A 54,678-nucleotide genomic window follows, 5' to 3' on the forward strand; every position below is an offset into this window, starting at 1 on the left:
TGGGGAGGGCTCACCGAGGACGAACGCGAGGAACTGATGGGCCGGGCACGGCACCGGCTGATCCCCGCCTCCAGCACGATCGGCCCCGTCCCGCCGCACTGACGGCCAGAAGGAACGTACGCCCCCCGTACGGTCAGCGGGCGGCGGCCCGGACCAGCTCGCCCAGGGTCGCCGCCACCGCCGGTACGCGCGCCAGGTCCGGCAGGGTCAGCGCCACGACCTCCCGCTCCACCACCGGCTCCACCGCCAGGGTGCTCACGCCCTTCGCGCGCACGGACTCCACCGCCAGCTCCGGCAGCACCGCCACCCCCAGCCCCGCCCCGACCAGCCCGACCACGGCGGGGTAGTCGTCGGTGGCGAAGTCGATCCGCGGGGTGAAGCCCGCGCCCTCGCACACCTCCACCAGATGGCGGCGGCAGCGCGGACAGCCCGCGATCCACGGCTCCTCGGCCAGCTCGGCCATCTCCACCCGCCCGGCGCCGGCCAGCCGGTGCCCCTCGGGCACCAGCCCGACGAGCCGGTCGGTCAGCAGCGGGGTGACCACCAGGTCCTCCCACTCGGCCACGGTCGACGCCCCGGCGTACCGGAAGGCCAGCGCCACGTCGCAGTCGCCCTCGCGCAGCATCTCCACCGACCGCGGCGGCTCCGCCTCCACCAGGGAGATACGGGTGCCCGGGTGCTCGGCGCGCATCGCCGCGAGCGCGGTGGGCACCAACGTGGAACTGCCGCTCGGGAAGGAGACGAGCCGCACCCGGCCCGCCCTCAGCCCCGCGATGGCCGCGACCTCCTCCTCGGCGGCCGTCAGCCCGGCCAGGATCCCGGCGGCGTGCCGCACCAGGGCCTCGCCGGCCTGGGTCAGCCGCATCTCGCGGCCGGCGCGCACCAGCAGCGGGGTCCCGGCCGACTGCTCCAGGGCCTTCATCTGCTGGGAGACGGCGGGCTGGGTGCAGCCGAGCTCGCGGGCTGCGGCGGAGAAGGATCCGGTCCCGGCGACAGCGCGCAGGATCCGGAGGTGGCGTGCCTCGATCACCCTTCGAGCATAAGGCCGACTTTGACCCCGACGCCAATCCCCCAGCCGCCACTTTGGGAAGAGGGCCGGGGGAACGCGGGATCGCACGCACGTGCCCGCGGAGGTACGCGAGTCGGCACGGTGCGGCTATTTTGCGCACATGACGACTGCGCTGATCACTGGATCCACGGCGGGCATCGGCGCCGCCTTCGCCCGGCGGCTCGCCTCCCAGGGCCACAACCTCGTACTGGTGGCCCGCGACACCGAGCGGCTGGCCGAACAGGCCACCGAGCTGCACGACCGGCACGGCATCGAGGCCGAGGTGCTGGCAGCCGACCTCTCCACCGAGGAGGGCATCAAGGCCGTCGAGACCCGCCTCGGCGACCGTACGCACCCGGTGGACCTGCTCGTCAACAACGCGGGGTTCGGCAACAGGGGCCGCTACCTGGAAGTCTCCATGGCCGACGAGCTGACCATGCTCAAGGTGCACATCGAAGCGGTGCTGCGGCTGACCTCGGCCGCCACGGAGTCGATGCGCTCGCGCGGCCGCGGCGGGGTGGTCAACGTGGCCTCGGTCGCCGCCTTCGTGCCGCGCGGCACCTACGGCGCCAGCAAGGCCTGGGTCGTGCAGTTCACCCAGGGCGCGGCGCGGGACCTCGGCGGGTCCGGGGTCCGCCTGATGGCCCTGTGCCCCGGATTCGTGCGGACCGAGTTCCACCAGCGGGCCGGCATGGGCACGGACAACATCCCGAACTGGCTGTGGCTCGACGCGGACAAGCTGGTCGCGGCCGCCCTGGCCGACCTGGCGCGCGGCAAGACCGTCTCGATCCCGGACCCGCGCTACAAGGCGCTGATGGGCGTGGTGAAGCTGACGCCGCGCGGGCTGCTCGGTGGCGTGTCCTCCCGTACGGGGCGCAAGTACGGGCCCCAGTAACCCTTCGGCATACCAGGCTGAACGGGTGAATTCTCCCTAAACTGGACACGTTCCATCCAGCACGGGAGCCCACCATGACATTCGTACAACTGGTTGATTACAGGACCCACCAGCCCGAGGCGATGAACGACCTGCTGGACAAGTACGTCGCCCAGAGCCAGGGCAAGCGCACGGTCACCCACAGCGTCGTGGGCAAGGACCGCGACCAGACGGACCACTACGTGAACTTCGTCGAGTTCCCTTCGTACGAGGAGGCCATGAAGAACTCCAACCTCCCCGAGACGGACCGAATGTTCCACGAGATGATGGCCTTGTGCGACGGCATGCCGACGTTCACCAACCTCGACACCGTCCGCGACGAGCACCTCAACACCCTGATGGTGAACCGGATGTACGACGACATCGCGATGAAGGGCGACATGTCCGTCATCGAGGAGATCTTCGCCCCGGACTACCACGACCACGACATCTCCAACCCCGAGGACAAGCACGGCTACGCCGCGATCAGCGAGGACGTCGAGATGTGGCGCGCCGCCTTCGACTTCTCGTTCACCCGTGACGCCCAGATGGCGCAGGACGACTACGTCACCACGCTGTGGACCTGGACCGGCACGCACAAGGGCGAGTTCATGGGCGTCGCCCCCACCGGCAAGACCTGCACGATGACGGGCACCACGGTCTTCCGATGTCAGGACGGCATGATCAAGGAAGGCTGGTGGCACTACGACGCCATGGCGCTGATGCGGCAGCTGGGCATGATGAGCTGACGTCCGCGACCCCTCGTCGGGCGGCCCCTCGTCGAGCGACGCTTCGTCGAGCGGCCCCGGAGAACGGGAAGGCCCCCGCCCCGCCGTGTGAACGGCGGGCCGGGGGCCTTCTCGTCGAAGCGCGCGGACGCGTCAGTGGCTGTGGCCGTGACCGTGGCCGTGACCGGCGTCGGCCTCTTCCTCGGCCGGCTTCTCGACGACCAGGGTCTCGGTCGTGAGCAGCAGGGAGGCGATGGAGGCGGCGTTCTCCAGGGCGGAGCGGGTGACCTTGACCGGGTCGATGACGCCGGCCTTGACCAGGTCGCCGTACTCGCCGGTGGCGGCGTTGAAGCCCTGGCCCTTGTCGAGCTCGGCGACCTTCGAGGTGATGACGTAGCCCTCGAGGCCTGCGTTCTCGGCGATCCAGCGCAGCGGCTCGACGGCGGCGCGGCGGACCACGGAGACGCCCGTGCCCTCGTCGCCGGTCAGGCCGAGGTTGCCCTCCAGGACCTTCACGGCGTGGACGAGCGCGGAGCCACCGCCGGAGACGATGCCCTCCTCGACCGCGGCGCGGGTGGCGGAGATGGCGTCCTCAAGGCGGTGCTTCTTCTCCTTGAGCTCCACCTCGGTGGCGGCGCCGACCTTGATGACGCAGACGCCGCCGGCGAGCTTCGCCAGGCGCTCCTGCAGCTTCTCGCGGTCCCAGTCGGAGTCCGTGGACTCGATCTCGGCCTTGATCTGGTTGACGCGACCGGCGACTTCCTCGTGGCTGCCGCCACCGTCGACGATGGTCGTGTCGTCCTTGGAGATGGTCACGCGGCGCGCGGAACCGAGGACGTCCAGACCGGCCTGGTCGAGCTTGAGGCCGACCTCTTCGGCGATGACGGTGGCACCGGTGAGGGTGGCCATGTCCTGGAGCATCGCCTTGCGGCGGTCACCGAAGCCGGGGGCCTTGACGGCCACCGCGTTGAAGGTGCCGCGGATCTTGTTGACGACGAGGGTGGAGAGCGCCTCGCCCTCGACGTCCTCGGCGATGATCAGCAGCGGCTTGGAGCCACCCGCCTGGATGACCTTCTCCAGCAGCGGCAGGAGGTCCTGGATCGAGGAGATCTTGCCCTGGTTGATCAGGATGTACGGGTCGTCGAGGACGGCCTCCATACGCTCCTGGTCGGTGACCATGTACGGGGACAGGTAGCCCTTGTCGAAGGCCATGCCCTCGGTGAACTCGAGCTCCAGGCCGAAGGCGTTGGACTCCTCGACGGTGATGACACCGTCCTTGCCGACCTTGTCCATCGCCTCGGCGATGAGCTCGCCGACCTGCGAGTCCTGCGCGGAGAGCGCGGCCACGGCGGCGATGTCGGACTTGTCCTCGATCGGGCGGGCGGTCGCGAGGAGCTCCTCGGACACGGCCTTGACCGCGGCGTCGATGCCCTTCTTCAGGGCGGCCGGGGAGGCGCCGGCGGCGACGTTGCGCAGACCCTCGCGGACGAGCGCCTGGGCCAGCACGGTGGCGGTGGTGGTGCCGTCACCCGCGATGTCGTTGGTCTTGGTCGCCACCTCCTTCACCAGCTGCGCGCCGAGGTTCTCGTACGGGTCGTCCAGCTCGACCTCGCGGGCGATGGTGACACCGTCGTTGGTGATGGTGGGGGCGCCGAACTTCTTGTCGATGACGACGTTGCGGCCCTTGGGGCCGATCGTCACCTTGACCGTGTCGGCAAGCTTGTTGACGCCGCGCTCGAGGGCGCGACGGGCATCCTCGTCAAACTTAAGAATCTTCGGCATGGGAGCGGTTCAGCCCTCTCGTTGCGATCCCCGGCCGCTCACCGCGACCGCCTCTAGCTGGAACGAACTACGCCCCTCGCCGCCCGGCATCAGCAGGGGTGACCAGGGGCGTAGCTCAGGCAAAACTGGAGAAGCGAATTACTTCTCGACGATCGCGAGCACGTCGCGCGCCGAGAGGACGAGGTACTCCTCGCCGCTGTACTTCACTTCGGTGCCGCCGTACTTGCTGTACAGCACGATGTCGCCGACGCTGACGTCCAGCGGGAGACGCTGGCCGTCCTCGAAGCGGCCCGGGCCGACCGCGAGGACGACGCCCTCCTGGGGCTTCTCCTTCGCGGTGTCCGGGATGACCAGGCCAGAGGCCGTGGTCTGCTCGGCATCGAGCGGCTGGACCACGATGCGGTCCTCAAGCGGCTTGATGGCAACCTTGGAGCTGGTGGTCGTCACGATCCGACCTCCCCCTTCGGAGATCCGGGGTTAACTGTCTGAGGTGGCGACCAGGTCGATCCGTCGTCGCGGGTGCCGGACCAGCCTGTCGCTGTGTTGGCACTCACCGGGGGCGAGTGCCAGGTGCGACACTATTCCGGCGATTAGCACTCGGTCAAGCGGAGTGCCAACACGGTCCGCTGGTTCCACGTATTCCGGCCGCTGAACCCCCCGTTCAGCTGAACCCCGACCCGTCGGGAACCGGACCGCCGCGCCCGGGGGCCCGGGGAGCCGCTGCCCGGTATGTGAGGCTTGGGGCGTGCGCATCCTCGTGGTCGAAGACGAAGAGAACCTGGCCGAATCCCTCCGCCAGGGCCTGTCCGCCGAGGGCCACCGCGTCGAGGTCGCCCACGACGGCCACCGCGGCCTCGATCTGGCCCTCACCGGCGGCCCGTACGACGTCGTCCTCCTCGACCTGATGCTCCCCGGCCCCGGCGGCGCCGAGATATGCGCGCGGATGCGGGCCCACGGCGACCGGACCCCCGTCCTGGTGCTCACCGCCCGGGACGGCGAACACGACGAGGCCGAGGGCCTCGACGCCGGCGCCGACGACTACCTCACCAAGCCCTTCTCCTTCCTGGTGCTCGCCGCCCGGCTGCGCGCCCTCGCCCGCCGCGCCGCCGCCCCCGAACCCGCCGTGCTCCGCGCCGGGGACCTCTTCCTCGACCCGCTGGACCGCCGGTGCCGCCGCGGCGCCCGGGACATCGAGCTCACCGCCCGGGAGATGGGCGTCCTCGCCTGCCTGATGCGCCGACCCGGCCGGGCCGTCGCCAAACAGGACGTCCTCGACGAGGTCTGGGACGCCCCGCACGGCATCGACCCGAACATCGTCGAGGTCTACGTCTCCTCCCTGCGCAAGAAGATCGACGCCCCCTTCGGCCGCCGCTCCATCCTCACCGTCCACGGCACCGGCTACCGCATGGCGCCCGACGGTGGGTAGGGCGCCGGGGACGGACGGCGGGAGCCCCGACGGCCGGAGCCCGGACGACGGGAGCCCCGACGGCCGGAGCCCGGACGACGGGAGCACTGACGGCGGGAGCCCGCGCGGCCGCGGCCGCCTCGTCGGCAACCTGCGCGCCCGGACCGCCCTCGCCGCCGCCTTCGCGATGGCCGCGGTCCTCAGCGCCGGCGGGCTGTGGCTCTACAGCCTCATGCGCACCAACCTCCTAGACAACACCACCGGCCGCACCGAACTCGCCGCACGCAAGGTCGCCGCCCAGCTCGACACCCGGACCCTCCCGCCCGGCGGCCGGCTGCCCGCACCCGACGGCGGCGTCGACCTGGTCCTCGTACGCGACGCCCGCGGACGCGACGTCGCCAGCACCGCCGCCGGAGCCCCCAAGGACCCCCCGCGCCTCGACGGGCTGCGGCCCGGCCCCGGCCAGGACTCCCGCTCGGCCGTACTCCCGCCCGCGCACCCCGGCGCGCAGCGGCGCCTGGTCGTCGCGGTCGAGGCCCCCGGCCCGCCGGACGCGCGCGATCCGCACACCGTGTACGCGGTCACCGTGCTCGGCGACGTCGACGACGCCACCCGCGCCGTCGCCACCGGCTTCCTCGCCGGCGCTCCCCCGCTCACCGCCTTCGCTGCGGCCCTGGCCTGGTGGGCCACCGGCCGCGCGCTGCGCCCCGTCACCGCGATCCGCACCGGGCTCGCCGCGGTCACCGCGAGCGAGCTGGACCGGCGCGTCCCCGACCCCGGCGGCGGCGACGAGATCGCCCAGCTGGCCCGGACCGTCAACGACACCCTCGACCGGCTGGAGCGCTCCGACGCCCGGCAGCGCCAGTTCACCGCCGACGCCTCGCACGAGCTGCGCAACCCGCTCGCCGCCGTCCGGTCCCGGCTGGAGGTGGCCCTCGCCATGGAACGGCCCGACCGGGCGTCGGTCGCCGCCGCGCTGGCCGACACCGAGCGGCTCCAGCGCATCGCCGCCGACCTGCTGCTCCTGGCCCGCCTCGACGGCGGACCCGCGCCCCGCCCCGAGCCGGTGGACCTCGCGCTGCTGGCCGCCGAGGACGCGGCGCGGCGGCCCGCGCCCCGGGTGCCGCTGCGGCTGGAGGCGCCCGCGCCGGTTCCGGCGTACGGGGACCCGGCGCGGCTGGAGCGGGCCCTGGCCAACCTGGTGGACAACGCCCTGCGGTACGCGGACACCGGGGTCGTGGTGCGGGCGGCCGCGCGGGACGGGCGGGCGGTGCTGGAAGTGGCCGACGACGGCCCGGGGATCCCGGGGGCGGACCGCGACCGGGTCTTCGAGCGGTTCGTACGCCTCGACGCGGACCGGGGCCGGGCCAGCGGCGGGACCGGGCTGGGCCTGGCCATCGCCCGGGAGATCGCGCGCTCGCACGGGGGCGACGTACGCGCCCTGGCCGCGCCTGGCGGGGGCGCCCTGCTGGAGCTGCGGCTCCCGGCGGGGCGGGACGGCGGCTGACGGGGCCTTCGGGCTCGGGATCCGGGCTCGGGATCCGGGTTCAGGATTCCTTCAGCGCGGCTGCGTCAGGATCGAGCGGTATGAGCGCTGCACGGACACGGAGCAAGACCGGCCACCGCAGGCCCTCACGGCGCCGGAGGCTCGGGCGCACGCTGCTGATCACCGGCTGCGCGCTGACGGTGATGGCGGGCGGCGGCGCCTGGTACGTCTACCACGACCTCGCCTCCGGCATCGCCAGCTCCAAGGCCCTGGACGGCGCCGAGAAGTCGGCGCACGGCGACGTGAACATCCTTCTCATGGGCCTGGACAGCCGGCGCGACCAGAACGGCGACCCGCTGCCCGAGGAGATCCTCGACAAGCTGCACGCGGGGAGCTCGGACATCGGCGGCTACAACGCGAACACCATGATCCTGCTGCACGTGCCGGGCGACGGCGGCGAGGCGAAGGCGTTCTCGATACCGCGCGACGACTTCGTACAGCTGGCCGGACAGGGGCCGGGCCACAAGGACAAGATCAAGAAGGCTTACGGGCTGGCGAAGGCCGCCAAGGAGGAGCAGCTCTCCAAGGAGGGCGTGCAGGACCGCCGCCGGCTGGAGCGGGAGGGGCGCGAGGCGGGGCGCAGGGCGCAGATCGAGACGGTGCGGGGCTTCCTGGGCGTCCCGGTCGACCACTTCGCCGAGCTGAACCTGGCCGGCTTCTACCACCTCGCGGACACGCTGGGCGGCGTACCGGTGTGCCTGAAGAAGCCGGTGAAGGACCCGTACTCGGGCGCCGACTTCCCGGCGGGCCGGCAGACCCTGAACGGTCAGCAGTCCCTGGCCTTCGTACGGCAGCGGCACGGACTGGAGATGGGCGACCTGGACCGGACGAAGCGGCAGCAGGCCTTCCTCGCGGGTGCGACGCAGAAGCTGAACTCGGCCGGGACCTTCACGGACCCGGTGAAGCTGCTCAAGCTGATCGACACGGCGAAGGAGGACGTCGTGACGGACGCGGGGTGGGACCTGATGTCCTTCGTGAAGCAGGCGAAGAACCTGTCCGGGGGCAAAGTGCGGTTCACGACACTCCCCGTAGAGGGCTTCGGAAGGAACCATGGGGAGGACATCAACGTCGTAGATGATATGAAGATAAAGCGCCTCATTGCCGAGCAGATCGGTCCCCGGTCGACCACTGCGACGACCCCGGGTGCGCCGGACGCCGCGCCGTCCTCTTCTCCCTCTCCTTACCCCTCCTCGTCACCGTCATCCGCCCCGCCCCCGCCGCAGCCGGAGCCCGCGCCCGAGAAGGGCGCCATCGACGGCGGCGGTATCCCGTGCGTGGACTGAGGCCCCTGACGATGGCGGGCGCCCGCCGCCGCACCGAAGCGCTGCTGCTGCTCCTGGTCATCGGCATCGCCGTCTTCGGCCACATCGGCGCCGGGCTGGCCATGAACGGCGAGCTGCCGCAGCACCTCACCAGCTTCGTCATCAGCCTGACGCTGCTGTCCCTGGTGGGGCACCTGGGCATCCGCCGGTTCGCCGCGTACGCGGACCCGCTGATCTTCCCGCTCGCGATGCTGCTGACCGGACTGGGGCTGGTGCTCATCCACCGGCTCGACCAGGGCTACATCGAGCGGTACAACTCCGAGGCCAACGCACCCGACCAGCTGATGTGGACGGTGGTCGGGGTCGCCGCCTGCATCCTGGTGGTGGCGCTGCTGCGCGACCACCGGCTGCTCCAGCGCTTCATCTACATCACGATGGCCGTCGCGCTGGTGCTGCTGATCGCGCCGGCGTTCTTCGGCGCGGACACGTACGGCGCCAAGCGCTGGATCATCCTCTTCGGCTTCTCGCTCCAGCCGGGCGAGTTCGTGAAGATCATGATCGCGATCTTCTTCGCGGGCTACCTGGTCGTCCACCGCGATTCCCTGGCCCTCACGGGCCGGAAGTTCCTCGGCATGCGGCTGCCGCCGATGCGGCAGCTCGGGCCGATCATCACGGTGTGGATCATCTCGCTGCTCGTCCTCGTCTTCGAGCGCGACCTCGGCACCTCGCTGATCTTCTTCGGCGTCTTCGTGGTGATGCTGTACGTGGCCACCGAGCGCACCAGCTGGATCGTGTGCGGCCTGCTCATGGCGGCCGTCGGCGCCTTCGTCGTGGGCTCGACGGAGCCCCACGTCAAGGCGCGCGTCGCCGCCTGGCTGAACCCCCTGGCCGTCTACTCCCCGAACCCCCCGGCGGGCCTGAACTCGGAGCAGTCCGCACAGGCCCTGTTCAGCTTCGGCACCGGCGGGGTCTCGGGCACCGGCCTGGGGATGGGTCACCCGGAACTGATCAAGTTCGCGGGGCGCAGCGACTTCATCCTGACGACGGTGGGCGAGGAACTCGGCCTGGCCGGCGTCATGGCCGTACTGATCATCTACGCCCTGCTCGTGCAGCGGGGCCTGCGCATGGCGCTGGCCGCGCGGGACCCGTTCGGCAAGCTGCTGGCGGTGGGCCTCGCGGCGGCGCTGGCGCTCCAGGTCTTCGTGGTCGCCGGCGGCGTGACGGGCCTGATCCCCCTGACCGGCAAGGCGCTCCCCTTCCTGGCGAAGGGCGGCTCGTCACTGCTGGCCAACTGGATCATGATCGCCCTGCTGCTGCGGATCAGCGACAGCGCGGAACGCCAACGCGAAGCCGACGCGATGGGCCCGGCGGAAACCACCATCACCCCGGTGGTGACGGCGGGGGCGGGGCTGGGCGCGGGGGTGCGCTGAGGGGGCGGGGTGCGGGCCCGCCGTCTCGCCCTCGACGGGCGCGTCAGACCGCTACGCCGTCTTCGTCCGGCGGCTCGGCCGTCAGGATGGCGAGGAGGCCGGGGAAGCGGGACTCGATGTCGGCTCGACGGAGACCTGCCATCCGGCTGTTGCCCCGGTCGACCTGGTGGATCAGGCCGGCCTCCCGCAGGGTGCGGAAGTGGTGGGTGACCGTTGCCTTCGAGACCGGCAGCGAGAAGGAGGCGCAGGTGCGCGCCGCGCCTTCCGGGGCAATGGCCAGCTCGCGCACCACGCGGCGGCGCAGGGGGTCGGCGAGCGCGGACAGCACCCTGCCGAGCTCGATCTCCTCGACGGTCGGGTGACCCTCGTCGTCGGGCATGGTGGCGAGCTCCCTCCTCAGGTATGGATTGGATCTTACCTCTGGCGGCTGCTAGCGTCCGATAGGTACGAAGCCAGTCGTACCTATCTGTGGGGGAGAACCTTGATGGACCAGCTCGTCACGCTCGTCGGCGTCGCCCGCCCCAAGCCCGAACGCGCCCAGGAGCTCAGGGAGCTCCTGCTCTCCTTCGTCGAACCCACCCGGCAGGAACCGGGCTGCCTGGAGTACCACTTCCACGAGGACCACGAGGAGCCCGGCGTCTTCGTGTTCTACGAGGCGTGGCGCAGCCAGGCCGACCTGGACGCCCACCTGGCGCTCCCTCACCTGCGGGACTTCTGGGAGCACCGGATGGACTACCTGGCCACCGATCTGGAGATCCGCTTCCTGGACATGCGCAGCCCCTACGGCCACTAGCCGCCCCGCCGCAAAGCCCCCGGAAGCGGTCCGTACCCCTGCCACCTGGGGAAACGTGATTGCGAAAGGTTGCGGCGGCGGGTGATACTCCGTCGCCGTTCCATCGATCATCGGGGGCTCCAGCCTTGGAAGTCGCACGCTTCATCGTCATCGCGCTCGTCGTCGCCGTGTCGGTCGGCTTCTACCGCCGGACCACCGGCGACGCCCCGGGCCGGGGTGCGTCCCGGGCGGCCGGGAAGCTGGGGCTGCTGCCGGAGGACCGGCAGGACACCAGGCGGGCCGCGCCGGATCCCAAGCTCGACGCGGCCTCCGCCGCGGCCGCGCGGGGGCGGTGGGAGCCGGCCGCACGGCTGCTGGCCGGGACCAGGGAGCGCCGCGACTGGGCGCGGCGCAGCGCCTACGCCGGCGCCCTCGGCTCCCACCGGGCCATCGCCCCCAACGGCTGGCTGCACGCCTGGGAGGCGGCCGTCGGCGCGGACGACCCGGACCTCGCGCTGGTACGGGCGAAGGCGACGGTCAGCCTGGCCTGGCACCAGCGCGGCGGCGCCTGGGCGAAGCACACCAGCGACGAGCAGTTCGCCGGGTTCCACTCCACCCTGGTGCGGGTGCCGCGGGAGAACGAGCGCGCGGCCGAGCTGAACCCGGACGACCCGAGCCCCTACGTCAACGAGATATGGGCGGCGCTGGGCCTCGGCTACCCCGAGACGGCGATGGACCGGATCTGGGAGCAGATCACCGACCGCGACCCCCACCACTACGTCGCGCACTACGCCGCGCTCCAGTACTGGTGCGCGAAGTGGCGCGGCTCCGAGGAACGCGCGGTCGCCTTCGCCCGCGAGGCCGCGGCCGGTGCGCCGGCCGGGAGCCTGCTCACCGCCCTGCCCCTGATCGCCTGGTACGAGCACCGCCACGGGAAGGACACTGCCGCCGCCTACCGCTCGCCGCACGTGGTCTCCATGGTGGACGCCGCCCTGGCCGATGTCGGCGCGGCCGCACCGGACAACCCGAACACCGCCGACGTCCGCCATCTGCTGGCCTACTTCCTGACCCGCCAGAAGCGGTACGACCTGGCGCTGGCGCAGTTCCGCCTCGTCGACGGCTACGTGGACGCGCTCCCGTGGAGGTACCGGACCGACTCGGCGGCGATGTACTGCAAGTGGCGCGACCTCGCGGCGCGCAAGGCCCGTACGCGCTGACGCGGTCACCCCCCGGTGCCCGTCCGGGCCCCGTACTTGCCCCCTCGGGACGCGAGCTCCTTGATCACCACGGCGGTGCGCCCGGTGAGGCAGGAGCGGCGGAGGGTGTCGTCGGAGCGGGTGAACTGGGCCACCGCGCCCTTGCGGCCGAGCGTGACGGCCCGGGCCACGTACCGCGGCGCGTACGGTTCGGGCTCGCGGCCACCGATCAGGCGGACCAGGGTGTCGGCGGCGTGGGCGGCCTGCGGGCCGGCGAGGGCGCAGGCGAAGCGGGCGCCCGGCACCGCCGCGCAGTCGCCCACGACGAAGATCCGGCCGTCGTCGACGCTGCGCAGGCACTCGTCCACGAGCGCCCGCCCCCGCGCGTCGACGGTGAGCCCGCTGCGCGCGGCCAGGTCGGGTACGTCGGCCACGATCGCCCACAGGGTCAGGTCGGAGGCGGCCGCCGCCCCGGAGCGCAGGCGCACGACGCCGTCGGTGACCTCCGTGACCGCGTCGTCCACCACCTCGACCCCCAGGCGCTCCAGTCCGGCGCGGGCCTTGGTCCGCGCGCGGTCGGAGAAGCCGTCGGCGACCGACGGGCCGATGATCCGTACCCGCAGGTCGGGCCGGGCCTCGGCGACCTCGGCCGCCGTCTCGATGCCCGTCGCACCGCCCCCGACCACCGTCACCGCGCTGCCCGCGGGCAGCGTGCCGAGCTCCGCGCGGGCCTGCTCCGCACCCTCCCAGGTGCCGACCGGGACCGTTCCGGCCATGGGCCGGACCGTGCTGCCGACGGCCAGGAAGGCGTGGTCGAAGTCGAGGGTCTCCCCGCCCGCGAGGCCGACGTGGCCGTCGCCCACCTTCTCCACGGTGGCGACCCGGACGGTGATCCCGGGGCGGAGCATCGACGCGAGGGGCGCAACCACGGAGGCCGTCCCGGCGATCTGCTGGTGGAGCCGTACGCGTTCCACGAAATCGGGGCGCGGGTTGACCACCGTGATCTCCGCGTCCCTCACCTTCTTGGCGATCCGGTTCGCCGCGAGCATCCCCGCGTAGCCGGCGCCCACCACCACGACCTTCATGTCGTCCTCCTCGTCAACGCGACTGGTCGGACATGAGATGCCGGCCGCCCGGCGCCTGTGACAGGCGGACCGCTGTGACGCGCGTCACGGGGCGGGCCTGCGCGGGGGCTGTCACAAAGCGGCGCGGTCCGGCGTCGTATGCGCGACATGGCCACGCACGAAGGAATCAGGAGACCGCACATGAGTGAGGACGGCCGTCCCGACCCCGCCACCGAGGCGTTCGTCAGGCACCGCAAGCTGCTGTTCACCGTCGCCTACGAGATGCTCGGCTCGGCCTCGGACGCGGAGGACGTCCTCCAGGAGACCTGGTTGCGCTGGTCGGGGGTCGACCTGGACACGGTGCGGGAGCCGCGCGCGTACCTGGTCCGGATCGCGACCCGGCAGGCCCTCGGCCGACTGCGCACGCTGAGCCGGCGCAAGGAGAACTACGTCGGCCCCTGGCTGCCGGAACCGCTGCTCACCGCACCGGACGTGGCCGAGGACGTCGAGCTGGCCGACAGCGTCTCGATGGCGATGATGCTGGTGCTGGAGACGCTGGCGCCGACCGAGCGGGCGGTGTTCGTCCTGCGCGAGGTGTTCGACCTGGGGTACGAGGAGATCGCGGAGGCCGTGGAGAAGAGCCCGGCGGCGGTCCGCCAGATCGCGCACCGGGCACGCTCGCACGTCGCCGCGCGCCGGCCGCGCGGGGTCGTCTCCGCGACCGAGACCCGCGCCGCCCTCGACGCCTTCCGGCGGGCGCTGGAGACGGGCGACCTCCAGGGCCTGCTCGACCTCCTCGCACCGGACGTCGTCGCCCTGAGCGACGGCGGCGGCATCAAACAGGCCATGCCCAGGCCCGTCATCGGCGCGGAGAAGGTGGCCCGGCTGCTGGCCGCGGGCGTCGCCGCCTTCGGCCCCCTGATGACCGCGGAGCCGACCCGGGTCAACGGCCACCCGGCACTCCTCATGCGGATCGACGGGGAGGTCGAGATGGTCGTGGCGATGCGGATCGACGAAGGCCTCGTCACCGGCCTCTACACCGTCCGCAACCCGCAGAAGCTGACCCGCATGGAGCACGAAACGGCGCTGGGGCGCTGACGGGGGGGGTGGCGGGGGCGCGGGGCGCGGGCTCGCTATCTCCCCCTCGTGGGGGTGGGGGCCGGGCGGTGGCTGCCCACCCGCCTCCCTGTCTGCGGGGCGGTGGCCGGGTGGGCGGGATCCCCTCGGACGGTCTCAGAGCAGGTTGGGGGCTTCCCGTCAGTCCCATCGTCCTTCCGCGTCGGGCCGGCCTGTCAAGGGCGCTCCCTTCGGTCGCGTCGCTACGCGATCGCCTTCGGCGACCCTTGACAGACCGACCCGCCACGGAAAGCCGAAAGACTGCCGGGAAACCCCCAAAAGAACGGCACGGTCCAGAGGAGAAGGACGGCCGTATCAGCGACGAGGCGAGGAGCCGGGCGTCGGCCGCCGGGCATCCGAGCCCTCAGGAGTCGCCGTTCCGAGCCAGCGGCGTGCCTACCTGCACGAAAGGTCGATCAGAGCAGCCCGGGGAAACCGGGAGACGCAGCCGATCGCTACGCGCTCCTCATCTCTCAGCGTCCGGCGACCGCCTGTGGCTGGTACCCGCACCCAAGGGCGAAATGACCAGCCCAGGAAGCCGCCAGGCGCGGCAGATCGCTACGCGCTCCTCCCGTCTCGGCGGCTGGCGACCGCCTTGGGCTGATACCCGCACGGGAGGCCGAACAGGGCAGCCCGGGGAGCGGACGGGCGCGGCAGATCGCTACGCGCTTCGCAGGTCTCGGCGGCTGACGGCCGTCCTGGGCTGGTGGTCGGCGGGTTGGATGTTGGTGACGGCCGTAGTGAACTCACGGCCCGAGGCGCCCCGGATGTAGGCGAGCTCCATCCAGCGCTCGTGGACGGGAGAGTCCGAGACGTTCTCGTTGATCACGGCCATCAGCTCGCCCTCCGCACCGGACGCGATGTCGCGCACGCGACGGCGCAGGAGGCGGTGAGGGACGTACTCGTACCGCTCACTCATCCGACACCTTCTCGAAGGTGCTGAGGAAGCGCTCCCAGCCGAGCAGCGCACGGTCAAGCAGTTCCGCACTGGGTGTGACTGTTGCGGCGACCCCTTGCGAAGGCCTCGTTTGCCGGGTCAATGAGAGTGATTTCACTCATGTGTGCCATTCCTGTGCAGCGGGATGGGGTTCGCCGTCCGGGTAGGTGGAGGGACGGAGGGGACGGCAGCCGGGCAGGAGGGCGAAATCAGCCGCCGTCCGGGCCTGCTGATGTCCAGTCAATGACGGCCCTCACAGTGGGACCATCGGGGACCCGCTTTCCGCATGTGCGTATGCGGAAAGCGGATACGCACATGCGGCATTGACGATCGAAACTCGTAACGTGGGTGATCTGGTGGTGGGCTGGCAGGCACCAAAGGTTCGAGAAGCATCCCGAGCAGGGGACTACGGCAGGGTCATCGAGCTGTGCCGTAAGGCTGCCGGGCTCACGCAGAAACAGGTGGGCCAGGCCTGCGGGCTTTCGCAGTCGGCGGTGTCACGTCTGGAGAACCACGGGGCAAGGTCCTACGGGACGGATCTGCTTGCGGCCGTGGCCGCGTACCTGGGGATCCCGGCTGGGCTTGTCGGCCTCGCCGAGCAACACGCCTTACGGGACGGATCTGAGCGAGTGGAACGACGTGAGTTCCTTGGGGGTGTGGCCGCAGCAGCGGCTTCACCCCTTCTCGGTGCCCTGTCACAGGGCGACGGTGATGGGGGGCAGGTGGCGGCCTTGCGGATGAACACCACCGGATACCGGCGCCTGGACAGCACCACCCCTTCCCGGGATCTGTCCGATGCGGTGCAGTCCCACATCCGGCTGATCCAGAGCGTGACACGCAGCGCAGGCACGGACCAGATGCGCAGCCGCCTTGCGGCCGTGGGCAGTGAGGCAGCCAGCCTGGCCGGGTGGCTGGCGTGGGACATGGGCGACCATGGATCGGCGCGGTCCTGGTACGGCGCGGCAATCCGCGCCGCGCGGTCGGCCGGTGACCCGCTGCTGGCCGCCTACCAGACCGGCAGTCGCCGACGCGTGGCTGTCCTCGGTCGAAGCCCTCGCCCATGCGGCAAACGGGGACCATCGGGAGACCGATCGAGCGCTCAACCGCAGCCGCGCCGTGGCGGAGTCTCTGCGCGGTGAGGAACCACCTCCGTGGCCGTGGGTGTTCCGGTTCGACGGAGCCAAGGTCGCGGCGTGCCGGGTGACGTGCGGGGCACGGCTCGGCCTCCCGGACTGGGTGTTGGCGGATGACACGGAGGCGCTGGCCACAGGCCATGCGAAGCAGCGCGCCCTCGTGGTGCTGGACGTGGCTGCCGGGCATCTGTCCGCCGGACGCATCGAGGCGGCGTTCGCCTTCGCGTCGAAGGCAGTCGAGACCGGCGTGGCCTACCGCTCCGGCCGGATCGTGGAACGGGCCCGCGCCCTACGCCGTTCTCTGTCCTTGACCTCGCCCCCCAGAGTCGTGCGTGAATTTGATGAACGGCTGCAAGACGTCTATCTGTAGGAGGAGCACGAGATGCGTGTGGGGATCACAGGTCACCGCAGGTTGAGCCCGGAAGTGGAGAAGCGCGTGCGCGGCCTTCTTGCGGCGGCCGTCGGAGACCTGGAGGCGGCGGAGCTGACGGGGGTCTCCTGCATCTCGGACGGCCCCGACGCCTGGTTCGCCCAAGCCGTGCTCGATCACGGTGGCCGGCTGGAGGTCGTCATTCCCGCCGAGGAGTACCGAGAGGGCCTGCCGGACGCGCACTGGCCCGTGTACGACGATCTCGTCCGCCGGGCCTCCGATGTGCACCGCACGGGCATGGCCGCGTCCGACTCTGCGGCTCACATGGCGGGCAGCGAGATCCTAGTGGGCCTGGCCGATATGCTCTTCGCGGTGTGGGACGGAAAGCCGGCGTGGGGCTTCGGCGGGACGGCCGATGTCGTGGCGTACGCCGAGAGGGTCGGGGTACCGGTACGCGTGCTGTGGCCGGAGGGTGCAGAGCGCTGACGCGCCTGCCCTCTCCTACAGGCCCTCGTGTGCATATCAACCCAAGGCCAGCGGCAGACGCCGAGAAAGAGAAGCGCGTAGCGATCTGACGCGCCCGTCGGCTCCCTGGGCTGGTCACTTCGTCCTCTGCTGCGGGTACCAGCCCAAGGCGGTCGTCGGACGCCGAGATAAGAGGAGCGCGTAGCGATCTGACGCGCTTGGGGGCTCCGCAGGGGGCTCAGATCGACGTTTCGTGCAGGTAGTCGCGCCCCAGGCCCCGAATCTCGACTCCTGAGGGCTCGGATGCCCAGCTGGCCAGCGCCCGGCCCCTCGCCTCATCCCTGACGGACCCGTCCCTTGTCCTCTGTCCGGTGACCGTTCTTTTGGGGGCTTCCCGTCAGTCTTTCGGCTTTCCGGGGCGGGACGGCCTGTCAAGGGTGGCCGAAGGCCATCGCGAAGCGACGCGACGAAGGAGCGCCCTTGACAGGCCGGCCCGACACGGAAGGACGATGGGACTGACGGGAAACCCCCAAACCGTCCCTGATCCCGCCCGAGGGTGCACCGCTCCCCCCACCCACCGCCCCACGTCCTGACCCCGCCCGCCGGAACCCCCGCCCCCGCCCCACCCACCCGCACCCAGGGAGGCGGGTGGGCAACCACCGCCCGGCCCCGGGGGGTCGAGGGGGAGATAGCGCGCCCGCACCGCGAGGCGACGTACGACCGCGAGGCGAGACGGCGCGCCCGCACCGCGAGACCCGCACCGCGAGACCCGCGCCGCGAGGCCCGCGCCGCGCGCCCGCGCCGCCGCCGCGGCGGCTACAGGTAGTCCTCCAGGCGGCCGATCCTGTAGCCCTGGTCCTGTATGCGCTGGAGCATCTTGGTCGTCATCTGGGTTTCCGTCTCGCCCTTGAGCTCCGACGGGCCGCGGAAGTGGGCCAGGATGATGTCGCCCGGCTTGAGGGCGGAGCCCTCCGCGTACTGGAAGTCGTTTATCTGCATCGACGCCCGCCACAGGACCACCGTCTGGGCGCCGCACTCGGCAGCGGCCTTGAGGGTGTCGTCGTTGTAGTTGCCGAACGGCGGGCGGAAGAGCGGGGGCCGCTTGCCGAAGCGCTTCTCCAGGTGGTCCTGCTGCCCGCATATCTCCTTCTTCTGCGCCGCGAAGGGCAGGGTGCGGAGGTTCGGGTGGGTCAGGGTGTGGTTGTTCACCGTGCTGCCGGAGCCGTTGTCGCGGAGCTTCTCGAAGTGGCCGTAGTCCGAGGAGGCCACGTTGTCCGTCAGGAACATGCTGATCGGCAGCTTCAGGTCGGCCGCCATCTTCAGGAACTCGGGGTCCTTCTCCGCACCGTCGTCGAAGGTCAGGAAGACGACCTTCTCCGTCGGCGCGACGGGTATTCGGTCCAGCACGGCCGCCTTGCCCGGGGCGGCCTTGGGGAGTTGGGGCTTCTGCGCCGGCTTGGGGGCGTACTGGACGGGGGTCTTCAGACCCCACTTCCGGTACGCCTCGTCGCCCGCCGAACCGGCCTGCGCGGAGCTCGCCGCGGAGGCCGGGGCGGACGGGGCGGACGACGGGGACGCGCTGTCCGGCGCGGTCTTGCGGCCCAGCCGTTCGATGGGATCCACGCTGTTCCCGCATCCCGACAGGGACAGCGCGAGCGCGCCGGCCGTCAGCGTCCCGGCTACCAACCGGCGCGCGTACCTCACAAGTAGTCCTCCAGGCGGGCCACGGCATACCCCTTGTCCGTGACGGTCTTCATGACATGACGGATCATGTCAGGCATCGTGCCCTTCCAGTCCTCCCGGCCCCGGAAGTGCGTGAGGATGATGTCACCGGGATGCAGGTCGCGGTCCCATTCGCGGTAGTCCATCCGGTTCACGAACGCCTCGGCGTTCCACAGCGGGACCGCCTTGATGCCGCAGGACTTGGCGGCCTTCAGGGTGTCCTGGTTGTAGTTGCCGTACGGCGGGCGGAAGAGCGAGGGCCGCTTGCCGAACTGCTTCTGGATGGTGTCCTGCTGGCCGCAGATCTCCTCGCGCTGCTGCTCGTACGAGAGACCGGGCATGTAGCGGTGGTTGAGGGTGTGGTTGTTCAGGGTGACGCCCGCCGCCTGCATCTCCTTGAAGTACGGGTAGTTGTCGCGCACGAGGTAGTCGCTGAGGAACGCCGTGTACGGGATCTTCAGCTCGCTCATCATCCTGATGAACTCGGGGTCCTTCTCGGCCCCGTCGTCCACGGTCAGGAAGACGACCTTGTCCTCGGTCGGGACGGTGGTGAAGACCGGGGGCAGTTCGTCCTGGTCCTCGACCTCGAAGCCCTCGCGCGTGGTGATCTCGGGCTTCGTCTTGGGCGCGGCCGGGGCCAGGAGCGGCGTCTTGGCCAGCCGCCACTTCTTCGCGGCGGCGATCCGGGCCTGCTGGGCGGCCTTGAGCTTCTCGGCGGAGTTGGCGAGCGCACCGGCCGCGCCGCCCGCCTCCGTCCCCTGGCCCGGCTTGGCCTTGGCCGGCTTCTCGGACTCCGTGGCCCCGCACCCCGTACCCAGGGCGGCGACCAGCAGTGCGGCCAGGGCCACCCCGTACCGGCCGCGCGGGCGCCGCGCGGACCGGTGACCAAACTGCGAACTATTTCCCTTTTGTCGTACAAGCTGCATAGCAGCGGATCTTTTCACCACGCGGCTCCGCACCCCGGACGACACCACGGCCGGACGCCCGCCTTCCACCGGCTGGCCCACAATGAACCGGTGACCCCCGAAGACTTCGCCGCGCTCCTCACCCCCGAGGGCCGCGCCCTCCTCGACTCCCTCCGCGACTACGACCCCGCCCAGGAGCTGGCCGTGGCCACCCGGCTGCGCCGCGAGCACCCCGCCGGGCTGGTGTCGGCCGCGCTGGGGCAGGCCCGGCTGAGGCAGCGGGCGGTGGCGAAGTTCGGGGCCGAGGACGCCTTCCGGATGTACTTCACCCCCGGCGGCGGGGAGATGGCCACCCGCGCGTCGGTGGCCGCCTACCGGGCGCGGCGGCTCGAAGCGCTGGGCGTGCGGAGCGTCGCGGACCTGTGCTGCGGGATCGGCGGGGACGCGCTGGCGCTCGCCCGGCGCGGGATCCGGGTGCTGGCGGTGGACCTCGACCCGCTGACGGCGGCCGTCGCGCGGGCCAACGCCGAGGCGCTGGGGCTGGCGGACCTGATCGAGGTCCGGGAGGCGGACGTGACGGCGGTCGACGTGTCCGCGTACGACGCCGTCTTCATCGACCCCGCTCGGCGGGGCGGGCGCGGGCGGATCTTCGACCCCGAGTCGTACTCGCCGCCGCTGTCGTGGGCGGTGGAGGCGGCGCGGGCGGCGGAGCTCGCCGCCATCAAGATCGCGCCCGGGATCCCGCACGAGGCGGTGCCGGCGGAGGCGGAGGCCGAGTGGATCTCCGACCACGGTGACGTGAAGGAGGCCGTGCTGTGGTTCGGCACCGCCCCCGGCACGGTACGGGCCACCCTGCTGCCGGGGCCGGTCGGGCTGGAGACCGCCGACCCGCTGCCGGACCCTGAGGCCGGGCCGGTCGGGCGCTGGCTGTACGAGCCCGACGGGGCGGTGATCCGGGCGCACCTGGTCGCGGAGGTGGCCGAGCGGCTGGACGGGCGGCTCATCGACCCGACCATCGCGTACGTCACGGCCGACGAGCTGCGTCAGACGCCGTACGCGACGGCGTACGAGATCACGGACGTGCTGCCGTTCGGGCTGAAGAAGCTGAAGGCGCTGCTGCGGGAGCGGGGGGTCGGGATCCTGACGGTGAAGAAGCGGGGGTCCGCGATCGAACCGGAGGAGCTCCGCAAGAAGGTGAAGCCGCAGGGGCCGAACTCCGCGACGGTGTTCCTGACGCGGGTGGCGGGGGCGCCTGCGATGCTGATCGGTCACCCCGCCCCTTCCCCTGGCCGGGGGTAGTCGGGGCCCGTACCGCGCCGCCGCGCTAGCGGCCCCGGGCTACGCCCTTCCCCTGGCCGGGGGTGGTCGGGGCCCGTGCCGCGCCGCCGCGCGAGCGGCCCCGGGCTACGCCCGGGCTTTCTGGGGGCTCCGCCCCCAGACCCCCGCGCCTCAAACGCCGGCGGGGCTGGATTCGGCCGGCTGCGCGAAATGGCGCGGCTGCGCCGGGGCTTTCGGGGCTCCGCCCCGGACCCCGCGCCTCAATCGCCGGCGAGGCTGGATTCGGCCTGCCGGGGTGTGGGTCCAGCGGAGGTACGCCGTGGCTTTGGCCAGGCCCAGGAGGGCGGTGATCCACAGGATCATGCCGAATCCCGTGAAGTACGCGACCTCCCCGTACGTGTCCGTGCCCGGCCGCGCCCCGGACGCCGAGGCGAACGCCAGCCAGAGGCCGAAGCCGCCCAGGGCCAGGGAGGCCGTGAACCACACCGCGCTGCGGGCCGGGGCGCGCAGGCGGGCGTCGGCCTCCGGGTCGGTGCCCGCCACGACCCAGGCGCAGAGCAGCTGCCGTACGCGCCGCTCCTGCCGGGCACCCCGCGCGAGGCGGAGGCCGGCCCACAGCAGCACGGCGGCGGCCGCAGCGGAGCAGAGGGCTCCGACGGGCCCGCCGCCCGCGGCGAAGGCCGTCACGGCCAGGCCGACCAGGGTCCAGCCCAGCGCGAAGGCCGCCGCGACGCCCCAGAGGGACAGCAGCCGCCCGAGGCCCAGGCTGCGCCGGCTCAGGTCCGTGAGGAAACGCGCGCGGTCGGCCCGTACGACGCCCTCGTCCAGCCACTCGCGCAGGTGCGCGGGCGGCGGCGGGGGCGGTAGCTCACGGGCGGGCAGTCTCGGCATGGGCATGACCCTAACCGCGAGCCTTCGAGCATCGCCGCAGCACTCCTCGACCACTGCCCCGACCAGCGCCTCCGCCGGCTTCGCAGCAGGCCCTCAGCCCGTGCCCGTGGTCTCCACCGACTCGAACCGCCAGCGGTGCACCGCCCGGGTGATCAGGTCCGCGGCCGGCTCGGGCAGCTCGGGGAGTTCCGCCGCCAGGCCCTCGGGGGACTCCCACCAGGTGATCACGAGCACCCGGTCCTGCGCGGCGCGCAGCACCTCGCGGCGCACCGGCTCCCGGGCCAGTACCTGCGCCCGGGCCCACTCCATGAGTTCGTTGCCCCGGCCCTCGACGGCCCGGGCCTCCCACATCAGCGCGACGGTGCTCACGAGTAGAGGTTGTCCTTGCTGAGTTCGTGCACGTGGTCGTGGGAGTGGGAATGCCCGTGGCCGTGGTCGTGGCCGTGGTCGTGCGACGTGCCCGGGACGTGCGGGTCCGTCACCGGCAGCGAGGAGTCCGCCGACAGGTCCCAGTCGGAGGCGGGCCGGTTGCGCTTGACCATCTCCGCACCCAGTGCCGCCACCATCGCGCCGTTGTCGGTGCACAGCTTCGGCCGCGGCACCCGCAGGATGATCCCCGCGTCGTCGCAGCGCTCCTGCGCGAGCGAGCGCAGCCGGGAGTTGGCCGCCACGCCGCCGCCGATCATCAGGTGGTCGACGCCCTCGTCCTTGCAGGCGCGGATGGCCTTGCGGGTGAGCACGTCCACCACGGCCTCCTGGAAGGACGCCGCCACGTCGCGCACCGGCACCTCCTCGCCCGCGTTGCGCTTGGCCTCGATCCAGCGGGCGACGGCCGTCTTGAGGCCGGAGAAGGAGAAGTCGTACGCCGCGTCGCGCGGGCCGGTCAGGCCGCGCGGGAAGTTGATCGCCTTGGGGTCGCCCTCCTTCGCCAGCCGGTCGATGACCGGGCCGCCGGGGAATCCGAGCTGCAGCACGCGCGCGATCTTGTCGAAGGCCTCGCCCGCCGCGTCGTCGATGGTCGCGCCGAGCGGCCGTACGTCGCTGGTGATGTCCGGGGCGAGCAGCAGCGAGGAGTGCCCGCCGGAGACGAGCAGCGCCATGGTGGGCTCGGGCAGCGGCCCGTGCTCCAGCTGGTCGACGCAGATGTGGGAGGCGAGGTGGTTGACCCCGTAGAGCGGCTTGCCGAGCGCGTACGCGTACGCCTTGGCCGCGGAGACGCCCACCAGCAGTGCTCCGGCGAGGCCGGGGCCGGCGGTGACGGCGATGCCGTCGAGGTCCCGGGCGCTGACCCCGGCTTCCTTCAGGGCGCGCTCGATGGTGGGGACCATCGCCTCCAGGTGGGCGCGGGAGGCCACTTCGGGCACGACGCCGCCGAAGCGGGCGTGCTCGTCGACGCTCGACGCGATCGCGTCGGCCAGCAGGGTGGTGCCGCGGACGACGCCGACGCCGGTCTCGTCGCAGGAGGTCTCGATGCCGAGGACGAGCGGTTCGTCAGCCATTGCTCTCACTGCTCTCAGGGTTTTCGGTTCTGGTCTGTGCCGGGTCGGTCAGGCGCATCACGAGCGCGTCGACGTTGCCGGGCTGGTAGTAGCCGCGCCGGAAGCCGATCGGCTCGAAGCCGAACCGCTCGTAGAGCCGCTGGGCGCGGGTGTTGTCCACCCGTACCTCCAGCAGCACCTCGTCGCATTCGAAGGCGCTGGCGGCGCGCAGCAGGTCGGTGAGGAGGCGGGCGCCGAGGCCCGTGCCCCACTGGTCCTTGGCGGCCGCGATGGTCTGTACGTCGCCGAGGTCGCCGGCGGCGGCCAGTCCGGCGTAGCCGACGAGGCGGCCGGTCTCCCGGTCTTCGGCGACGACGTAGTGGCGGGTGGCCTGCGGGCCGCGCGCGTGGGCGAGTTCGGACCAGAACATCCCGGCCGACCAGGCGTCGTCGGGGAACAGCTCGTGTTCCAGTTCCAGCACCGGTTCGATGTCCCACCAGCGCATCTCGCGGAGCACTGCGGTCGGGGCCGTCACTGCGGGGTGACCACCTTGTAGTTCTTGGGCACCTGCGCGTCGGGGCGGCGCAGGTAGAGCGGGGTCGGGGGCAGGAACTCCGCTCCCGCCGCGAGGCGTTCCGCGGCCAGGGCGGCGAGGGACGCGGCCGACTGGTGGACGGGGCCGCGCGCGTCCGGGAAGACGTCCGGGTAGAGGGCGGCGCCCTGGCCGACGGCGGGCAGACCGGCGACCCGTTCGGCGATGTCGGCGGGGCGGTCGACCGCGGGCTCGCCGGTGCGGGTGCGGGGGTCCTCGTAGCGCGCCCAGTAGACCTCCTTGCGCCGCGCGTCGGTGGCGACGGTGAAGGGGCCCTCGATCCCGGCGGCGCCCGCGGCGTACGCGAGGCCGTCGAGGGTGCACAGGCCGTGCACCGGGACGCCGAGGACGGCGGCGAAGGTGGAGGCGGTGACGAGGCCGACGCGGAGCCCGGTGTAGGGGCCGGGGCCGACGCCGACGACGATGCCGGTGACGGCTTCGAGCTTGACCCCGGCGTCGGCGAGGACCTGGTCGACGGAGGGCAGCAGGAGCTCCCCGTGGCGGCGGGCGTCGACCTGGTTCGACTCGGCGAGGACGGATTCCCCGTCGTGCAGGGCGACGGTGACGGCGGGCGTGGCGGTATCTACGGCGAGCAAGAGCACGCGAACAGCCTACGACTCCCCGGCCCCAGGGCCTTGCGGCCGGTCGGTGCGGGGCCCGGCTGCTACCTTTCGACCGGGTACACACGCGGGTCGTCCGAGAGTTCGACGGTCCGAGGCGCGGAGAGGTGGAGCAAGGTGGCACGCAGCAGCTCGGGAATCGTGGCCGGGCTCACCGTGGCGGCGCTCGCCGCGATCGGATTCCTGGGTTACCAGGCTTCCGCGACCGCACCGGCGGTTCCCGCGAAGCCCGCCGGGCAGGCCCCGGCCGCGGCGCAGAACCAGCCCCCGGCCAAGCAGGAGCCGGCGAAGCCGACGGCGCTGCCGGCCGACTCGGGGGCGGGCGTGCGGGTGGTGTACTCGGTGTCGCAGAAGCGGGTGTGGCTGGTCTCGGAGGACGGCAAGGAGCCGAGGACGTTCACGGTGATGCCGAGCACGGTGCACCCGGCGCCCGGCAGCTACATGGTCGTCTCGCGTTCGGCCACGGTGACCGGCACGGACGGGGTGCCGATCGAGCACGTCGTGCGGTTCACGACGACGGACGGGATCGCGGTCGGGTTCAGCGCCCGCGTGGACGGCACGATGCCGGAGCCGGACTCCACGAAGAAGACCGGCGGGATCCGCATGTCGCGCGGCGACGGTGACGCGATGTGGGCCTTCGCGACGCGCGACACGAAGGTGTTCGTCGTCGCCTGACGATGCTCCCCAGGGGTTCCGGACGGGTGTCCGGACCGGTTTCCCCGGACGGGAACGCGGAGCGTGATTCACCCGAACGTGGGTATCAGGCCGCCTCGGGCTCCGGGGCGGCCCGTTCCGCGTCCGCCTCGGGCCCGGCCGCCGGGCCGGGCTCGGCCTCCGCGCGCGCGGGCGGAGGCGTGGACACCGCCGTGGCGGCCACGCCCGCCGCGAGCAGGGCCCGCATGGACACGACGGGCGCTCGCTCTGCTCCTGCTGCCGACATGGCTGCCTCCTGAGACCCCGGGACGCCGCACTTAGGCACACCTAACCAGCGCTCGGTACCATGTCATCACGCGGGCCTGCGCCAACGCAATATCTTCCCGACGACTTGTCGGTACGTTGTCGGAACGGTGGCCGGAACCACGGCGGCCCAGCGGGCCCGGTGTCCGGGCGGCCTGGGCGGCTACCGCGCCGCCAGCCCCGCCAGCTCCGGGCCGGCCCAGCGCGCGCCGACGCCGCGCAGCGCGACCTCGCGGACGTCGTCCAGGACCTCCTCGTGCCCGACGGCGCGGCCGATCACCACGTGCAGCCGGTCGTCGGACAGCTCCTCGACCTTGCCGTCGCCCCACTCCACGACGACCACGGAGTCGGGGAGCGAGACGTCGAGGTCCAGGTCCTCCATCTCGTCGAGCCCGCCGCCGAGGCGGTACGCGTCCACGTGGACCAGCGGCGGACCGTCGCCCAGCGACGGGTGCACCCGGGCGATCACGAAGGTCGGCGAGGTCACGGCCCCGCGCACGCCCAGGCCCTCGCCCAGCCCCCGGGTCAGGGTGGTCTTGCCCGCGCCGAGTTCGCCGGTCAGCAGGACCAGGTCGCCGGGGCGCAGCAGGCCGGCGATCCTGCGGCCCAGCTCCTGCATGGAGGCGGGCGAGTCGACGGTGATCAGGGTTTCTGCGGCGGCCTCGGCCAGGGCCTCAGCGGCCGGGCTGCGCGGCGCTTCCCGCGGTACTTCTTCCATGTCCCCCAACGTTAGCCGCTGCGGGGACGGCCCCGGTGCGCGCCAGCAGGCCGGTCAGCAGCCCGGTCACGATGTCGGGGCGCTCCAGCATCATCAGGTGCCCGGTGTCCTCCAGCACCACCAGCTCGGCGGCCGGGAGTTCCTCCTTGATGGTCACGCTGTGCGCGGCCGGAGTGATCATGTCCCGGTCCCCGGCGACGACGGTGACGGGGATGTCCGCGAACCGCTGGAGGGCGGCGGTCTTGTCGTGGGTCTGGAAGGCCGGGTAGAACTCCGCGACCACGTCGATCGGGGTGGCCTCGATCAGCCGCTCGGCGAAGCGCGCCACGCCGGGATCGACGTCGCGGGAGCCGAACGAGTACATCTTGATCATCCCGGCGAGCAGGTCGGCGGTGGCCCGGCGGCCCTTCTCCACGAGCTCGACCTGGGAGCCGAGCGCCTTCAGGACGCCGGGCAGGATGCGGCGCACCGCGCCCAGTCCGACGGAGGGCAGCCCGTACGTCACCTCGTCGAGGCGGCCGCTGGAGGTGCCGACCAGGACCACGCCGAGCACCCGGTCGCGGACCAGTTCGGGGAACTGCTCGGCGAGGGCCATGACGGTCATGCCGCCCATGGAGTGGCCTACGAGGACGAGCGGGCCCTCGGGTGCGGCCGCGTCGATGACGGCCTTCAGGTCGCGGCCGAGCTGGTCGATGGTCACCGGCTCGCCGTCGGCCTGGGCCAGGCCCCGGTCGCTGCGGCCGTGGCTGCGCTGGTCCCAGTAGACGGAGCGGACGACCCCGCGCAGGGCGGCGCGCTGGAAGTGCCAGGAGTCCTGGGAGAGGCAGTAGCCGTGGCAGAAGACGACGGTGGTGCCCTCGGCCGGGTTCCTGCGCCGCAGCCGGCGCTTCTTGCCGTCGGCGGGCGGTTCGTCGACCTCGTAGTGGAGCTCGGTGCCGTCCTCGGCGCGGCAGACGCCCTCGGTCCCGCGCAGGGAGCCGAAGTCCCCGGCGGCGTCGAGGGCGAGGCGCGCCTTCATCCGGATGCCGCGTCCCACGGTGATGCGTTCGACCGCGACACCGGCCGCGGCGCCCGCCGCCAGCACACCGATGGCGGCGCCGGCCCAGCCCGCCTTGCGCCAGTTCTCGCTCACGACGTCGCCGTCCTCACTCGGCCGCGTCAGCCGCCGAGGTAGACCCGGGGCACCCTGCCTCCGATACGTGTGACGATCTCATACGCGATGGTGTGCGCCGCTTGAGCCCAGTCCTCGGCGGTCGGCTCGCCGCGCTCGGCGTCGCCGAACAGGACGGCCTCGTCCCCGGCTTCGGCGAGGTCCTCGCCGAGGTCCACGACGAACTGGTCCATGGCGATCCGCCCGGCGGCCTGCCGGACCTTGCCCGCCACGAGGACCGGGCCGCGGCCGGAGGCGTTGCGCGGGACGCCGTCGGCGTAGCCGGCGGGGACGAGCGCGAGGTGCGTCTCGGACTCGGTGACGTAGTGGTGCCCGTAGCTGACGCCGTGCCCGGCGGGGACCGTCTTGACCAGCGCGAGGGAGGCCCTGAGGGTCATGGCGGGGCGCAGCCCGAGCTGGGCGGGGGTGCCGAGTTCGGGCGAGGGGGAGACGCCGTAGACGGCGATCCCGGTGCGCACGAGGTCGAAGTGGGTCTCGGGGAGGGTGAGCGTCGCGGGCGAGTTGGCGATGTGCCGGACCTCGGGGTCGACGCCCTCCTTCTCGGCGTAGGCCAGCATGTCGCGGAAGGCGTCGAGCTGGAGCCGGATGGAGGGGTGGCCGGGCTCGTCGGCGCAGGCGAAGTGCGACCAGACGCCGGTGACCTGGACGGTGCCCTCGGCCTGCGCGGCGACGGCCGCGCCGACGAGCTCGGCCCAGTCGGCGGGCTGGCAGCCGTTGCGGCCGAGGCCGGTGTCGGCCTTGAGGTGGATGCGGGCGGTACGGCCGGCCGCGCGGGCGGCGGCCCGGACCTCGTCCAGGGCCCACATCCCGCTGACGGACACGTCGATGTCGGCCTCAAGGGCCTCCCGCCAGGGCCCGCCGGGGGTCCAGAGCCAGCACATGATCCGCCCCTGGATCCCGGCGGCGCGCAGGTCGAGCGCCTCCTCGGGGGTGGCGGTGCCGAGCCAGGTGGCACCGGCCTCCTGGGCCGCGCGGGCGCACTGGACGGCACCGTGCCCGTAGGCATTCGACTTGACGACGGCCATCAGCTCGGCCCGGGGCGCCCGCGCGCGCAGGGCGCGCACGTTCTCCCGTACCGCGTCAAGATCGATCTCGGCGTACACGCGCATCGGAGTCTCGTTCATCGCCCACAGTCTCTCAGAACCGGCACGGCCCGGTGATCGGGCACGGTTCGCCGGACTTGCCCGACTCGCCCGCGTATCCCCCGCCCGGCAAATCCAGCCCGCCCTGTTTCCGCCTCACCCTCCAGCCCCGCCCGGCAAATCCAGCCCCGCCGGCGTTTGAGGCGCGGGGGTCTGGGGGCGGAGCCCCCAGGGGGGTCCGGGAGCAGCCCGGGGAACGGAGGAAGGGCGGGTAGGGGACAGCCCCCGCAGGGCCGCCCGGCCCCACCCGGCCGGGGTCAGGCCCGCACCGACCGCCACGCCTCCGGCAGCGCGGCGGCGACCTCCTGGGCCACCACCGGCGCACCCCCGGCGGCCAGCCGACCGGCGGCCAGCCGCCCGGCCAGCCCGTGCAAATAGGCGGCCACCGACCCGGCGTCGACACCGGACAGCCCACCCGCCAGCAGCGCCCCCGCCAGCCCGGACAGGACGTCCCCGCTCCCGGCGGTGGCCAGCCACGGCGTCCCCGTCGGGTTCACCCTCACAGCCGCACCCCCGCCGGAGGCGACCAGCGTCGTCGACCCCTTCAGCAGCACCGCCGCCCCGTACCGCTCCGCGAGCTCCCGGACGGCGGCCAGCCGCCCGGCCTCCACCTCCTCGCGCGCCACCCCCAGCAGCGCCGCCGCCTCCCCCGCGTGCGGGGTCAGCAGGGTCGCCGCCCGGCGCGCGCGCACCACCGCCGGGTCCAGCCCGCGCAGCCCGTCCGCGTCGACGAGCACCGGCACGTCCCGGTCGGCCAGGGCCCGTTCGACCTCGGCGGCACGCCCGGACCCCAGCCCGGGGCCGACCACCCAGGCCTGCACCCGCCCCCGCCCGACCAGCACCTCCGGGTACCGCGCCAGCACGGCCTCCGCCGCCGGGCCCACGTACCGCACCGCGCCCGCGCCGCCCCGCAGCGCCCCCGCCACGGCGAGCACGGCCGCGCCCGGGTACTGCTCCGACCCGGCGACGACCCCGACCACGCCCCGCCGGTACTTGTCGCTCGACGCCCCCGGCACCGGCAGCAGCCGGGCCACGTCGGCGTGCTGGAGCGCCTCCAGCCCGGCCGGGGCGGGCAGCTCCAGCCCGATCGGGACGAGCCGGACCGCGCCCGCCCGCGAGGCCCCGGGGTCGATCAGCAGGCCGGGCTTGTACGCGCCGAAGGTGACCGTCACGTCGGCCGACACGGCCGGGCCGGCGACCTCCCCGGTGTCCGCGTCGACCCCGCTCGGCAGGTCCACGGCGACCACGAGCGCCCCCGCCGGGATCCGTTCCGCCAGCGCGGCCGCCGCCGGCCGCAGTCCGCCGCGGCCGCCGATCCCGGTGAGCCCGTCCAGTACGAGGTCCGCCCGTGCGGGCACCGACTCCGCGACCCGGCCCCCGGCCGCCCGCAGCGCGGCCAGCGCGCCGGGGTGGATCCGTGCCGGGTCCATCGGCACCGCCGTCACCGCGGCCCCGCGGCGCGCCAGCCGGGCGCCCGCGTACAGCGCGTCGCCGCCGTTGTCCCCGGGGCCGGCCAGCAGCACGACCCGGGACCCGTAGACCCGCCCCCGGCGCCGCGCCAGCAACTGCGCGCACACGGCCGCCAGTCCGGCCGCCGCCCGGGCCATGAGGGCGCCCTCCGGCAGCCGTGCCATCAGCTCGCGCTCGGCGGCCCGTACGGTCTCCACGCTGTAAGCAGTACGCATGGCCCCAGCCTGCCGCACCGGGCCCGTCCGGGCCGTCAGCCCTCGGCGATCACCACCGCCGACGCGACGCCGGCGTCGTGGCTGAGCGAGATGTGCCAGGACTTCACGCCGAGCGCCCGCGCCCGCGCCTCGACCGTGCCGGAGACCCGCAGCCGGGGCTGCCCGGTGTCCTCGACGTACACCTCGGCGTCGGTCCACAGCAGCCCGGCGGGCGCGCCCAGGGCCTTGGCCAGGGCTTCCTTGGCCGCGAACCGGGCGGCGAGCGAGGCGGTGCCGCGCCGCTCGCCGCTCGGCAGCGTCAGCTCGGATTCGAGGAAGAGGCGCCGGGCCATCTGCGGCGTCCGCTCCAGCGCCGCGCCGAACCGCTCGATCTCGGCAACGTCAATCCCCACTCCGACGATCACAACGCCAACCCCAACTACTCCACGGTCACCGACTTGGCGAGATTACGCGGCTGGTCCACCTCGTTGCCCCGCGCGGTCGCCAGCTCGCACGCGAACACCTGCAGCGGCACCGTCGCCACCAGCGGCTGGAGCAGCGTCGGGGTCGCCGGGATCCGGATCAGGTGGTCGGCGTACGGGACCACGGCCTCGTCGCCCTCCTCCGCGATGACGATGGTCCGCGCCCCGCGCGCCCGGATCTCCTGGATGTTCGAGACGATCTTGTCGTGCAGGACCGAACGCCCGCGCGGCGACGGCACGACCACCACCACCGGCAGGTCCTTCTCGATCAGGGCGATCGGCCCGTGCTTGAGCTCGCCCGCCGCGAAGCCCTCGGCGTGCATGTACGCCAGCTCCTTGAGCTTGAGCGCGCCCTCCAGCGCCACCGGGTAGCCGACGTGGCGGCCGAGGAACAGCACGGTGTCCTTGTCGGCGAGGGAGCGCGCCAGGGCCCGTACCGGCTCCATCGTCTCCAGCACGGTGTCCACCGCCGCGGCGATGTCCGACAGCTCCCGGATGACCGCCCGGATCTCGTCGCCCCACTTCGTGCCCCGCACCTGCCCGAGGTACAGCGCGACGAGGTAGCAGGCGACCAGCTGGGTCAGGAACGCCTTCGTGGAGGCGACGGCCACCTCCGGACCGGCGTGCGTGTACAGCACGGCGTCCGATTCGCGGGGGATGGTCGAGCCGTTCGTATTGCAGACGGCCAGCACCCTGGCGCCCTGCTCGCGCGCGTGGCGCAGCGCCATCAGGGTGTCCATGGTCTCGCCGGACTGCGAGATCGCGATCACCAGCGTCCGCTGGTCGAGGATCGGGTCGCGGTAGCGGAACTCGCTGGCCAGCTCGGTCTCGCACGGAATGCGGGTCCAGTGCTCGATGGCCAGCTTCGCGATCATGCCCGCGTGGTAGGCCGTACCGCAGGCCACGATCACGACCTTGTCGACCTCCCGGAGCACCGAGGCGGGGATGCGCACCTCGTCCAGGGTCAGCAGGCCGCTCGCGTCGATCCTGCCCAGCAGCGTGTCGGCGACGGCCTTCGGCTGCTCGGCGATCTCCTTGAGCATGAAGTAGTCGTAGCCCCCCTTCTCGGCCGCCGAGGCGTCCCAGTCCACGTGGTACGCCCGCACGGTCGCGGGCGCACCGTCGAAGCCGGTCACCGTGACCCCGTCGCGGCGGAGTTCGACGACCTGGTCCTGCCCCAGCTCGATCGCGGACCGGGTGTGGGCGATGAACGCGGCCACGTCCGAGGCGAGGAAGTTCTCACCCTCTCCAACGCCCACCACCAGGGGGGAGTTCCGGCGCGCGCCGACCACCACGTCCGGCTCGTCGGCGTGCACCGCGACCAGGGTGAACGCGCCCTCCAGCCGCCGGCACACCTGCCGCATCGCCTCCGCGAGGCCGCCTCCCCCGGCGCCCCCGGCCGCCTCGAAGCGTTCGGCCAGCAGGTGCGCGACCACCTCGGTGTCCGTCTCGGACTCCAGCCGGTGCCCGCGCTCGGCGAGTTCGGCGCGCAGCTCGGCGAAGTTCTCGATGATGCCGTTGTGCACGACCGCCACCCGGCCGGAGTTGTCCAGGTGGGGGTGGGCGTTGACGTCGGTGGGCCCGCCGTGGGTCGCCCACCGGGTGTGCCCGAGGCCCGTGGAGCCGGCCGGCAGCGGCCGACTGACCAGCTCCTTCTCCAGGTTGACGAGCTTTCCGGCCTTCTTGACGTTGGCGAGCACCCCGTCGGCGAGCACGGCGACCCCGGCCGAGTCGTAGCCGCGGTACTCCAGCCGCTTCAGTCCGGCGATGACCACATCGAGCGCAGACTGCGCCCCTACGTAACCCACAATTCCGCACATAGGCGGCAGCGTACGCCGTGGCCGCCCGTCTGCCCCGTACCCGAACAAGACGAAAACCCCGCCCCGGCGAATCCACCGGATCGGGGTTGACGATGTTTTCGAATCGGCCGTTCGAGGCCCTGGGCCCGCCCTCGGCCCGCCCCCGGCCTGCCCTCGGCCCGCCCTCAGCCCAGCTTGCGCAGCTGCGCCTCGACCACCGGAGCCGCGAGCTCCGCCGCCCCGGAGGTGCGGCCGGCCAGGAAGTTCGCGAGCGTGCCGCCCTTGCGGACCACCACGAGCTCGGTGGCGTAGTGCTCGCCGTCGTGCTCGGCCTCCACCGTGTAGCCGACCGCCTCGTCGCCGCCGTGCGCGGCGTGCGGGACGACCCGCGTCACCCGGACGGTCTCCCCGTTCGCGGTGGCGGAGTAGCCGTCCGTGCAGGCCTCGCCCGCGGCCCGCACCTCGGCGAAGTGCCCGCCGGCCGCGTTCCCCGCGTACGTGCCGAGGGTCACCACCGTCACGGTGGAGCTGGCCGCGTCCTGCGCGGCCGCCCGCCTCTGCCGGTCCGTGGCCTCCTGCGGCAGCGGCGCCGGTACGGCGACCACCGACGCCTTGGCCCAGCCGGTCCGGCCCGTGGGCAGGAACCCGGAGGCCGCGTGGGCCAGCTCCCTGCACTCCGGCCGGTCCACGCTCACCAGGGCGCTGTCCGCCCCCTCGGGGCTGACCCGGTGGTCCACGAGGTCGCCCTGCGCCAGGATCAGCCGGGCCGGCACCTCCTGCCCCTTGCCCTTCGAGGCGTGGTCGGCCGTGCCGGCGGGCAGCTCCGCCGGCGGCACGATCTCCATCACCATGCCCGGCCGGGCGGTCCCGCATCCGGTGACCAGCAGGGCCAGCGTCAGACCGGAGGCCGCCGAGGCACTCACTGCGGCGAGGCGCCGCGCGCGCGGTGGTCTCATCCGAGCTTCTTGACCTGGGCCTCCACGACCGCCTTCGGCGGCTGTGCGGCTTCACCGGTCACGCTCAGGCCCTCGAAGGTGACCAGCGTGGCGCCCTTGCGCACGACGATGAACTGCATGCTGCCCTTCGCGCCGCCGGCGGGCAGGGCCACCACCAGCTGGAACGCCAGGGACTCGTCCCCGGCGGTGACCGGGGCGGCGGGCGCGACCTTCTCGACCTTGGTGGTCCTGGCGCCGTCGATGGAGGCGTACCCGCCGGAGCAGGCCGCAGCGGCGGCCTTCAGCCCCGCGAAGGCCTCCTCGGCGCCCTTGGCGCCGTACGAGTCGAGGACGACGGACGTCCCCGAGACACCGGCGGTGTCCTTGAGCTCGGCGATCTGCTCGTCCAGGGTGGCGCCCGCCCCCAGGGGCTTGCGCTTCTCGCTGACGGTGGCGATCACGGTGCCGGCCGGCTTGCCGATCGGCACGAGGCCCTGGAGCTGGACCAGCGGCTTGCAGACGGCCTTGTCGGAGTCGACCTTCCTCGTCGGGTCGTCCTTCGGGGAGTCCGGCTCGACCTTGTACTGCGGCAGGTCCGCCTGGTTCACCAGCAGCGGGGCCAGCTCGGCGGCCGACTTCCCCGCGGCGGCCGACGCGGAGGCGGCGGCCCCCGCCTCCGGCTTCCCCCCGGCGCCGCCCTTCGCCCCGGAGTCGCCGGATCCGCAGGCCGTCACCAGCAGACTCAGCGACACCGCGGACGCGGCCAGGACAGCACGACGGACATGACTCTTACCCACGAAGACTTCCCCCCAGAAAACCGAACACCGCCGGGACGCTGGTCGACGCCACGGTGATGTTCAATGTACGACTCGATCGATCACCTGATCGGCGTTCGCGGCGCGCGGGCCGAATTCGTGATCCGCACGAGACCGCGCGGGCCTCCGATCGAGACGTACTCGTGCACAACCCGCCTCCGCACCGCCCGACCGCCGCAACCACCCGTTCTCCCGGCAGCCACCCCTCACGTGACCGACCCCACCACCCACGAGGGCCCCGGAGCCCCGACAATGGCGGTGTGATCACCTCGCCGACGCGTTGTACGCCGGACCGCGCAACGGAGCGCCCCGGTCCCCGCCGGGCCCAGGACCCGTCTCCGTACGTCGACCTCACCCGGGCCGAGTGGAGCGCCCTGCGCGAGCGGACCCCGCTGCCCCTGACCGCCGAGGAGGTGGAGCGGCTGCGCGGCCTGGGCGACGTCATCGACCTCGACGAGGTCCGGGACGTGTACCTGCCGCTATCCCGCCTGCTGAACCTGTACGTCGGCGCCACCAGCAACCTCCGCGGCACCCTGAACACCTTCCTCGGCGACGCCGGCAACGGCCACGGCGCCCAGCAGGGCACCCCCTTCGTCATAGGGGTCGCCGGCTCCGTCGCCGTCGGCAAGTCCACCGTGGCCCGTCTGCTCCAGGCCCTCCTGGCCCGCTGGCCCGAGCACCCCCGCGTCGAGCTGGTCACCACGGACGGCTTCCTGTATCCGATGAAGGAGCTCCAGCGCCGCGGCCTGACCTCCCGCAAGGGCTTCCCCGAGTCCTACGACCGCCGCGCGCTGACCCGGTTCGTCGCCGACATCAAGGCGGGCAAGGACGAGGTCAAGGCGCCGGTCTACTCCCACCTGATCTACGACATCGTGCCGGGCGAGCAGCTCGTCGTCCGCCGCCCCGACATCCTCATCGTCGAGGGGCTCAACGTCCTGCAGCCCGCGCTGCCCGGCAAGGACGGCCGCACCCGCGTCGGCCTCGCCGACTACTTCGACTTCAGCGTGTACGTGGACGCCCGCCCCGAGGACATCGAGCGCTGGTACCTCAACCGGTTCCGGAAGCTGCGCGAGACCGCGTTCCAGAATCCTTTCTCCTACTTCCGCAAGTACACCCAGGTCTCCGAGGAGGAGGCCCTGGAGTACGCGCAGACGATGTGGCGGACCATCAACAAGCCCAACCTGCTGGAGAACGTGGCCCCCACCCGCGGCCGCGCCACCCTCGTCGTGCGCAAGGGACCCGACCACAAGGTGCAGAAGCTGAGCCTGCGCAAGCTGTAGCACTAGGGTGCGGCCATGCTGCACCTGAGGATGATCGCCCCGCACCACCTCACCGAGCAGGTGGTGGAGCTGATCGGGCAGACCGTCGGCACCACCCACCTGGTCGTCCTGGAGGGCGCCGCCCGAGACCCCGAGGGCGACCTGGTGCTGTGCGACGTGGCCCGCGAGTCGGCCGACGAGCTGCTCCAGGAGATGCGCTCCCTCGGCATCGACCGGAGCGGGTCCATCGCCGTCGAGAACATCGACCTCTCCATCTCCACGCGCGCCGACGAGGCGGAGGAGGAGGCCCCGGGCGAGGCGGCGGACGCGGTGATCTGGGAGCAGCTCTCCGAGTCCACCCACGAGGAGTCGACCCTCACCATCACCTACAGCGCGTTCATGATCGTCGCCACGATGATCGCCGCCTGCGGCGTGGTGCTCGACAACGCGATCCTGATCGTCGGCGCAATGGCCGTCGGCCCCGAGTTCGGGCCGCTCGCCGGGATCTGCACGGGGCTGGTGCAGCGCGCCCCGAAGGCGGCGTGGCGCTCGCTGATCGCCCTGCTGGTCGGTTTCGCCGCCGCGATCGTCGCGACGACCGCGTTCAGCCTGGTCATGGACGCGCTCGGGCTGTTCCACCCGGGGATGCTCGACAAGCCGCGGCCCAACACCAGCTTCATCTGGCAGCCCGACCCGTTCTCCTTCGTCGTGGCGGTGCTCGCCGGTGTGGCCGGGATGCTGTCGCTGACGTCGGCGAAGTCGGGGGCGCTGGTGGGGGTGGCGATCTCGGTGACCACCGTCCCGGCCGCCGCGAACGCGGCCGTGGCGCTCGGTTACGGGGAGTTCGGCCAGATGTGGGGCTCGGCGGAGCAGCTGCTGCTGAACCTGCTCGGCATCATCGTCTCCGGCTCGCTGACCCTGATCGGGTGGAAGCTGCTGTGGCGCACCCAGCACGCGCGGATGACCCGCCCGCCGGGTGCGCCACGAGGCAGCGGCAGCGCTTAGCCGAGCGCCGACTTCACCGCGTCCGCGAGCCGGCCGGCGATCGTGCGGGCCTGCTCGATGTCGGCGGCCTCCACCATCACGCGTACGAGGGGCTCGGTGCCGGACGGGCGCAGCAGCACCCGGCCGGTGGAGCCCAGCTCGCGCTCGGCGTCGGCGACGGCCGCGGCCAGCTCGCCCGAGGTGGCCACGCGGGACTTGTCCACGTCCGGGACGTTGATCAGGATCTGCGGCAGCCGCTGCATGACCCCGGCCAGCTCGGCCAGCGAGCGCCCGGTCGCCGCGACGCGCGCCGCCAGCATCAGGCCGGTCAGGGTGCCGTCGCCGGTCGTCGCGTGGTCGAGGATGATCACGTGGCCGGACTGCTCGCCGCCCAGGGCGTAGCCGTGCTCCTTCATGGACTCCAGCACGTAGCGGTCGCCGACGCCGGTCTGCACGACCTGGATGCCCTCGGCCTCCATGGCCAGCTTGAAGCCCAGGTTCGACATGACCGTGCCGACCACGGTGTCGCCGCGCAGCTGCCCGGCCTCGCGCATGGCCAGCGCCAGGACGGCGAGGATCTGGTCGCCGTCGACCTCGGCGCCGGTGCCGTCCACGGCCAGGCAGCGGTCCGCGTCGCCGTCGTGGGCGATGCCGAGGTCGGCGCCGTGCTCGACCACGGCCTGCTTCAGCAGGTCCAGGTGGGTGGAGCCGCAGCCGTCGTTGATGTTCAGGCCGTCGGGCTCGGCGCCGATCGTGACGATCTCCGCACCGGCGCGGGTGAAGGCCTCGGGCGAGACGTACGCGGCCGCGCCGTGGGCCTCGTCCAGGACGACCTTCAGGCCGTCGAGGCGGTTGGGGAGGACCCCGATGAGGTGGGCGACGTACTTGTCGAAGCCCTCGTCGTAGTCGGAGACGCGGCCGACGCCGGAGCCGGTGGGGCGCTCCCAGGGCGCGCCCGTGCGGTGCTCCTCGTAGACGGACTCGATGCGGTCCTCCAGCTCGTCGGCGAGCTTGTGGCCGCCGCGCGCGAAGAACTTGATGCCGTTGTCGGGCATGGCGTTGTGGCTCGCGGAGAGCATCACGCCGAGGTCGGCGCCCAGCGCACCGGTGAGATACGCCACCGCCGGGGTGGGCAGCACACCGACGCGCAGGACGTCAACGCCGGCGCTGGCGAGGCCGGCGACGACCGCGGCCTCCAGGAACTCGCCCGACGCGCGCGGGTCGCGGCCGACCACGGCCGTCGGCCGGTGGCCCTCGAAGGTGCCCGCCTCGGCCAGTACATGTGCGGCCGCCACGGAGAGGCCGAGCGCGAGCTCAGCCGTCAGATCCGCGTTGGCGACGCCTCGTACACCGTCCGTCCCGAAGAGTCGTCCCACTGTTGTCCTCCCGAGTTCAAGCTTCGCTTGGTGACCGCTAGTGACAGTTGTTTGCCGCTTTTGGCGGTAAACGAACCGCCCCGACAGCACAGAGAGTGCTGCCGGGGCGGTTTCGTTGCTGAACAGCAGGCGCAGATTAACGCTTGCTGTACTGCGGAGCCTTACGGGCCTTCTTGAGACCGGCCTTCTTGCGCTCGACCGCACGGTCGTCGCGGGAAAGGAAGCCGGCCTTCTTCAGCGCCGGGCGGTTGTTGTCCACGTCCGCCTCGTTCAGCGCGCGGGCCACGCCGAGGCGCAGGGCGCCGGCCTGACCGGAGACGCCGCCACCCGAGATGCGGGCGATGACGTCGTAGCGGCCGTCAAGCTCCAGGAGCTTGAAGGGCTCGTTGACTTCCTGCTGGTGCACCTTGTTGGGGAAGTAGTCCTCAAGGGTGCGACCGTTGATCTTCCACTTGCCGGTGCCCGGAACGATCCGGACGCGGGCGATGGCGTTCTTGCGACGGCCCAGGCCGGCGGCCGGCTGGGGGTCACCGAAGCGACCGGCAAGCGACTCGGAGGTGTAGTCGCCCTCGACGACGACGTCCGACTCGGTGGTGTACTCCTCGACGCCCTCGAACTCGTCGACGGGGGTCTCGGCGGTGGTCTCGGCCACGATGCTCCTCAGAATTCTCTACGTCTTAGGGGGTGGCCGGAACTACTGCGCGACCTGGGTGATCTCGAACGGCACCGGCTGCTGGGCAGCGTGGGGGTGCTGGTCGCCCGAGTAGACCTTCAGCTTCGAGAGCATCTGACGGCCCAGGGTGTTCTTGGGGAGCATGCCCTTGACGGCCTTCTCGACGGCCTTCTCCGGGTTGTTCGCCAGGAGGTCGTCGTAGCGCACGGAGCGCAGACCGCCCGGGAAACCGGAGTGGCGGTACGCCATCTTCTGGGAGGCCTTGTTGCCGGACAGGTGAACCTTGTCGGCGTTGATGATGATGACGAAGTCGCCCATGTCCATGTGGGGGGCGTAGGTCGGCTTGTGCTTGCCCTTCAGGAGGGCAGCGGCCTGGGTCGCCAGACGGCCGAGGACGACGTCCTGGGCGTCAATGACGAGCCACTGGCGCGAGATGTCGCCGGGCTTGGGGCTGTACGTACGCACGCGTATGCCTTCGCTTCTTCAGTGGTGGGTCATCCCATAGGGTGCGAGCCCCGAGGGAAGGGTCCTGACAGGGTCACCACGGACGATCACGACAGCCCTCGTTCGCATCGGGACGCAACCCGCGCGAACGGTTCGAACTGCTGGTCATCGGTCCGGTGGACCGGCGTAAGGCCCTTTCACGTGAGAATGAGAAAGCCAATACGCATAACAAACCAGCAGGATACCCAAGCAGACCCATACGGGTCAAAACGCGGTCCGCGATGCCGATTCTGCTGGCGTCGCGGCGCACTCCGGTTCGGTCCTGGGAGGGGACCCCGCAGTTGTTACGGGTTCCAGAGTAACCCGACCGGAGCGCGATGCACGACGCACCAGCAGAACCGCGAGCCCGCAGAGGGTGGCGCAGTCCTTGAACGCGCGCCGTTTGCGGGACAGCTCCTCCGGCCACGGGACCAGCGCCAGCTGGGGCGTCAGGGCCAGCCAGAACCAGGGCGAGCGGGGCATCGAGCCCTCCCGCACCCCCGACGCCAGCAGCAGCGGAAGCACCACCAGCAGGTAGTGGTCGAAGGACGGCCGCGAGACCAGGAATGCGGCGAGCATCACCATGCAGGCCGTCTCCACCAGCCGCAGCTCACCGCCGTCACCCTCCGGATCCGGCCGCCGCCAGCGCGTCCACGCCGCCCACAGCCCCGCCCCGGCTCCCGCGAAGGCCACCGCCACCGCCACCGGCTGCGGCACCCCCAGCCGCGGCAGCACCGCGATCGGCGAGGCGTCCCACGGCAGCGCGTACGCGTCCTGCCCCTGGAACAGGAACGGCAGCGTCTTGGTGAAGAACAGCGACGGGCTCGGCATCACCAGCGCCCCCGCCAGCGACGCCCCCAGCGGCACCAGCACCGCCACCGCCAGCCCCCGCCACCGCCGGGCCAGCACGAACAGCAGCCCCACCGGCACCAGCATCGGCTTGCAGGCGATCGCCAGCCCCACCACCACCCCGGCCGCCACCCACCTCCCCCGGTGCGCGAGCAGCAGCGCGAAGGGCAGCGCGGCCGCCGAGAGCGCCGTCCAGTTACCGATCAGCACCAGGTTCACGTACGGCTTGTACGCCAGGGCCAGCACCGCGAACCCGCCCACCGCGAGCCGCGAGCACAGGGGCACCGAGAACAGCTTCAGCGCCGCCAGCCAGCCCGCGCCCAGCAGCCCGGAGATCCCCGCCGGCAGCAGCCAGCGCAGTACCTCCCGCGGCAGCAGCGCCTCCGGCACCGCCATCAGCACCGCGCTCGGCGGGTACAGGAACCGCTTGTCCTCGTACGGCGAGCCGCCGTCCAGCAGCGTCCGCGCGGCCTTGACCACGAACGCGTTGTCGGAGCCCCAGTTCGCCCGCAGGCTCGTGGAGACGGCCAGGAACACCAGGACCCCCGCCGAGACCACCCGCCACGCCCGCGGGGCCGGCCCGAGCAGCCACCCGGTCACCCGGACCCCCGTGGACGGCTGCCGCCACCGCATGAGCCAGATGCTCGGCCGCAGCCCCACGGCAGTCCCCCTCAGCGCTTGCGCTCGACCCTGCGTTCGTCCCGGACGGGCTCCTGAGGCCCCATCCACACCGTCGCCCTCGTACCCCTCGGCCCCAGGGGGCCTCGGCGGCTTCGGCCGACTGCGTCGGACTCCGTCCGCCGGACACACGGTCCGCGCGTCAGCGCTTGCGCTCGACCCTGCGTTCGTCCCAGACGGGCTCCTGAGTCTCCCTCACGACACCGTCCGAACCGAAGACCAGATACCGGTCGAAGGTCCGCGCGAACCAGCGGTCGTGCGTCACGCACAGCACGGTCCCGTCGTACGACTCCAGACCGTCCTGCAGTGCCTCCGCCGACTCCAGGTCCAGGTTGTCCGTCGGCTCGTCCAGCAGCAGCGCCGTCGTACCGGCCAGCTCCAGCAGCAGGATCTGGAAACGCGCCTGCTGGCCGCCCGAGAGCTTCTCGAACTTCTGCTCTCCCTGACGCTCCAGCTCGTACCGGCGCAGCACCGCCATCGCGGGGCCGAGCGGCTTCGCCGCCTCCGTCCACAGGATGTCCACGAGCGTGCGCCCGAACAGCTCCGGGTGCGCGTGCGTCTGCGCGAAATGGCCGGGAAGCACCCGCGCGCCCAGCTTCCAGTCACCGGTGTGCTTGACGTCCTCGCCCGCCAGCAGCCGCAGGAAGTGCGACTTGCCGGAGCCGTTCGAGCCGAGCACCGCGACCCGCTCGCCGTAGAAGACCTCCAGCGAGAAGGGCTTCATCAGCCCCGTCAGCTCCAGGTTCTCCACGGTCAGCGCGCGCACGCCCGTACGCCCGCCCTTGAGCCGCATCTTGATCTCCTGCTCGCGCGGCGGCTCCGGCGGCGGGCCCGCCTCCTCGAACTTCTGGAAGCGGGTCTGCATCGCCCGGTACCGCGAGGCCATGTCCGGGCTGCTCGCGGCCTGGTTCCGCAGCCGCAGCACCAGCGCCTTCAGCCGGGCGTGCTCCTCGTCCCAGCGCCGCTTGAGCTCCTCGAAGCGGGCGAAGCGCTCCTTGCGCGCCTCGTGGTACGTGTCGAAGCCCGCGCCGTGCACCCAGACGTCCGTACCCGTCGGGCTCGGCTCCAGGCTGATGATCTTCTCGGCGGCCCGGGACAGCAGCTCCCGGTCGTGCGACACGAAGAGCACCGTCTTGCGGGTGGCCTTCAGCTGCTCCTCCAGCCACCGCTTGCCCGGCACGTCGAGGTAGTTGTCCGGCTCGTCGAGCAGCAGCACCTCGTCCGGCCCGCGCAGCAGCGCCTCCAGCACCAGCCGCTTCTGCTCACCGCCCGACAGCGTGCGCACCTCGCGGTACTGGGCCCGGTCGAACGGGATGTCCAGCGCGGCCGTGGTGCACACGTCCCACAGGGTCTCCGCCTCGTAGCCCTGGACGTCGGCCCAGTCGCTGAGCGCCTGCGCGTACGCCATCTGCGCGGCCTCGTCGTCGACCGTCAGGATCAGGTGCTCGGCCCGGTCCACGGCCTTCGCCGCGTCCCGGATCCGCGGCTGCGCCACCGAGACCAGCAGGTCCCGTACGGTCGTCTCGTCCCGGACCGAGCCCACGAACTGCGACATCACGCCGAGCCCGCCGCTGATGGCGACCCCGCCGCCGTGCGGCTGGAGCTCGCCGGAGATCAGCTTCAGCAGGGTGGTCTTGCCCGCGCCGTTCGCCCCGACCAGGGCCACCACCGACCCCTCCCCCACGCGGAAGGAGACGTCGGGGAGCAGGACCCGCCCGTCGGGAAGGTAGTACTCCAGGTGGCTGGCTTCGAGATGTCCCATGCCGGGCATTCTCCCGGTCGGGCGGTGATCCGCCCAACCGGTTTGCGCCCGCCCGGCCGGACGGAGGGCTCAGCAGCCCGCGCAGCCGCCGCCCGCGCCCGGCAGCGTCCGCATGTTCCGCGCCTCCTTGCTGCGGGCGGCCAGCAGCTCGTCCGCCGGGTAGCCGACCTCCTCCAGGGTCAGCCCGTGCGGCTTGACCACGTGCACCGAGGAGTCCCGTACGGCGGCGGCCAGCACCTGTCCGGGCCACTCGACGGGCCGGTGCCCGTCGCCGACGTGGAGCAGGGCCCCGACCAGCGAGCGGACCATGTTGTGGCAGAACGCGTCCGCGCGGACGGTCGCCGTGATGACGCCGTCCTCGCCGCGCTCCCAGCTGAGCTGCTGGAGCGTACGGATGGTCGTGGCGCCCTCGCGCTTCTTGCAGTACGCGGCGAAGTCGTGCTCGCCGACCAGCGCACCGGCGGCCTCGTTCATGGCGTCCACGTCCAGCGGCCACTGGTGCCACAGCACGTGCCCGCGGCGCAGCGGGTCCACGCCCGCCTGGTGGTCGCCGACGCGGTAGGCGTAGCGGCGCCAGATGGCGGAGAACCGGGCGTTGAAGCCCTCGGGGGCCTCGGCGGCCTTCCACACCCGTACGTCGTGCGGCAGCCGGCCCGCGAGGCGGCGCAGCAGCTTGTCGTGGTGCTCGGCCCACACCTCCTCGGCCAGGTCGAACTGGGCGACCTGCCCGCGCGCGTGCACCCCGGCGTCGGTGCGTCCGGCCACCGTCAGTTCGACCGGCTCCTTGAGCCTCATCACGGTCTGCAGGGCGCTCTCCAGCTCGCCCTGGACGGTCCGCAGCGTGCGCTGCTTCGCCCAGCCGGAGAAGTCCTTGCCGTCGTAGCTCAGGTCCAGCCGTACCCGGACGTGCCCGGGCTCCACCTCGTCACTCACGTGACAGATCCTCTCAGAAGCACAGCAATGCAGAACGGGCCCGCCCCCGGGAAGGGGCGGGCCCGTTCAGAGCCGATCAAGCAAGCTCGATCCCGGGACGGGATCAGGCCTCCTTGGTCTCCTCGGCGGCGGGAGCCTCGGCCACGGCCTCGGCGTCCTTCGCGGCGCGCTTGGTGGCGGCCTCGGCCTCACCGGTGGCCTGCTGGGCCACGGTCAGGGCCTCGACCAGCTCGATCACGGCCATCGGGGCGTTGTCGCCACGACGGTTGCCGATCTTGGTGATGCGCGTGTAACCACCGGGGCGGTTCTCGTAGCGCGGGGCGATCTCGGTGAACAGCGTGTGCACGATGCTCTTGTCCGTGATCGTCTGCAGCACCAGGCGACGGTTGTGGATGTCGCCCTTCTTGGCCTTGGTGACCAGACGCTCGGCGTAGGGACGCAGGCGGCGGGCCTTGGCCTCGGTGGTGGTGATGCGGCCGTGCTCGAAGAGCGCCTTCGCGAGGTTCGCGAGGAGGTGCTTCTCGTGCGCGGCGGAGCCGCCCAGGCGGGCACCCTTTGCGGGACGCGGCATTGTTACTCCTTCAAATCTGCACCGGCCGTGTCAGGTACCGGTGTCAGTTCCCCCAAGCGGTCGCGAGGGGGTGGGTGCGGGGGGCGCGAGCCCCCCGCAAGCTTTCTCAGTACTGCTCGGTCTCGACGAAACCGGCGTCCGCGTCGTCGTCGGCGCCGAAGGCGTCGGCGGCGGCGGTCGGGTCGAATCCGGGCGGGCTGTCCTTGAGGGCCAGGCCCATGCCGGCCAGCTTCGCCTTGACCTCGTCGATCGACTTCGCACCGAAGTTGCGGATGTCGAGCAGGTCGGCCTCGGAGCGGGCGACGAGCTCACCCACGGAGTGGATGCCCTCGCGCTTGAGGCAGTTGTACGACCGAACGGTGAGCTCCAGCTCCTCGATCGGCAGCGCCAGGTCGGCGGCCAGGGCGGCGTCCGTCGGGGACGGGCCCATGTCGATGCCCTCGGCGTCGATGTTGAGCTCGCGGGCCAGACCGAACAGCTCGACCAGGGTCTTGCCGGCGGACGCCATGGCGTCGCGCGGGCGCATGGCCTGCTTGGTCTCGACGTCGACGATCAGCTTGTCGAAGTCGGTGCGCTGCTCGACTCGGGTCGCCTCGACCTTGTAGGTGACCTTGAGGACCGGGCTGTAGATGGAGTCGATCGGGATGCGGCCGATCTCCTGGCCCAGCTGCTTGTTCTGGACGGCGGAGACGTAGCCGCGACCGCGCTCGACGGTCAGCTCCATCTCCAGCTTGCCCTTGCCGTTGAGCGTGGCGAGGACCAGGTCCGGGTTGTGGACCTCGACACCGGCCGGGGGCGCGATGTCGGCAGCGGTGACCAGGCCGGGACCCTGCTTGCGCAGGTACATCACGACCGGCTCGTCGTGCTCCGAGGAGACGACCAGCTGCTTGATGTTGAGGATGATGTCCGTGACGTCTTCCTTGACGCCCGGCACGGTGGTGAACTCGTGCAGGACGCCGTCCACGCGGATGCTGGTGACAGCGGCACCCGGGATGGAGGACAGGAGGGTACGGCGCAGGGAGTTGCCGAGGGTGTAGCCGAAGCCCGGCTCCAGCGGCTCGATCACGAACCGCGAGCGGTACTCGTCGACGACCTCTTCGGTCAGCGAAGGACGCTGAGCGATAAGCATGTCTGTTCCTTCAGTCGTGGACGCCCACTATTTGACGCCCGACGGGTGCGGCCCGGGGGCCGCGGACTTACAAGGGTACGGGCGGTACGTCCCCCGGAGGGGGCGCACCGCCCGGACACTCAAGAACGCACAGGTGCGTCCGCTGCGTCAGACGCGGCGGCGCTTCGGCGGGCGGCAGCCGTTGTGCGGGGTGGGGGTGACGTCCTGGATCGAGCCGACCTCGAGGCCGGTGGCCTGGAGGGAGCGGATCGCGGTCTCACGGCCGGAGCCGGGACCCTTGACGAAGACGTCGACCTTGCGCATGCCGTGCTCCTGCGCGCGGCGGGCGGCCGACTCGGCGGCCATCTGCGCGGCGAAGGGGGTGGACTTGCGCGAGCCCTTGAAGCCGACGTGGCCGGCGGAGGCCCAGGAGATCACGTTGCCCGAGGGGTCGGTGATCGAAACGATGGTGTTGTTGAACGTGCTCTTGATGTGGGCGTGCCCGTGAGCGACGTTCTTCTTTTCCTTGCGGCGCACCTTCTTGGCAGCGCCCTGACGACCCTTGGGGGGCATCTCTTACTCCTACGGGAGGTGGTCGGTCCTACAGCGCAAGACCGCTGAACAGGACTACTTCTTGCCCGGCTTCTTCTTACCGGCGATCGCGCGACGCGGGCCCTTGCGGGTACGCGCGTTCGTGCTGGTGCGCTGACCGTGCACCGGCAGGCCACGACGGTGGCGGATGCCCTGGTAGCACTGGATCTCGATCTTGCGGCGGATGTCGCCCTGGATCTCGCGGCGGAGGTCACCCTCGGTACGGAGGTTGGCGTCCACGTACTCGCGGATCTTGACGAGGTCCTCTTCGGCCAGGTCACGAACGCGGGTGTTCGGGTTCACGCCGGTGGAGGCGAGGATCTCCTTGGACCGGGTGCGCCCGATACCGAAGACGTAGGTGAGTGCGATCTCCACACGCTTTTCGCGCGGGATGTCAACACCGGAAACGCGTGCCATTCAATGGCTCCTGTGTGTTCGGGGGTCTGCAACAGAACCGCTCCCGACCGCCGACCGCCCTTGTGGGCGGTGGTACGTCCGGGTCCCCGGCCCCCGCCGGAGGTGCCGCCGGCCCCTGAGGGCTGGGCGGGTTCTGCTTATGTACGTTTTCTTACGTCGCGCGAAGAACTGCGTAGTGCAGGTCGGTCGGCGTGCGTCAGCCCTGGCGCTGCTTGTGGCGCAGGTTGTCGCAGATGACCATGACCCGACCGTGGCGGCGGATCACCTTGCACTTGTCGCAGATCTTCTTGACGCTCGGCTTGACCTTCATGTTGGTGAGGTTCTCCGGGTCAGTGCCACCACCCGCACCGGGACGGATGCCCAGGCAGGAGTGAGGACAAGATCTACTTGTATCGGTAGACGATCCGGCCACGCGTCAGGTCGTACGGAGACAGCTCCACAACGACCCGGTCATCGGGAAGGATGCGGATGTAGTGCATACGCATCTTGCCGCTGATGTGCGCGAGGACCTTGTGACCGTTCTGGAGTTCCACCTTGAACATGGCGTTCGGGAGGGACTCGATCACGGTGCCCTCGATCTCGATGGCACCTTGCTTCTTGGCCACGCTTCGCCTTTCGAATCGGCTACCTTGATCGGCTCCGCGCTCATGCAGGGCATGGAAATGCACGAGAGCCGACGAGTCAGTCTACGTCAGGGCACCCAGAAAGACGAATCCGGAAAGTTTGCCCATGAGTCTAGATCATTAACCGACGACTACCCGAGGGGGTCCGGGGCCGTGGTGATGCCGTACTCCGCCAGCTTCGCCTTGCCGCAGACCCAATCCCGGACGCCGCCCTCGCGGGCTCGGCGCTGGCGCGCCTCACATGCTTCGGACGGCTGCGCCGGACTCCGCCCGTCGTCCGGCCCGCGGCCGCCGCCCCGCAGGTGGCTCGCCTTGGCCGCCCGGCTCAGCCCAGCGGGTCCGGGGCCGTCGTGATGCCGTACTCCGCCAGCTTCGCCTTGCCGCAGTCCGGGCTGGTCAGGACGATCGGGCCGGCTTCCGTCAGGGCGACCGAGTGCTCCCAGTGCGAGGACCAGGTGCCGTCCGTGGTGATGACCGTCCAGTCGTCGGACAGGACCTCCGTCTGGGCGGTGCCCAGGGAGACCATCGGCTCGATCGCCAGGCACAGGCCCGGGACCAGCTTGACGCCCTTGCCGCGCTTGCGCGAGACGTAGTTCAGCAGGTGCGGGTCCATGTGCATCTCGGAACCGATGCCGTGGCCGCCGTAGTCCTCGATGATCCCGAACTTGCCGAGGCTGTGCTCACCGGTCGACGGCCGCGGCTGGCGCTTGATGTAGCCCTCGATCGCCTTCGAGATGTCCACCAGGCGGTTGCCGAGCTTCATGGCCGCGATGCCGGCCCACATCGACTCCTCGGTGACCCGGGACAGCTCGATCAGCTCCGGAGCGTGACCGGTGCCCACGAAGGCCGTGTACGCCGCGTCGCCGTGCCAGCCGTCCACGATCGCGCCGGCGTCGATGGAGATGACGTCGCCGTCCTTCAGGACCGTCTTGTCGTCCGGGATGCCGTGGACGACGACCTCGTTCACCGAGGTGCAGATGGTCGCGGGGAAGCCGCCGTAGCCGAGGAAGTTCGACTTCGCGCCGGCGTCGGCGATCACCTTCCGGGCCACCATGTCCAGGTCCCGCGTCGTGGAGCCCGGCACGGCCGCCTCACGGGTCGCCGAGTGGATCGCGGCGACGACCAGCCCTGCCTCCCGCATCTTCGCGATCTGCTCGGGAGTCTTCAGCTGAACCATGAACGGGGACCTTCCACCTTCGAAAACGGGTCTTCTCAACAGTAAGGCCGCGATGCCCGAGGGACACCGCGGCCGTACTGTCGGTCACGAACTGGAGTGACTACTTCTTGAGGGCGTCCATCGCCCGCTTGGTGATCTCGTGCACCTCACCGAGGGCGGAGATGGTCACCAGCAGACCCTGGGCCTTGTAGTAGTCGATGATCGGCTCGGTCTGCGTGTGGTAGACCTCGAGCCGGTTGCGCACCGTCGACTCGGAGTCGTCGTCGCGCTGGTAGAGCTCGCCCTCGCACTTGTCGCAGACGCCCTCGACCTTCGGCGCCGCGTAGATCACGTGGAAGACGTGCGCGGAATCCTTGCGGCAGATGCGACGCCCGGCGATCCGCTTGACGACCTCGTCCTCCTCGACCTCCAGGTCGAGGATGGCGTCGAGCTTCATGCCCGCTTCGCCCAGCATGGCGTCGAGCGCCTCGGCCTGGGCGACGTTGCGCGGGAAGCCGTCGAGCAGGAAACCGCCCGCGGCGTCCGGCTGCTGCATCCGGTCCTTGGCCATGCCGATGGTGATCTCGTCCGGGACGAGCTCACCGGCGTCCATGAACGCCTTCGCACGGCGGCCCAGCTCGGTGCCCTGGCTGATGTTGGCGCGGAAGAGGTCGCCCGTGGAGATGTGCGGGATCGACAGGTTCTTGGCGAGGAACGCGGCCTGCGTTCCCTTGCCCGCCCCGGGGGGTCCGACGAGGACGATTCGCATCAGCGGAGGAACCCTTCGTAGTTGCGCTGCTGGAGCTGGCTCTCGATCTGCTTCACGGTTTCCAGACCCACACCCACGATGATGAGGATGCTCGTCCCGCCGAACGGGAAGTTCTGGTTCGCTCCGAAGCCCGCCAACGCCATTGTCGGCACAAGAGCGATGAGACCCAGGTACAGCGACCCCGGCCAGGTGATCCGGTTGAGTACGTAGCTCAGGTACTCGGCGGTAGGCCGGCCGGCGCGGATGCCCGGGATGAACCCACCATACTTCTTCATGTTGTCCGCAACTTCCTCGGGGTTGAACGAGATCGCCACGTAGAAGAACGCGAAGAAAACGATCAGGAAGAAGTAGGCGGCGATGTAGTACGGGTGGTCGCCCTTGACGAAGTGCTTCTGGATCCACGTCGCCCAGCCGGCCGTCGAACCGCTGAACTGCACGATCAGCGCCGGGATGTACAGCAGCGACGAGGCGAAGATGACCGGGATGACACCGGCCTGGTTCACCTTGAGCGGGATGTAGGTGGACGTACCGCCGTAAGCACGGCGGCCGATCATGCGCTTCGCGTACTGGACCGGGATCCGGCGCTGCGCCTGTTCGACGAAGACCACCAGGGCCACCATCGCGAGGCCCACCAGGATGACGACCGCGAACTCCACCCAGCCATCAGCGATCTTGCCCTGGAGCTTGATGGTCCAGAGGGCGCCGACGAAGCCGGCCGCGATCGAGATGAACATCAGGATGGACATGCCGTTGCCGATGCCGCGGTCGGTGATGAGCTCACCGAGCCACATGACGACACAGGTACCGGCGGTCATGGTGACCACCATGGTGATGGTGGTGAAGATCGAGTGGTTCGGGACGATCTCGCGAGCGACCGGGCAGGTGCCGAAGAGGGCGCCGGTGCGCGCGGTGGCGACGAGACCGGTGCCCTGGAGGATCGCGAGCGCGACCGTCAGATAGCGCGTGTACTGAGTGATCTTCGCCGTGCCGGACTGGCCCTCTTTTTTGAGGTTCTCCAGCTTCGGGATGACCACGGTCAGCAGCTGCAGGATGATGCTCGCCGTGATGTAGGGCATGATGCCGAGCGCGAAGATCGTGATCTGCAGCAGCGCACCGCCACTGAACATGTTGACCAGACCGAAGAGGCTGTTGCTGCTCCCCATCTGGTCCACGCAGATCTGGACGTTCTTGTAGCTCACGCCGGGTACCGGGATGTGGGACCCGAGCCGATACAGCACGATGATGCCGAGTGTGAAGAGCAGCTTCTTGCGCAGGTCGGGCGTCTTGAACGCCCGGGCGAACGCGGTGAGCACGGTGCCTCCTGCGACCCCCGCGCTACTGCGTCAGAGGTGACGGTCTGAAGGATCGACGAATACGTACAAGCAAAGGTGCACGCCACCTTACCGGCGAGTGCACCCCCCGTGGAACGACCAACCGGGGATGCCCCATATGTGAGGCATCCCCGGTCGGGTTTCTAGCTATTTGTCACAAGAGTTTCGTCTTAGACGAGCTCGGTGACGGTGCCGCCGGCGGCGGCAATCTTCTCCTTGGCGGAGGCGGAGACGGCGTCAACCGAAACCGTCAGCGCCACGGAGATCTCGCCCTGGCCCAGGACCTTGACGAGGCTGTTCTTGCGAACCGCGCCCTTGGCGACCAGGTCGGCCACCGTGACCTCTCCACCCTCGGGGTAGAGGGCACCGAGCTTGTCCAGGTTGACAACCTGGAACTCGGTGCGGAACGGGTTCTTGAAGCCCTTCAGCTTCGGCAGGCGCATGTGGAGGGGCATCTGCCCACCCTCGAAGCGCTGCGGAACCTGGTAGCGGGCCTTCGTACCCTTGGTACCACGACCAGCCGTCTTACCCTTCGACGCCTCACCGCGACCCACACGGGTCTTCGCGGTCTTGGCGCCGGGGGCCGGACGGAGGTTGTGAGCCTTCAGCGGGCTGTTCTCAGCCATGATTAGTCAACCTCCTCAACCGTCACGAGGTGGCGGACGGTGTGCACCATGCCGCGGAACTCGGGACGGTCCTCCTTGACGACCACGTCGTTCAGGCGCTTGAGCCCGAGCGAACGAAGGGTGTCGCGGTGGTTCTGCTTGCTGCCGATGTACGACTTCGTCTGCGTGATCTTGAGGCGGGCCATCAGACACCCGCCCCAGCGCGCGCACGAAGCAGGGCCGCGGGGGCGACGTCCTCGAGCGGCAGACCGCGGCGGGCCGCGATCTCCTCGGGACGCTGCAGGCCCTTCAGGGCCTCCACGGTCGCGTGCACGATGTTGATCGCGTTGTCGGAGCCGAGCGACTTCGACAGGATGTCGTGAACGCCGGCGCACTCCAGAACGGCGCGCACCGGGCCACCGGCGATAACACCGGTACCGGGGGAAGCAGGCTTCAGCAGGACAACGCCGGCCGCCTTCTCGCCCTGGATCGGGTGCGGGATGGTGCCCTGGATGCGGGGAACCTTGAAGAAGTTCTTCTTGGCTTCCTCGACGCCCTTGGCGATGGCCGCGGGAACTTCCTTGGCCTTGCCGTAACCGACACCTACGGTGCCGTCACCGTCACCCACCACGACGAGCGCGGTGAAGCTGAAGCGACGACCACCCTTGACAACCTTGGCGACACGGTTGATCGCGACAACGCGCTCAACGTAAGCGGTCTTCTCGGCGGCAGCGCCACCGTCGCGACCCTTCCGGTCCCGCCGCTCGCCGCCACCGGCACCGCTGCCGCGGCGCTGGGGTCCAGCCATTGGATTACCTCTCTCTGTTACGTCCGTGAGTCCCGGAACCGGGGCTTAGAACTTCAGCCCGGCTTCGCGGGCGGCGTCAGCCAGAGCGGCAATGCGCCCGGCGTATCGGTTGCCACCGCGGTCAAAGACGACGGTCTCGACACCCGCGGCCTTGGCGCGCTCGGCGACGAGCGCGCCGACGGCCTGGGCCTGGGAGCTCTTGTCGCCCTCGCCACCGCGGATCGAAGCGTCCAGGGTCGACGCCGACGCAAGGGTGTGACCCTTGAGGTCGTCGATGACCTGAGCAACGATGTTGCGGTTCGAACGCGTCACGACGAGGCGCGGACGCTCCGCCGTACCCGAGACGTTCTTGCGGATGCGGATGTGGCGGCGAGCCTTGGCAGCGCGCTTGTACGCGTCGCCCTTGGCGATCTTCACACCGTATGCCATGGCTACTTACCAGCCTTTCCGACCTTGCGGCGGATGACCTCGCCGGCGTACTTGACACCCTTGGCCTTGTACGGGTCGGGCTTCCGCAGCTTGCGGATGTTGGCGGCGACCTCGCCGACCTTCTGCTTGTCGATGCCCTCGACCGAGAACTTGGTCGGGGACTCGACCTTGAACGAGATGCCGTCGGGCGCCGTGACCAGGATCGGGTGGCTGTAGCCGAGCTGGAACTCCAGGTCGGAGCCCTTCGCGGCCACGCGGTAACCGACACCGCTGATCTCGAGGGCCTTGGCGTACCCCTGGGTCACGCCGGTGATCATGTTCGCCACCAGCGTGCGGGACAGGCCGTGCAGGGCCTTGTTCTGACGCTCGTCGTTCGGACGGGTGACGTTCAGAACGCCGTCCTCACCCTTGACGATCTCGATCGGCGCGGCGACGGTGTGGGTGAGCAGACCCTTGGGGCCCTTCACCGCAACCGTGCGGCCATCGATGGTGACGTCCACACCGGCGGGAACCTGGATGGGGAGCTTGCCGATTCGCGACATTGCTTTTCCTCCGTTCCCGACTACCAGACGTAGGCGAGGACTTCCCCACCTACGCCCTTCTTGCCTGCCTGCTGGCCGGTCAGGAGACCGTGCGACGTGGAGATGATCGCCACGCCGAGGCCGCCGAGGACCTTGGGCAGGTTGGTGGACTTCGCGTACACGCGCAGACCGGGCTTCGAGATCCGCTTGATGCCCGCGATGGAGCGCTCACGGTTCGGCCCGAACTTCAGCTCGAGGACGAGGTTCTTGCCGACCTCGGCGTCCTCGACCTTCCAGCCGGTGATGAAACCCTCCTGCTTGAGGATCTCCGCGATGTGCGACTTGATCTTGCTGTGCGGCATCACGACGGTGTCGTGGTACGCCGAGTTAGCGTTACGCAGACGGGTCAGCATGTCTGCGATCGGGTCAGTCATGGTCATGAAGTGGCCTTCGGCCTCTCTCGCCGGGGTTTCCTGTATGCGCCATCCCTCTCCCCGCTCAGAGGCGGGACGGGTGCGGTGCGGGGACCTACGGCGTAGTAAGTCGTTATGGGCGGCGGACGCCCAACCACACAAGCCTAAGGCATGCGCGGCCGGGCATCCGCCGACCAGATGCTTACCGAGAGTCTCTGGAACTTCCCCAAGTCCTTACGGACCGGAGGGAATTACCAGGAGCTCTTGGTCACGCCCGGCAGCTCGCCACGGTGAGCCATCTCACGAAGGCACACGCGGCACAGGCCGAACTTGCGGTACACGGAGTGGGGGCGACCGCAGCGCTGGCAGCGGGTGTACGCACGCACACCGAACTTGGGCTTGCGGGCAGCCTTCGCGATGAGAGCCTTCTTCGCCATCTCGCTTACGCCTCCTTGAAGGGGAAGCCGAGGTGACGAAGGAGCGCGCGGCCCTCGTCGTCGTTGGTCGCCGTGGTCACCACGGTGATGTCCATACCCCGGGTACGGTCGATCTTGTCCTGGTCGATCTCGTGGAACATGACCTGCTCCGTGAGACCGAAGGTGTAGTTGCCACGGCCGTCGAACTGCTTCGGCGACAGACCACGGAAGTCACGGATACGCGGCAGCGCGAGCGACAGCGTACGGTCCAGGAACTCCCACATGCGGTCACCACGGAGGGTGACGTGGCAGCCGATCGGCTGACCCTCGCGCAGCTTGAACTGCGCGATGGACTTGCGGGCCTTCGTGACGGCCGGCTTCTGACCGGTGATCGTCGTCAGGTCGCGGATGGCGCCGTCGATCAGCTTCGAGTCACGGGCGGCGTCGCCGACACCCATGTTCACGACGATCTTGACGAGGCCGGGGATCTGCATGACGTTCTCGTAGGAGAACTCCTCACGCAGCTTGCCCGCGATGTCCTCGCGGTACTTCGTCTTCAGACGCGGAGTGGTAGCCATCAGATGTCCTCACCCGTGCGCTTGGCAACGCGGATCTTGTTGCCCTCGTCGTCGAAGCGGAAACCGACGCGGGTGACGACCTTCTTGCCGTCCTTCTCCACGACCAGCTGGACGTTGGACACGTGGACGGGGGCCTCGGTGATCACGATGCCGCCGGCCTGGTTCTGCCCAGCCTTGGTGTGCTTCTTGACCCGGTTGACACCCTCGACCAGAACACGGGACTCGGTCGGGAAGGCCGCGATGACCTTGCCCTGCTTGCCCTTGTCCTTACCGGTGATGACCTGGACCAGGTCGCCCTTCTTGATCTTCATGCTTACAGCACCTCCGGCGCGAGCGAGATGATCTTCATGAACTTCTTCTCGCGCAGCTCACGGCCCACGGGGCCGAAGATACGGGTGCCGCGAGGGTCGCCGTCGTTCTTCAGAATGACGGCGGCGTTCTCGTCGAAGCGGATGTACGAGCCGTCCTGGCGGCGGCGCTCCTTGACGGTGCGAACGATGACCGCCTTGACGACGTCACCCTTCTTCACGTTGCCACCGGGGATCGCATCCTTGACGGTGGCGACGATGACGTCACCGATGCCCGCGTAGCGGCGACCGGAGCCACCGAGAACACGGATGCAAAGGATCTCCTTGGCACCAGTGTTGTCGGCGACACGCAGTCGCGACTCCTGCTGGATCACGTCTATCTCCTGTTTGTCTGCCGGTTCCCGGCCGGGGCTTCAGAGAAGCCCCGGCCGAGCCTGGCGGAACGAACCTGAAGGGTTACCCCTTCAAGTGATTACTTGGCCTTCTCGAGGATCTCGACGATGCGCCAGCGCTTCGTCGCCGACAGCGGACGCGTCTCCATGATGAGGACGCGGTCGCCGACGCCGGCAGCGTTCTGCTCGTCGTGCGCCTTGAGCTTGTTCGTACGGCGGATGACCTTGCCGTACAGCGCGTGCTTCACGCGGTCCTCGACGGCGACGACGACGGTCTTGTCCATCTTGTCGCTGACGACCAGACCCTCG

The 54,678-nt window shown here is 71.1% G+C and carries 65 protein-coding genes (2 of these 65 running past the window's edge); 17 read left to right on the forward strand and 48 right to left on the reverse strand.

Annotation, left to right across the window (positions count from 1 at the left end; genetic code table 11):
- Positions 1–102, forward strand: the 3' end of a protein-coding gene (locus OG553_RS12950; RefSeq protein ID WP_030298281.1) for a WhiB family transcriptional regulator. Its footprint begins 225 nt before the window's first position; 102 of the gene's 327 nt are visible here — the last part of the coding sequence; the start codon falls outside the window, past its left edge; the stop codon is at positions 100–102.
- A gap of 31 nt (positions 103–133) precedes the next feature.
- On the opposite strand, the gene OG553_RS12955 is transcribed toward OG553_RS12950, so the two are convergent.
- Positions 134–1,030, reverse strand: a complete 897-nt coding sequence (locus tag OG553_RS12955) for a LysR family transcriptional regulator (protein ID WP_405979144.1) — start codon at positions 1,028–1,030, stop codon at positions 134–136.
- Between the two features lie 139 nt (positions 1,031–1,169).
- Between OG553_RS12955 and OG553_RS12960 the strand changes: the two genes are divergently transcribed.
- Both OG553_RS12960 and OG553_RS12965 read left to right on the forward strand, forming a co-directional pair.
- On the forward strand, positions 1,170–1,943 hold the full coding sequence (locus OG553_RS12960) for an SDR family NAD(P)-dependent oxidoreductase (RefSeq protein WP_405979145.1): 774 nt from the start codon (positions 1,170–1,172) through the stop codon (positions 1,941–1,943).
- 74 nt (positions 1,944–2,017) lie between these two features.
- Positions 2,018–2,710: an ester cyclase gene (locus tag OG553_RS12965; protein ID WP_405979146.1), complete on the forward strand. Its 693-nt coding sequence runs from the start codon at positions 2,018–2,020 to the stop codon at positions 2,708–2,710.
- A 132-nt stretch (positions 2,711–2,842) separates the two neighbouring features.
- On the opposite strand, the gene groL is transcribed toward OG553_RS12965, so the two are convergent.
- Both groL and groES read right to left on the reverse strand, forming a co-directional pair.
- The gene (groL, locus tag OG553_RS12970; RefSeq protein ID WP_405979147.1) at positions 2,843–4,471 is read right to left on the reverse strand and encodes a chaperonin GroEL; all 1,629 of its coding nucleotides are present in this window, start codon (positions 4,469–4,471) and stop codon (positions 2,843–2,845) included.
- A gap of 138 nt (positions 4,472–4,609) precedes the next feature.
- Entirely contained in the window at positions 4,610–4,918 is a 309-nt protein-coding gene (groES, locus tag OG553_RS12975; RefSeq protein ID WP_053682586.1) for a co-chaperone GroES, read from the reverse strand.
- 298 nt (positions 4,919–5,216) lie between these two features.
- Here groES and OG553_RS12980 point away from each other — a divergent pair, with 298 nt between their 5' ends.
- From OG553_RS12980 to OG553_RS12995, 4 genes are all read left to right on the forward strand, one after another.
- The gene (locus tag OG553_RS12980) at positions 5,217–5,897 is read left to right on the forward strand and encodes a response regulator transcription factor (RefSeq protein ID WP_405979148.1); all 681 of its coding nucleotides are present in this window, start codon (positions 5,217–5,219) and stop codon (positions 5,895–5,897) included.
- Positions 5,890–7,383, forward strand: coding sequence for a sensor histidine kinase (locus tag OG553_RS12985; RefSeq protein ID WP_405979149.1), 1,494 nt, complete (start codon positions 5,890–5,892; stop codon positions 7,381–7,383). Before OG553_RS12980 ends, OG553_RS12985 begins: the two co-directional genes overlap by 8 nt.
- 80 nt (positions 7,384–7,463) lie before the next feature.
- A complete protein-coding gene (locus tag OG553_RS12990; protein WP_405979150.1) occupies positions 7,464–8,705 on the forward strand; it encodes an LCP family protein in 1,242 nt (413 codons plus the stop codon).
- Positions 8,693–10,114: an FtsW/RodA/SpoVE family cell cycle protein gene (locus tag OG553_RS12995; protein ID WP_405979151.1), complete on the forward strand. Its 1,422-nt coding sequence runs from the start codon at positions 8,693–8,695 to the stop codon at positions 10,112–10,114. The genes OG553_RS12990 and OG553_RS12995 overlap by 13 nt, the downstream gene beginning before the upstream one ends.
- Before the next feature lie 43 nt (positions 10,115–10,157).
- Here the strand turns inward: OG553_RS12995 and OG553_RS13000 are convergent, their stop codons facing one another.
- On the reverse strand, positions 10,158–10,493 hold the full coding sequence (locus OG553_RS13000) for an ArsR/SmtB family transcription factor (protein ID WP_405979152.1): 336 nt from the start codon (positions 10,491–10,493) through the stop codon (positions 10,158–10,160).
- Between the two features lie 105 nt (positions 10,494–10,598).
- Between OG553_RS13000 and OG553_RS13005 the strand changes: the two genes are divergently transcribed.
- Positions 10,599–10,907, forward strand: coding sequence for a putative quinol monooxygenase (locus OG553_RS13005; RefSeq protein ID WP_405979153.1), 309 nt, complete (start codon positions 10,599–10,601; stop codon positions 10,905–10,907).
- A 125-nt stretch (positions 10,908–11,032) separates the two neighbouring features.
- Complete coding sequence (locus tag OG553_RS13010; RefSeq protein WP_405979154.1) at positions 11,033–12,103, forward strand: hypothetical protein; 1,071 nt, start codon at positions 11,033–11,035, stop codon at positions 12,101–12,103.
- A 5-nt stretch (positions 12,104–12,108) separates the two neighbouring features.
- Here OG553_RS13010 and OG553_RS13015 read toward each other — a convergent pair whose 3' ends face one another.
- Complete coding sequence (locus OG553_RS13015) at positions 12,109–13,167, reverse strand: NAD(P)/FAD-dependent oxidoreductase (RefSeq protein WP_405979155.1); 1,059 nt, start codon at positions 13,165–13,167, stop codon at positions 12,109–12,111.
- A 180-nt stretch (positions 13,168–13,347) separates the two neighbouring features.
- Here OG553_RS13015 and OG553_RS13020 point away from each other — a divergent pair, with 180 nt between their 5' ends.
- Positions 13,348–14,244 (forward strand): RNA polymerase sigma-70 factor, encoded by an 897-nt coding sequence (locus OG553_RS13020; RefSeq protein WP_405979156.1) that lies wholly within the window; start codon positions 13,348–13,350, stop codon positions 14,242–14,244.
- A 679-nt stretch (positions 14,245–14,923) separates the two neighbouring features.
- Here the strand turns inward: OG553_RS13020 and OG553_RS13025 are convergent.
- Positions 14,924–15,181, reverse strand: coding sequence for a hypothetical protein (locus OG553_RS13025; protein ID WP_405979157.1), 258 nt, complete (start codon positions 15,179–15,181; stop codon positions 14,924–14,926).
- A 479-nt stretch (positions 15,182–15,660) separates the two neighbouring features.
- On the opposite strand from OG553_RS13025, the gene OG553_RS13030 reads away from it, so the two are divergent.
- From OG553_RS13030 to OG553_RS13040, 3 genes are read left to right on the forward strand one after another with little or no spacing between them, the layout of a single operon-like run.
- Positions 15,661–16,338, forward strand: coding sequence for a hypothetical protein (locus tag OG553_RS13030; RefSeq protein WP_405983029.1), 678 nt, complete (start codon positions 15,661–15,663; stop codon positions 16,336–16,338).
- Between the two features lie 22 nt (positions 16,339–16,360).
- Entirely contained in the window at positions 16,361–16,702 is a 342-nt protein-coding gene (locus tag OG553_RS13035) for a hypothetical protein (protein ID WP_405979158.1), read from the forward strand.
- A gap of 12 nt (positions 16,703–16,714) precedes the next feature.
- The gene (locus OG553_RS13040; protein ID WP_405979159.1) at positions 16,715–17,188 is read left to right on the forward strand and encodes a hypothetical protein; all 474 of its coding nucleotides are present in this window, start codon (positions 16,715–16,717) and stop codon (positions 17,186–17,188) included.
- A 795-nt stretch (positions 17,189–17,983) separates the two neighbouring features.
- Here the strand turns inward: OG553_RS13040 and OG553_RS13045 are convergent.
- A complete protein-coding gene (locus OG553_RS13045) occupies positions 17,984–18,853 on the reverse strand; it encodes a polysaccharide deacetylase family protein (RefSeq protein ID WP_405983030.1) in 870 nt (289 codons plus the stop codon).
- A 14-nt stretch (positions 18,854–18,867) separates the two neighbouring features.
- A complete protein-coding gene (locus tag OG553_RS13050; RefSeq protein ID WP_405979160.1) occupies positions 18,868–19,815 on the reverse strand; it encodes a polysaccharide deacetylase family protein in 948 nt (315 codons plus the stop codon).
- 90 nt (positions 19,816–19,905) lie between these two features.
- On the opposite strand from OG553_RS13050, the gene OG553_RS13055 reads away from it, so the two are divergent.
- On the forward strand, positions 19,906–21,093 hold the full coding sequence (locus OG553_RS13055; protein ID WP_405979161.1) for a THUMP-like domain-containing protein: 1,188 nt from the start codon (positions 19,906–19,908) through the stop codon (positions 21,091–21,093).
- A gap of 150 nt (positions 21,094–21,243) precedes the next feature.
- On the opposite strand, the gene OG553_RS13060 is transcribed toward OG553_RS13055, so the two are convergent.
- The 5 genes from OG553_RS13060 to tsaB form a co-directional block, all read right to left on the reverse strand.
- Positions 21,244–21,963: a hypothetical protein gene (locus OG553_RS13060; protein WP_405979162.1), complete on the reverse strand. Its 720-nt coding sequence runs from the start codon at positions 21,961–21,963 to the stop codon at positions 21,244–21,246.
- A gap of 93 nt (positions 21,964–22,056) precedes the next feature.
- Positions 22,057–22,332 carry a hypothetical protein gene (locus OG553_RS13065; RefSeq protein WP_405979163.1) on the reverse strand — a complete coding sequence of 92 codons (276 nt, stop codon included), beginning with the start codon at positions 22,330–22,332 and terminating at the stop codon, positions 22,057–22,059.
- On the reverse strand, positions 22,329–23,462 hold the full coding sequence (tsaD, locus tag OG553_RS13070) for a tRNA (adenosine(37)-N6)-threonylcarbamoyltransferase complex transferase subunit TsaD (protein ID WP_405979164.1): 1,134 nt from the start codon (positions 23,460–23,462) through the stop codon (positions 22,329–22,331). Before tsaD ends, OG553_RS13065 begins: the two co-directional genes overlap by 4 nt.
- Entirely contained in the window at positions 23,455–23,976 is a 522-nt protein-coding gene (gene rimI / locus OG553_RS13075; RefSeq protein ID WP_405979165.1) for a ribosomal protein S18-alanine N-acetyltransferase, read from the reverse strand. The genes tsaD and rimI overlap by 8 nt, the downstream gene beginning before the upstream one ends.
- On the reverse strand, positions 23,973–24,635 hold the full coding sequence (gene tsaB / locus OG553_RS13080; RefSeq protein ID WP_405979166.1) for a tRNA (adenosine(37)-N6)-threonylcarbamoyltransferase complex dimerization subunit type 1 TsaB: 663 nt from the start codon (positions 24,633–24,635) through the stop codon (positions 23,973–23,975). Before tsaB ends, rimI begins: the two co-directional genes overlap by 4 nt.
- A 135-nt stretch (positions 24,636–24,770) precedes the next feature.
- Here tsaB and OG553_RS13085 point away from each other — a divergent pair, with 135 nt between their 5' ends.
- Complete coding sequence (locus OG553_RS13085; RefSeq protein ID WP_405979167.1) at positions 24,771–25,328, forward strand: hypothetical protein; 558 nt, start codon at positions 24,771–24,773, stop codon at positions 25,326–25,328.
- An 85-nt stretch (positions 25,329–25,413) separates the two neighbouring features.
- Here OG553_RS13085 and OG553_RS13090 read toward each other — a convergent pair whose 3' ends face one another.
- From OG553_RS13090 to OG553_RS13130, 9 genes are all read right to left on the reverse strand, one after another.
- The gene (locus OG553_RS13090) at positions 25,414–25,593 is read right to left on the reverse strand and encodes a hypothetical protein (protein WP_405979168.1); all 180 of its coding nucleotides are present in this window, start codon (positions 25,591–25,593) and stop codon (positions 25,414–25,416) included.
- A gap of 180 nt (positions 25,594–25,773) precedes the next feature.
- A complete protein-coding gene (gene tsaE / locus OG553_RS13095) occupies positions 25,774–26,328 on the reverse strand; it encodes a tRNA (adenosine(37)-N6)-threonylcarbamoyltransferase complex ATPase subunit type 1 TsaE (protein ID WP_405979169.1) in 555 nt (184 codons plus the stop codon).
- On the reverse strand, positions 26,285–27,460 hold the full coding sequence (locus OG553_RS13100; RefSeq protein ID WP_405979170.1) for an alpha/beta fold hydrolase: 1,176 nt from the start codon (positions 27,458–27,460) through the stop codon (positions 26,285–26,287). Before OG553_RS13100 ends, tsaE begins: the two co-directional genes overlap by 44 nt.
- Before the next feature lie 26 nt (positions 27,461–27,486).
- The gene (gene alr / locus OG553_RS13105; RefSeq protein WP_405979171.1) at positions 27,487–28,623 is read right to left on the reverse strand and encodes an alanine racemase; all 1,137 of its coding nucleotides are present in this window, start codon (positions 28,621–28,623) and stop codon (positions 27,487–27,489) included.
- 275 nt (positions 28,624–28,898) lie between these two features.
- A complete protein-coding gene (locus OG553_RS13110) occupies positions 28,899–30,326 on the reverse strand; it encodes an NAD(P)H-hydrate dehydratase (RefSeq protein WP_405979172.1) in 1,428 nt (475 codons plus the stop codon).
- A gap of 35 nt (positions 30,327–30,361) precedes the next feature.
- Positions 30,362–30,730, reverse strand: coding sequence for a holo-ACP synthase (locus OG553_RS13115; protein WP_125604279.1), 369 nt, complete (start codon positions 30,728–30,730; stop codon positions 30,362–30,364).
- Positions 30,731–30,744: 14 nt separating this feature from the next.
- Positions 30,745–32,607 (reverse strand): glutamine--fructose-6-phosphate transaminase (isomerizing), encoded by a 1,863-nt coding sequence (gene glmS, locus OG553_RS13120; protein WP_405979173.1) that lies wholly within the window; start codon positions 32,605–32,607, stop codon positions 30,745–30,747.
- 164 nt (positions 32,608–32,771) lie between these two features.
- Entirely contained in the window at positions 32,772–33,542 is a 771-nt protein-coding gene (locus tag OG553_RS13125) for a hypothetical protein (RefSeq protein WP_405979174.1), read from the reverse strand.
- Positions 33,539–34,318 (reverse strand): hypothetical protein, encoded by a 780-nt coding sequence (locus OG553_RS13130; RefSeq protein ID WP_405979175.1) that lies wholly within the window; start codon positions 34,316–34,318, stop codon positions 33,539–33,541. The genes OG553_RS13125 and OG553_RS13130 overlap by 4 nt, the downstream gene beginning before the upstream one ends.
- Before the next feature lie 278 nt (positions 34,319–34,596).
- Between OG553_RS13130 and coaA the strand changes: the two genes are divergently transcribed.
- Both coaA and OG553_RS13140 read left to right on the forward strand, forming a co-directional pair.
- On the forward strand, positions 34,597–35,616 hold the full coding sequence (gene coaA / locus OG553_RS13135) for a type I pantothenate kinase (RefSeq protein WP_405979176.1): 1,020 nt from the start codon (positions 34,597–34,599) through the stop codon (positions 35,614–35,616).
- Between the two features lie 15 nt (positions 35,617–35,631).
- A complete protein-coding gene (locus OG553_RS13140) occupies positions 35,632–36,600 on the forward strand; it encodes a DUF389 domain-containing protein (RefSeq protein WP_405979177.1) in 969 nt (322 codons plus the stop codon).
- Here OG553_RS13140 and glmM read toward each other — a convergent pair.
- From glmM to rpsQ, 26 genes are all read right to left on the reverse strand, one after another.
- Positions 36,597–37,955 (reverse strand): phosphoglucosamine mutase, encoded by a 1,359-nt coding sequence (glmM, locus tag OG553_RS13145; RefSeq protein WP_405979178.1) that lies wholly within the window; start codon positions 37,953–37,955, stop codon positions 36,597–36,599. The genes OG553_RS13140 and glmM overlap by 4 nt on opposite strands.
- Before the next feature lie 136 nt (positions 37,956–38,091).
- Entirely contained in the window at positions 38,092–38,607 is a 516-nt protein-coding gene (gene rpsI, locus OG553_RS13150; protein ID WP_045945298.1) for a 30S ribosomal protein S9, read from the reverse strand.
- A 42-nt stretch (positions 38,608–38,649) separates the two neighbouring features.
- Positions 38,650–39,093, reverse strand: coding sequence for a 50S ribosomal protein L13 (rplM, locus tag OG553_RS13155; protein ID WP_362460589.1), 444 nt, complete (start codon positions 39,091–39,093; stop codon positions 38,650–38,652).
- Between the two features lie 243 nt (positions 39,094–39,336).
- Positions 39,337–40,593 (reverse strand): glycosyltransferase family 87 protein, encoded by a 1,257-nt coding sequence (locus OG553_RS13160; protein WP_405979179.1) that lies wholly within the window; start codon positions 40,591–40,593, stop codon positions 39,337–39,339.
- Between the two features lie 187 nt (positions 40,594–40,780).
- Positions 40,781–42,409: an ABC-F family ATP-binding cassette domain-containing protein gene (locus OG553_RS13165; RefSeq protein WP_405979180.1), complete on the reverse strand. Its 1,629-nt coding sequence runs from the start codon at positions 42,407–42,409 to the stop codon at positions 40,781–40,783.
- A gap of 60 nt (positions 42,410–42,469) precedes the next feature.
- Positions 42,470–43,333 carry a tRNA pseudouridine(38-40) synthase TruA gene (truA, locus tag OG553_RS13170; RefSeq protein ID WP_405979181.1) on the reverse strand — a complete coding sequence of 288 codons (864 nt, stop codon included), beginning with the start codon at positions 43,331–43,333 and terminating at the stop codon, positions 42,470–42,472.
- Between the two features lie 103 nt (positions 43,334–43,436).
- Positions 43,437–43,904, reverse strand: a complete 468-nt coding sequence (gene rplQ, locus OG553_RS13175; RefSeq protein ID WP_030298228.1) for a 50S ribosomal protein L17 — start codon at positions 43,902–43,904, stop codon at positions 43,437–43,439.
- A 106-nt stretch (positions 43,905–44,010) separates the two neighbouring features.
- Positions 44,011–45,033 carry a DNA-directed RNA polymerase subunit alpha gene (locus OG553_RS13180; RefSeq protein ID WP_008739666.1) on the reverse strand — a complete coding sequence of 341 codons (1,023 nt, stop codon included), beginning with the start codon at positions 45,031–45,033 and terminating at the stop codon, positions 44,011–44,013.
- Positions 45,034–45,180: 147 nt separating this feature from the next.
- Positions 45,181–45,585: a 30S ribosomal protein S11 gene (rpsK, locus tag OG553_RS13185; protein ID WP_003956432.1), complete on the reverse strand. Its 405-nt coding sequence runs from the start codon at positions 45,583–45,585 to the stop codon at positions 45,181–45,183.
- A 54-nt stretch (positions 45,586–45,639) separates the two neighbouring features.
- On the reverse strand, positions 45,640–46,020 hold the full coding sequence (gene rpsM, locus OG553_RS13190) for a 30S ribosomal protein S13 (RefSeq protein WP_007265919.1): 381 nt from the start codon (positions 46,018–46,020) through the stop codon (positions 45,640–45,642).
- 196 nt (positions 46,021–46,216) lie between these two features.
- Positions 46,217–46,330, reverse strand: a complete 114-nt coding sequence (rpmJ, locus tag OG553_RS13195; RefSeq protein WP_003956441.1) for a 50S ribosomal protein L36 — start codon at positions 46,328–46,330, stop codon at positions 46,217–46,219.
- A gap of 73 nt (positions 46,331–46,403) precedes the next feature.
- Complete coding sequence (infA, locus tag OG553_RS13200; protein ID WP_003956442.1) at positions 46,404–46,625, reverse strand: translation initiation factor IF-1; 222 nt, start codon at positions 46,623–46,625, stop codon at positions 46,404–46,406.
- Between the two features lie 343 nt (positions 46,626–46,968).
- Positions 46,969–47,820 (reverse strand): type I methionyl aminopeptidase, encoded by an 852-nt coding sequence (map, locus tag OG553_RS13205; protein ID WP_405979182.1) that lies wholly within the window; start codon positions 47,818–47,820, stop codon positions 46,969–46,971.
- A gap of 100 nt (positions 47,821–47,920) precedes the next feature.
- Positions 47,921–48,568 (reverse strand): adenylate kinase, encoded by a 648-nt coding sequence (locus tag OG553_RS13210; RefSeq protein WP_405979183.1) that lies wholly within the window; start codon positions 48,566–48,568, stop codon positions 47,921–47,923.
- Entirely contained in the window at positions 48,568–49,881 is a 1,314-nt protein-coding gene (gene secY / locus OG553_RS13215) for a preprotein translocase subunit SecY (protein WP_405979184.1), read from the reverse strand. Before secY ends, OG553_RS13210 begins: the two co-directional genes overlap by 1 nt.
- A 188-nt stretch (positions 49,882–50,069) precedes the next feature.
- Positions 50,070–50,525 (reverse strand): 50S ribosomal protein L15, encoded by a 456-nt coding sequence (gene rplO / locus OG553_RS13220; protein WP_344163495.1) that lies wholly within the window; start codon positions 50,523–50,525, stop codon positions 50,070–50,072.
- 2 nt (positions 50,526–50,527) lie between these two features.
- Positions 50,528–50,710, reverse strand: coding sequence for a 50S ribosomal protein L30 (gene rpmD / locus OG553_RS13225; RefSeq protein WP_005313525.1), 183 nt, complete (start codon positions 50,708–50,710; stop codon positions 50,528–50,530).
- The gene (gene rpsE, locus OG553_RS13230; protein WP_007265914.1) at positions 50,710–51,312 is read right to left on the reverse strand and encodes a 30S ribosomal protein S5; all 603 of its coding nucleotides are present in this window, start codon (positions 51,310–51,312) and stop codon (positions 50,710–50,712) included. The genes rpmD and rpsE overlap by 1 nt, the downstream gene beginning before the upstream one ends.
- A gap of 45 nt (positions 51,313–51,357) precedes the next feature.
- On the reverse strand, positions 51,358–51,741 hold the full coding sequence (rplR, locus tag OG553_RS13235; protein ID WP_007265913.1) for a 50S ribosomal protein L18: 384 nt from the start codon (positions 51,739–51,741) through the stop codon (positions 51,358–51,360).
- A gap of 2 nt (positions 51,742–51,743) precedes the next feature.
- Entirely contained in the window at positions 51,744–52,283 is a 540-nt protein-coding gene (gene rplF / locus OG553_RS13240) for a 50S ribosomal protein L6 (protein ID WP_007265912.1), read from the reverse strand.
- A 20-nt stretch (positions 52,284–52,303) separates the two neighbouring features.
- Positions 52,304–52,702, reverse strand: a complete 399-nt coding sequence (rpsH, locus tag OG553_RS13245) for a 30S ribosomal protein S8 (RefSeq protein WP_007265911.1) — start codon at positions 52,700–52,702, stop codon at positions 52,304–52,306.
- Between the two features lie 224 nt (positions 52,703–52,926).
- The gene (locus OG553_RS13250; protein ID WP_003956452.1) at positions 52,927–53,112 is read right to left on the reverse strand and encodes a type Z 30S ribosomal protein S14; all 186 of its coding nucleotides are present in this window, start codon (positions 53,110–53,112) and stop codon (positions 52,927–52,929) included.
- Between the two features lie 5 nt (positions 53,113–53,117).
- On the reverse strand, positions 53,118–53,669 hold the full coding sequence (gene rplE / locus OG553_RS13255; protein WP_030298216.1) for a 50S ribosomal protein L5: 552 nt from the start codon (positions 53,667–53,669) through the stop codon (positions 53,118–53,120).
- On the reverse strand, positions 53,669–53,980 hold the full coding sequence (rplX, locus tag OG553_RS13260; protein ID WP_007265909.1) for a 50S ribosomal protein L24: 312 nt from the start codon (positions 53,978–53,980) through the stop codon (positions 53,669–53,671). Before rplX ends, rplE begins: the two co-directional genes overlap by 1 nt.
- A gap of 2 nt (positions 53,981–53,982) precedes the next feature.
- On the reverse strand, positions 53,983–54,351 hold the full coding sequence (gene rplN / locus OG553_RS13265) for a 50S ribosomal protein L14 (protein WP_003956455.1): 369 nt from the start codon (positions 54,349–54,351) through the stop codon (positions 53,983–53,985).
- Between the two features lie 98 nt (positions 54,352–54,449).
- Positions 54,450–54,678, reverse strand: the 3' portion of a protein-coding gene (gene rpsQ, locus OG553_RS13270; protein ID WP_007265908.1) for a 30S ribosomal protein S17. Its footprint extends 53 nt past the window's final position; 229 of the gene's 282 nt are visible here — the last part of the coding sequence; its start codon lies beyond the right edge, outside the window; its stop codon occupies positions 54,450–54,452.

Origin of the sequence: Streptomyces sp. NBC_00158 (assembly GCF_045160885.1) — a bacterium.
Classification (GTDB): Bacteria; Actinomycetota; Actinomycetes; order Streptomycetales; family Streptomycetaceae; genus Streptomyces.

Coding starts and splice junctions, on each gene's coding strand:
- OG553_RS12960 (WP_405979145.1), top strand. CDS start 1,170: ATGACGACTGCGCTGATCACTGGATCCACGGCGGGCATCGGCGCCGCC.
- OG553_RS12965 (WP_405979146.1), top strand. CDS start 2,018: ATGACATTCGTACAACTGGTTGATTACAGGACCCACCAGCCCGAGGCG.
- groL (WP_405979147.1), bottom strand. CDS start 4,471: ATGCCGAAGATTCTTAAGTTTGACGAGGATGCCCGTCGCGCCCTCGAG.
- OG553_RS12990 (WP_405979150.1), top strand. CDS start 7,464: ATGAGCGCTGCACGGACACGGAGCAAGACCGGCCACCGCAGGCCCTCA.
- OG553_RS13000 (WP_405979152.1), bottom strand. CDS start 10,493: ATGCCCGACGACGAGGGTCACCCGACCGTCGAGGAGATCGAGCTCGGC.
- OG553_RS13005 (WP_405979153.1), top strand. CDS start 10,599: ATGGACCAGCTCGTCACGCTCGTCGGCGTCGCCCGCCCCAAGCCCGAA.
- OG553_RS13015 (WP_405979155.1), bottom strand. CDS start 13,167: ATGAAGGTCGTGGTGGTGGGCGCCGGCTACGCGGGGATGCTCGCGGCG.
- OG553_RS13020 (WP_405979156.1), top strand. CDS start 13,348: ATGAGTGAGGACGGCCGTCCCGACCCCGCCACCGAGGCGTTCGTCAGG.
- OG553_RS13025 (WP_405979157.1), bottom strand. CDS start 15,181: ATGAGTGAGCGGTACGAGTACGTCCCTCACCGCCTCCTGCGCCGTCGC.
- OG553_RS13040 (WP_405979159.1), top strand. CDS start 16,715: ATGCGTGTGGGGATCACAGGTCACCGCAGGTTGAGCCCGGAAGTGGAG.
- OG553_RS13050 (WP_405979160.1), bottom strand. CDS start 19,815: ATGCAGCTTGTACGACAAAAGGGAAATAGTTCGCAGTTTGGTCACCGG.
- OG553_RS13060 (WP_405979162.1), bottom strand. CDS start 21,963: ATGCCGAGACTGCCCGCCCGTGAGCTACCGCCCCCGCCGCCGCCCGCG.
- tsaD (WP_405979164.1), bottom strand. CDS start 23,462: ATGGCTGACGAACCGCTCGTCCTCGGCATCGAGACCTCCTGCGACGAG.
- OG553_RS13090 (WP_405979168.1), bottom strand. CDS start 25,593: ATGTCGGCAGCAGGAGCAGAGCGAGCGCCCGTCGTGTCCATGCGGGCC.
- tsaE (WP_405979169.1), bottom strand. CDS start 26,328: ATGGAAGAAGTACCGCGGGAAGCGCCGCGCAGCCCGGCCGCTGAGGCC.
- alr (WP_405979171.1), bottom strand. CDS start 28,623: ATGAACGAGACTCCGATGCGCGTGTACGCCGAGATCGATCTTGACGCG.
- OG553_RS13110 (WP_405979172.1), bottom strand. CDS start 30,326: ATGCGTACTGCTTACAGCGTGGAGACCGTACGGGCCGCCGAGCGCGAG.
- glmS (WP_405979173.1), bottom strand. CDS start 32,607: ATGTGCGGAATTGTGGGTTACGTAGGGGCGCAGTCTGCGCTCGATGTG.
- OG553_RS13125 (WP_405979174.1), bottom strand. CDS start 33,542: ATGAGACCACCGCGCGCGCGGCGCCTCGCCGCAGTGAGTGCCTCGGCG.
- OG553_RS13140 (WP_405979177.1), top strand. CDS start 35,632: ATGCTGCACCTGAGGATGATCGCCCCGCACCACCTCACCGAGCAGGTG.
- OG553_RS13160 (WP_405979179.1), bottom strand. CDS start 40,593: ATGCGGTGGCGGCAGCCGTCCACGGGGGTCCGGGTGACCGGGTGGCTG.
- OG553_RS13165 (WP_405979180.1), bottom strand. CDS start 42,409: ATGCCCGGCATGGGACATCTCGAAGCCAGCCACCTGGAGTACTACCTT.
- rplQ (WP_030298228.1), bottom strand. CDS start 43,904: ATGCCGCGTCCCGCAAAGGGTGCCCGCCTGGGCGGCTCCGCCGCGCAC.
- OG553_RS13180 (WP_008739666.1), bottom strand. CDS start 45,033: ATGCTTATCGCTCAGCGTCCTTCGCTGACCGAAGAGGTCGTCGACGAG.
- rpsK (WP_003956432.1), bottom strand. CDS start 45,585: ATGCCCCCCAAGGGTCGTCAGGGCGCTGCCAAGAAGGTGCGCCGCAAG.
- rpsM (WP_007265919.1), bottom strand. CDS start 46,020: ATGGCACGCGTTTCCGGTGTTGACATCCCGCGCGAAAAGCGTGTGGAG.
- rpmJ (WP_003956441.1), bottom strand. CDS start 46,330: ATGAAGGTCAAGCCGAGCGTCAAGAAGATCTGCGACAAGTGCAAGGTG.
- map (WP_405979182.1), bottom strand. CDS start 47,820: ATGGTTCAGCTGAAGACTCCCGAGCAGATCGCGAAGATGCGGGAGGCA.
- OG553_RS13210 (WP_405979183.1), bottom strand. CDS start 48,568: ATGCGAATCGTCCTCGTCGGACCCCCCGGGGCGGGCAAGGGAACGCAG.
- rplO (WP_344163495.1), bottom strand. CDS start 50,525: ATGGCTGAGAACAGCCCGCTGAAGGCTCACAACCTCCGTCCGGCCCCC.
- rpmD (WP_005313525.1), bottom strand. CDS start 50,710: ATGGCCCGCCTCAAGATCACGCAGACGAAGTCGTACATCGGCAGCAAG.
- rpsE (WP_007265914.1), bottom strand. CDS start 51,312: ATGGCTGGACCCCAGCGCCGCGGCAGCGGTGCCGGTGGCGGCGAGCGG.
- rplR (WP_007265913.1), bottom strand. CDS start 51,741: ATGGCATACGGTGTGAAGATCGCCAAGGGCGACGCGTACAAGCGCGCT.
- rplF (WP_007265912.1), bottom strand. CDS start 52,283: ATGTCGCGAATCGGCAAGCTCCCCATCCAGGTTCCCGCCGGTGTGGAC.
- rpsH (WP_007265911.1), bottom strand. CDS start 52,702: ATGACCATGACTGACCCGATCGCAGACATGCTGACCCGTCTGCGTAAC.
- OG553_RS13250 (WP_003956452.1), bottom strand. CDS start 53,112: ATGGCGAAGAAGGCTCTCATCGCGAAGGCTGCCCGCAAGCCCAAGTTC.
- rplE (WP_030298216.1), bottom strand. CDS start 53,669: ATGGCTACCACTCCGCGTCTGAAGACGAAGTACCGCGAGGACATCGCG.
- rplX (WP_007265909.1), bottom strand. CDS start 53,980: ATGAAGATCAAGAAGGGCGACCTGGTCCAGGTCATCACCGGTAAGGAC.